Here is a 54,923-nt window from a genome sequence, read left to right on the forward strand (position 1 = left end):
CGGTGGGGCGGTGGGCGGGGGGGGGTTGGCGGCTATCCCCCCACCCCCCCCACCCCCCCCCCCCCACGCCTCGACAGCTGCTACGGGGCGGGGGCGGCGGCGGGGGCGGTTTGTCAGGCCTTCAAGGTCGCCATGTCGATCACGAAGCGGTACTTCACATCACCGGCAATCATGCGGGTGTAGGCTTCGTTGATCTGGCGGATGTCGAGCATTTCGATGTCGCAGGTGATGCCGTGCTCGGCGCAGAAATCCAGGACTTCCTGGGTTTCGGCAATGCCACCGATCAACGAACCGGCCAGTACCTTGCGGCCCAGCACCAGCTTGGCGGCGTTGACGGGCGGGTCTACCGGCTCGATCAAACCCACCAGGATATGCACGCCGTCAAAGCGCAGCACGTCGAGGTACGGGTTCAAGTCGTGCTGCACCGGAATGGTGTCCAGCAGGAAATCGAAGTGCCCGGCAGCGGCTTTCATCTGGGCCTCGTCGGTGGACACGATCACGTGATCGGCGCCCTGGCGACGGCCTTCTTCAGCCTTGCTCGCGGAGCGGGTGAACAGCGTCACTTCCGCGCCCATGGCCTTGGCGAACTTGATGCCCATGTGGCCCAGGCCGCCCATGCCCAGCACCCCAACTTTGTCGCCGGCCTTCACGCCGTAGTGCTTGAGTGGCGAGTAAGTGGTGATGCCGGCGCAAAGGATCGGCGCGGCGCTGGCCAGGTCGAGCTTGGCCGGGATCTTCACCACGAAGTGCTCGCTGACCACGATGCTGTCGGAGTAGCCGCCCATGGTGTTGCTGCCATCGACCCGGTCCGGGGTGGCGTAGGTCATGGTCGGGCCTTCGAGGCAGTATTGCTCAAGATCCGCGTGGCAGGCGTCGCAATGACGGCAGGAGTCGACCATGCAGCCAACGCCCACCAGGTCGCCGATTTTATGCGCGGTGACATTGGCGCCGACGGCGGTGACTTTGCCGACGATCTCGTGGCCCGGCATCAGCGGGTACACGGCGATGCCCCATTCGTTGCGGGCCTGGTGGATATCGGAGTGGCAGACGCCGCAGTAGAGGATTTCGATCGCCACGTCATCGGCGCGCGGGCTGCGGCGTTCGAAGGACATGGGGGCGAGGGGAGTGGTGGCCGATTGAGCGGCGTAACCGATAGCGGTGTACATGCAGAAACCTCGCAGGAGCAGTGACAGGTGAGGTGGCGCATTCTCCGCGCCGTGCCTGGGGGCGGCCATGGCGATTGCTCCGAGTCTCATGCCTATTCGTCCGGGAGTGCCCCCGGATTGGATCACTGTGGCGCCAGACCTGCGATGATGGTCACATCCCCTTTTTCGCGAAGTTTTTGCCATGCTGTTGACCCGCCATGTCGACGCCAATGCCGCGTTGGTTGCCCTGATCGAACCGTTGACGCCCCGCGATGGTTTCTCGCCCACGAACCTGCCCGGCGTGCAGGTATTGCGCGCCAGTTGCGACGTAGCGCGCGGCCCGCAGATTTATGAGCCGAGCCTGATGATCGTGGCCCAGGGCAGCAAGGTCGCCTACCTGGGCCCGCGTACCCTGGAATATGGCGCCGGGCATTACCTGATCCAGGCGATGCCGGTGCCGTTCGAATGCGAGACCTTTGCCATGCCCAATGCGCCGCTCTTGGGCGTGACGGTGGGGATTGACCGGGTGGTGCTCGGCGAATTGGTGATGGCGATGGGCATCCAGAGTGGGCCACCGCCGGCGGCGCAGACGTTGGAGTCGATGAGTTCGGTGGTGCTGGATGACGCGATGCGTGGCTGTGTCGAACGGCTGTTGCAGTGCCTGCACGATCCGCTGGAGAGTCGGATCATGGGCCCGGCGCGGGTGCGGGAATTGTTGTTCACCGCGTTGCGCGGGCCACAGGCGGATGTGCTGCGGGCGCTGGTGGAGCAGCAGGGGCAGTTTTCCCGGGTGGCGACGTCGTTGAACCACCTGCATGCGCATTACGCCGAGCCGCTGAATATCGAGACGCTGGCGGGTTATGCGCACATGAGTGCTTCGACTTTTCATGAGCACTTCAAGCGCTGCACGCTGTTGTCGCCGGTGCAGTACCTCAAGCGGTTGCGGTTGCTCAAGGCCCAGCAGTTGCTGCTGGTGGAAGGCATGGGCGTGGCGCAGGCGGCACATAGTGTGGGGTATCAGAGCACGTCGCAGTTCAGCCGGGAATACAAGCGCTACTTCGAGCGCAGCCCCGGGGATGAGCGGGCGGCATAACTCTTGTTGATTCCCGTAGCAGCTGTCGAGCCTTAGCGAGGCTGCGTCAGCCGCGACTCGGTTCCAGATCAGTGGCGCGCCCGACGCAGCCTCGCCGGGGCTCGACAGCTGCTACGAACAATGGGCCACAAAAAAGGCCCCCATTCGGGAGCCTTTTGTTCAAGCCAATACCTTACATATTCGGGTAAGTCGGCCCACCCGCACCTTCCGGTGTCACCCAGGTGATGTTCTGCGAAGGGTCCTTGATGTCACAGGTCTTGCAGTGCACGCAGTTCTGGGCGTTGATCTGGAAGCGCTTCTCGCCGTCTTCCTTGGTGATCACTTCATACACGCCGGCCGGGCAGTAGCGCTGCGCCGGTTCATCGTAGAGCGGCAGGTTGGTGCCGATCGGGATGCTCGGGTCTTTCAGCTTCAGGTGGCACGGCTGTTCTTCTTCGTGGTTGGTACCGGAGATGAACACCGAGCTCAGCTTGTCGAAGCTCAGCTTGCCGTCGGGTTTGGGGTAGTCGATTTTCTTGCTGTCCTTGGCCAGCTTCAGGCAGGCGTAGTCCGGCTTGGTGTCGTGCAGGGTGAACGGCATTTTGCCGCCGAGGATGTTCTGGTCGAACCAGTTGAAGCCGGCACCGATGATCGGGCCGAACTTGTGCATCGCCGGGCCGAAGTTGCGGCTGGCGAACAGTTCTTCGTACAGCCAGCTGTTCTTGAAGCTGTCGACGTAAGCGGTCAGTTCGTCGCCGCCTTCGGATTCGGCGAACAGGCGGTCGGCCACGGCGTCAGCGGCGAGCATGCCGGACTTCATGGCGGTGTGGCTGCCCTTGATCTTGGCGAAGTTCAGGGTGCCCAGGTCGCAACCGATCAGCGCGCCGCCCTTGAAGACCATTTTCGGCAGCGAATTCAGGCCGCCTTTGCAGATGGCGCGGGCGCCGTAGCTGATGCGCTTGCCGCCTTCCAGGTACTGGGCCAGCACCGGGTGATGCTTGAGGCGCTGGAACTCGTCGAACGGCGACAGGAAGGTGTTGCTGTAGGACAGGTCGACGATCAAACCGACCACCACCTGGTTGTTTTCCAGGTGATAGAGGAACGAACCACCGGTGTTCTCGGCACTCATGATGTCCAGCGGCCAGCCGGCGGTGTGTACCACCAGGCCCGGCTGGTGCTTGGCCGGGTCGATTTCCCAGATTTCCTTCAGGCCGATGCCGTAGTGCTGGGCGTCGGCGTCGCTGTCCAGGTTGAAACGCTGGATCAGTTGCTTGCCGATGTGCCCGCGGCAACCTTCGGCGAACAGCGTGTATTTGCCACGCAGTTCCATGCCCGGGGTGTAGACGCCTTCTTTTGGATGACCTTCACGGTCGACGCCGAGGTCACCGGTGATGATCCCGCGTACCACGCCGTTCTCGTCGAACAGCGCTTCTTGGGCGGCGAAGCCCGGGTAGACTTCCACGCCCAGGTTCTCGGCCTGCTGGGCGAGCCAGCGGCACAGGTTGCCCAGGGAGATAATGTAGTTGCCTTCGTTGTGCATGGTCTTGGGCACAAAGAAGTCTGGCACCTTGGTGGAAGCTTCGCTGGAGCGCAGTACATAGATGTCATCACGCACAACAGGAGTGTTGAGCGGCGCACCGAGTTCTTTCCAGTCCGGGAACAATTCGTTCAGGGCGCGGGGTTCAAACACGGCACCGGACAGGATGTGAGCGCCGACTTCGGAGCCTTTTTCGACCACGCAGACGCTGATTTCCTTACCGGCTTCGGCGGCCTTCTGCTTCAATCGGCAGGCGGCAGACAGGCCTGCCGGGCCAGCGCCGACGATGACCACGTCGAATTCCATGTATTCGCGTTCCACAGGCTATCTCCTACTCAAGGCTCAACGGCTTTTTTTCTAATGGGTGGAGGTTCGGTGATTCGTCCCACAATGCCTGCAGAAATCTCATGCAAGGGGCAGGGGACGACCCACCTTTCTCTCTAGGTGGCGCATTATATCTACACCACTCTCAGCGTCCAATACAAACGTTTGTTTGAATTGCCCGCAGGCTAGGTAAATCAAAGAGGCGCGGCTTATGACTGGCTATTTTGCCGTATTGACCAGAATAGGTGTTCCGGTCAATATACGGTCGGTTTTGCGCTTACCGTAGGCAGACTGCAGGTTTCAAGAGCACGTCCAAAAGCAAGACAGGTGACGCGCGCCCAAACGATGGCGCGCAGTTTACACGCTGCGATAAAGAATGACTTCTTGGTCACCACTGACGAACGGTCATCACTTCCCGTGAGCAAGGTCATCCGCCGAAGTTTTTGGAGGTGCCCTTGTGTGCCGATGAGCATCAACCGCCAGGTTCGCCTAGGCGACTTTCTTTTCACCGGAGAGTAACGAGGAATCCATGAAGGTTCTTGTAGCTGTCAAACGCGTTGTCGATTACAACGTGAAAGTTCGCGTCAAGGCGGACAATTCCGGCGTCGACCTCGCTAACGTCAAGATGTCGATGAACCCTTTCTGCGAAATCGCCGTGGAAGAAGCCGTACGCCTGAAAGAGAAAGGCGTTGCGACTGAAATCGTCGTCGTTTCCATCGGTCCGACCACTGCTCAAGAGCAGTTGCGTACCGCCCTGGCGCTGGGTGCCGATCGCGCCATCCTCGTCGAATCCGCTGAAGAGCTGACTTCCCTGGCCGTTGCCAAGTTGTTGAAAGCTGTTGTCGACAAGGAACAGCCATCGCTGGTGATCCTCGGCAAACAAGCCATCGACAGCGACAACAACCAGACTGGCCAGATGTTGGCTGCACTGACCGGTTACGGCCAGGGCACCTTCGCCTCGAAAGTCGAAGTGAGCGGCGACAAGGTTGCCGTGACCCGCGAAATCGACGGCGGCGCGCAGACAGTTTCCCTGAAACTGCCAGCCATCGTCACCACCGACCTGCGTTTGAACGAGCCGCGTTATGCGTCCCTGCCAAACATCATGAAAGCCAAGAAGAAGCCTCTCGAAGTGCTGACTCCGGATGCTTTGGGCGTTTCCACCGCCTCCACCAACAAGACCGTAAAAGTCGAAGCGCCGGCTGCACGCAGCGCGGGCATCAAGGTCAAGTCGGTGGCTGAACTGGTCGAGAAACTGAAAAACGAAGCGAAGGTAATCTAATCATGACTATCTTGGTAATCGCAGAACACGACAACAAGGTTGTGGCCCCGGCCACCCTGAACACCGTGGCCGCTGCCGCCAAAATTGGTGGTGATGTTCACGTCCTGGTCGCCGGCCAGAACGTTGGCGCCGTGGCTGAAGCCGCTGCAAAAATCGCTGGCGTGAGCAAAGTACTGGTTGCCGACAACGCGGCCTACGCTCACCAGCTGCCGGAAAACGTTGCCCCGCTGGTTGCAGAGCTGGGCGCTGGCTACAGCCACATCCTGGCTGCCGCCACTTCCAACGGCAAAAACATCCTGCCGCGCGTTGCTGCGCAGCTGGACGTTGACCAGATCTCAGAGATCGTTTCGGTCGAAAGCGCCGACACCTTCAAGCGTCCGATCTACGCCGGTAACGCCATCGCTACCGTGCAGTCCACTGCTTCGGTAAAAGTCATCACCGTGCGTGCCACCGGTTTCGACCCGGTTGCTGCTGAAGGTGGTTCGGCTGCGGTTGAAGCTGTGGCTGCTGCCCACGACGCTGGCACTTCCAGCTTCGTTGGCGAAGAACTGGCCAAGTCCGATCGTCCGGAATTGACCGCTGCCAAGATCGTCGTTTCCGGCGGTCGCGGCATGCAGAACGGCGACAACTTCAAGCACCTGTACGCCCTGGCCGACAAGCTGGGCGCTGCGGTCGGCGCTTCCCGCGCTGCCGTCGACGCAGGTTTTGTACCGAACGACATGCAGGTCGGCCAGACCGGCAAGATCGTCGCGCCACAGCTGTACATCGCCGTTGGTATCTCCGGCGCGATCCAGCATTTGGCCGGTATGAAGGACTCCAAAGTGATCGTTGCGATCAACAAGGACGAAGAAGCGCCGATCTTCCAGGTGGCTGATTACGGCCTGGTGGCGGACTTGTTCGAAGCCGTACCCGAGTTGGAGAAGCTGGTCTAATCCAGCCGCTTCACTTATAAAGAGCCCGGTCTTTTGACCGGGCTTTTTTTTGCCCCAACCACGACTTTCTGTAGGAGCGAGCTTGCTCGCGAAAAGCCTGAGAGCGCCGCGTTAAGCCAGGCACCCGGCGTCATCGTTAACGACCTTCGCGAGCAAGCTCGCTCCTACAAATAACTGACGGAGAACCACGCCATGGAATTGCGCCTCTGGGCCCTGCTACTGGGACTGTCGCTGCTGCCAACAGTGTCGCAGGCCGCCGGCAAATGTGATCGCCTGGTGATCACCGGCAGCCCGGACGCACCGCCTTATCTGTGGCGCGATCCCCAGGACCCCACGCACCTGATCGGCGCCACCGCCGACATATTGCAGCAAGTGGCCAAGGACATCGGCGTGAAAATCGACCTGCTGTACGGCGGCAAACGCTCCCTGGCGCTGGAGGAAGTGCGCAGCGGGCGCATGGACATCCTCGCCGATGCGCCGTTGACCCTCGACGCCCTGGACGCCCTCGACTACATCCACCCGGCGCTGGTGCAAACCGATTACCTGGTCTGGACCCGCAAGGATTCGGCCCTGGCCTACAACCAGGCCAGCGACCTGCATGGCTACAAGGGCGCGGTGTCGGAACGGGCGCGCCTGAGCCGTGACTTCGAAACTTTCGCCGGTGAGCAACTAAGCCTGCAACGCCTGCCCAGCCTGACCCCGGCGTTCCAGAAACTGCTGCTGGGGGAAGTGGACTACGTGCTCGCCGGACGTTATTCCGGCATGGCCATGGCCCAGACGTTGGGCATGAGCAACGACCTGATGGCGCGCGAAGTGCCCATCGACCAGCCGGGCCTGTACCTGGCGATTTCCCACAACTCCGCCTGCAACGATCCGTGGTTGCGCGGACAGCTCGCCAAAAAGATGACAGAATTGCCCGCGTCCGGTCTGGCGGAAACCGCGCTGCAGAGCAATCTTGCGCGCTGGAAAGCGCAGTTGCAGCAACCCGTCGGCACCCCAACAAAGTAGGGATTTTCAGTGACTATTCGACCTCTTTTCGCGGCCCTCGCCGTTGTAGCTCTGGCGGGATGTGCAGCCGATCCTGCGCCGAATGAACAAATGCGCCTGACCCAGCAAGCTCTGGAACAAGCCAACGCCGTGGGCGCTGTCGCTGCTGACTCGCCCGAGCTGAAACTGGCTGAAGACAAGTTCACCCAGGCCCAGGCCGACATGGCCGATCAATCCTACAAGTACGCCCGCATGCAGGCTGAAGAAGCCGAGCTGGACGCCCGCCTGGCAGAAGCCCGGGTGCTGACCCGCAAAAGCCAGGAGCAACTGAACGTGCTCAACACTCGTATCACCCGCCTGCGCAAGCAACTGCAGTTGGGAGATGCCCAATGAGCCCGCTGATCCGAGGGTTGAGCTGTGTGGCGTTGCTGGGCAGTGTGCTTGGCGGTTGCGCGACGCATCCCGACAGTAACCTCGCCTTGCAACAGGCGAGCGGTGACTTCCAGAAGGTCAAGGAAGATTCGAATGTGCTGCGTATCGCGCCCAAAGACGTGATCCGCGCCGGTGAATCCCTGGCCCGCGCCGAGCGTTTCTCCAGCTTCTGGGGCAGCGGCGCCGATGTGGCGCATTACGCCTACCTGAGCCAGCGCTACAGCGCGATTGCCCGGGAACACACCGAGCAGGCGCTCAACCAGGAGCGCGGGGTCAAGCTGGAGCTGGAGCGCCAGCGTCTGCAACTGGCCCTGCGGGAAGCCAAGCTGAGCAGCGTGCAGCAACAGGGCAAATGGCTTGAGGCACAGATCGCCAGCCTGACCACCGTGCAAACCGATCGTGGGTTGGTGATGACCCTGGGCGACGTGCTGTTCGACACGGGCGAGGCAGAGCTGCAAAACTCGGCCAACCGCACGGTGCTCAAGGTCGTACAGTTCCTGCAATTGAACCCCAAGCGCCGGGTGCGTATCGAGGGTTACACCGACAATACCGGTGGCGGGCCGGAAAACCTCAAACTGTCCCGGGACCGCGCCCAGGCGGTGGCGGACGTGCTGAATGACCTGGGCATTGATGAAAGCCGCATCCAGGTAGAAGGCTACGGCGACCAGTACCCGGTTGAAGCCAACGCTTCAGAGCGGGGCCGGGCGCAGAACCGCCGGGTAGAGATTGTGTTCTCCGACGAGAAAGGCCAGCTGGGCGCAGCCCGCTGAGCCAGATGCTCAGGCTGCACACTGATCCCTGTGGGAGCCGGGCTTGCCCGCGATGCAGGCGCTGCGGTCTTCCAGGTACACCGTGGCGATCCCTTCGCAGCCTCGCTAAAGCTCGACAGCTCCTACAAGAGTTTTGTGGTGTAAGAGAGATGGCGTTTCAAAAAGCCCGATCAATGATCGGGTTTTTTGTGCCCGCAATTCAGTTCACCACCCTTACAGTTTTTTCTATCACTGCCGCCCGTGCTCGACTATTGTGGCAACTGTCCCCGTACACTTCTAAACTGTGCCGGTATGTTTCACACAAAAATAAAATACCCGTGAAATCGAGTGCTGCGTCATGACCAATCTGTTGCTTTACCAACGTATCGCCCAGCAACTGGCTGAGGATATCCGCCGCGGTGTGTATCAACCGGGCGAGCGCGTGCCTTCGGTGCGCAAAATGAGCTCCCAGCTCAACGTCAGCCACGCCACCGTGTTGCAGGCCTACGCGAACCTGGAAGACCAGGGTTTGATTCGCGCGCGGCCGCAGTCCGGGTACTACGTGCACCAGACGCCGGCGCTTACCGCGCCCACGCCGGACATCGCACGGGTCGAGCGTCCAGGGTTGGTCACCCGCAGCAGCATCATTCAACAGGTGTTGGTGGAGTCCCGTCGCGAAGGCGTGTTCCCGCTGGGTGCCGCCGTGCCCAGCGTTGACTACTTGCCCGTGCGTGCGCTGCATCAACAACTGGCCAAGGTCACGCGGTTTCAGAGCCCGCGGGCGTTCAGCTACATGTTCAGCCCCGGCTTTGAACCGCTGCGGCGCCAGGTGGCGATCCGTATGCGGGATGCCGGCGTAGTGGTCGACCCGTCCGAAGTGGTGATCACCCACGGATGCGTGGATGCGTTGCAGATGTCGTTGCGGGTGCTGACGCGGCCCGGCGACCTGATCGCCGCCGAATCGCCGACGTATTACGGCTTGCTGCAACTGGCGGATCTGCTGGGCCTCAAGGTCATTGAAATCCCCAGCGACCCGGCCACCGGCATGAGTCTGGAAGCCCTGCAACTGGCGGCCAACCAATGGTCGATCAAGGCCTTGGTGCTGACCACGCGCCTGAGCAATCCCCTGGGCGGCACCATGCCCGAAGAGCGGCAGAAACAGTTACTGCGCCTGGCGTCGGATTTCGATATCCAGGTGGTTGAAGACGACATCTATGGCGAGCTGATGTTCGAGCTGGGCCGCACCAAGGCCCTGAAAGCCTACGACCGCCTGGACCGGGTCATCTACTGCTCCAGCTTCTCCAAGACCTTGTCACCGGGCATCCGCATCGGCTGGATGATCGCCGGCAAGTACCAGCAGGAAATCCAGCGCCTGCAAATGTTCAGCACCCATTCTGCCTGTAGCGTGACCCAGATGGGCACCGCGGCGTATCTGGAAAACGGCGGCTATGACCGGCATTTGCGCTATATCCGCCAGGAATACCGCAAGAACCTCAGCGCTTTCCAGCTCGCGGTACAGCAGTACTTCCCCGAAGGCACCCAGATGACCCGTCCGACCGGCGGTTTTATCCTGTGGGTCAGTTTGCCTGGGCGGGTCAATACCCAGGAACTGCACGTACGCGCCTTGCAGCAGGGCATCAGCATTGCACCGGGGCTGATCTTCAGTAATACGGAACAGTTCAACCACTGTATTCGCTTGAACTGCGGTACACCGTGGAACCGCGAAGCCGAGCGCGCATTGATGACCCTCGGCATGCTGGCGAGCCAGTTGTGCCAGGAGACTGCGGCCGGTTTTTGAGGTGCGGAAAGGGGACATAAAAGGTAGCTGGCTATTTAGCATGCTTGTCATGCTGGCCCCAACAGGCGAGCATATGGCCTTCTGCCGTTAATGCTGCTGGCGATATGACTTATACCTTTCCTGCTGCACTGCTGATCTGCGTGTTAAGCCTGTGTAACGCTGGTGCCGTCGTGGCGGCTCCCGCCAGTGAAACAGCGCCTGCTGCCAGCACTCAGCAAAAGGCGCCGGCGAAAAAAGTGGCTCCCGCAAAGAAGGCGCCGGTGGCCAAGAAAGCACCGGCAAAGAAAGCCGCACCGGCTAAAAAGCGTGCGCCTATCGCCAGCAAATCCAAATCGGCCCACGAAGTCGCCAAGACTCAGCTGCCGCCAGCAGAGCTGGATTTGAGCCTGCCATCGAACATGGTTCGTCACCTGCAACCCCTCGGCACCATGCCGCAGCCGAAGAATGTGCCGCTGCTGCCGCCGATGTTTGCCGAAAAGCCCACTGACAACAGCGCGTTCCAGATCAACGGGCGCCTGCTCAGCAATGAAATGCAGCTGCAACTGCGCAACGAAGAACGGCGCGAAGTGGAAGGCGCGGCACTGGATTTCCAGTTCAAGCAATAAACCCGACGAGTAAAAGTGACGCGTACTTCTGACCTTCTGTCGCAGACTGGTCAGTCACTTTTGTTTTCGGTTAAAAACCCCTGTTAAGCCAATTTAAAACGTCTGTTTAAGGGCGTAGTCTTACGTGGCCATCAACACTGAGTTGTCGAGGATCTGTTCGTCATGAAATGCCGTGAAGGCTGTGGCGCTTGCTGCATTGCCCCATCCATCAGCTCTCCATTACCGGGAATGCCGGCTGGTAAACCTGCGGGCGAACGCTGCCTGCATCTGTCGGTCGAACAACTGTGCCAGTTGTTTGGCCAGCCTGAGCGACCGGCGGTGTGCAGTTCGTTCCAGGCGGATATCGAGGTCTGTGGCAACAGCCAGGAAGAAGCGATCAGGTTGATCGGCTGGTGGGAACAGATGACGGCGGCTTAGTGGGCTGTTCAAAGTACTGAACTTCAACAATAAGGAATAAGACCATGGGTTCACTGAAACGAGTTGCGGTGTTGTGCGGTTTTACCGTTTTGTTTGCTGCTGCTGCACACGCTGAAGACTGGCAGACGGCCAAGGATGAAGACGGTATCAAAGTCTCCTTGAGCGAAATCGCCGGCTCCAAGTACAAGGCTTATCGCGGTGTGACCACCATCAAGGCACCGCTGGCCAAGATCCAGGCATTGCAGGAAGACGTGGCGGGGGCCTGTTCCTGGATCCACGAATGCAAGTCGCAGAAACTCCTCAAGCAGGAAGGCGACAAGAGCTGGACCTACACCCAGTTCAAGGCACCGTTCCCGGTGACCGATCGTGACTCGATCCTGGAAATCACCACCACCAAGGCCGCCGACGGCAGCGTGACCCGCAAGCTGTTGGAAGTGCCGACCTACCAGCCGGAAGTCAAAGGCTATGTGCGCGTGGCCCAGGTGGACGGTTACTGGAAACTGGTGCCCAAGGGCGACAACCTGACCGAAGTCACCTACCAGGTGCACACCGAGCCAGGTGGCAGCGTGCCGTCGTGGCTGGCCAACAAATTTGTGGTGGACGCCCCGTTCAACACCTTGAAAGCCCTGAAGGAACACGCTGAGAAATAACAACAGCTGATCAGGTGCCTCCTGCCTTGAGTGGAACGATCTTCGAGCCCTCAAGGTCCAGATAGATGTAAGCCCACCCATGGGTTTTATCGAGGAGGCACTGATGCAAACGTGGAAAATTACCTTCGTTGATGATCATGGCGTGAAGTCCGTAGAGCAGTTCGTCTGCGGCGAAAAGCCAAGCCTTGAAGAGGCTGCCCATATGATCCGGGCGAAGTTGCTGCCAGTGGCTGCCGAACTGGACCTCAACGACCTGGAAGGCCGTACGGCCGAGCCCACGGTAAAAAGTCTGAAAGACCAGAACAGTATTCAGATCCTCGACATTTCTCCCGCCGCCTGAACATTTCCTGTACGTGTTTAAACAGCCTCTGGTGGAGCTGATAGCTTCGCGCTACTCTGCAATGGAGATCAGCGAATGAATCGCTAAGGTCTGGTCTTGTCAGCTACATGCTTGTCTCCCGGCGGCGACTTCATTGCCGTAACACCCGCGCCCTTGCAGCGCGGGCCTTGGGAAGCACGGAAAGTCTATCCATCGGTTTGAGGAGGACGTTTCATGAGCACAGCCTATCAAGAAGACATCAGCACCAACGTGTTGCGCCGCATGAAAGAGGGCGGCTTTGACTTCTCTCGTTTCCACCCCATCGAGTTCTACGCCATTTTCCCGGATGAGGAACGTGCGCGCCGGGCTGCGGGTCGGTTTCGTGGGGAATCGCTGAATGCCCAGGTCAGCGCGCGGGATGACGGCGCCTGGTACCTGGAACTGAGCAAAATCATGTTCGCCACCTACGACGGCATAGGAGACTTCGAGCAGGACTTTGAGGCGGTGGTCGAGCCCTTGGGCGGAATCATCGAGGGATGGGGCGTGAAACAGGAGGTGCGTGGGTTACCCATGTAGCGGCATGAACAACAACACAGCGTATCGGCTGACCTTTGGGTCGGCCGTTTTTGTTTCTGGCGCGGGAAAAATCCTGCACAAAAAAAAGCCACCCGAGCAGGGTGGCCAAAGGGAAGATCGGGCAGAAGGGGAACCGATCGGTACATCCCGTATCACGTTACCCCTTGAGAAAAAGATTTAGCTGTAGGAGGTGTCCTGTTCAGCTGATGAGCGCGATTATCCCCAGGGTTTGCCGGGCAGTGAAATCAACTCTGACTATGCTGTTGATAGTCATGGCCTGCATTGCAATGAGGCGCCGCCCATGACAGCGGGTATTTGCTGCACCGGGACGGTGCGGTGAGCGCTGAGCCTATATCCAACTGATTGATACTTAAGTGTTTATGCCGCTGGCACGGGCCTTGCGATGGTTCTTGCGTCCGGGTGACAAGGAGTACGGCATGATCCGCACTTATTACGATGAGATGTACGACGGGGCAGGGCAGGTGCGCCCCCATTACCGCGAATTTGCCCGCTGGTTGGCCGAGACGCCCCCTGAACTGCTGGCCCAGCGCCGGCGCGAAGCCGATTTGCTGTTTCACCGGGCCGGCATCACCTTCACCCTGTATGGCGACGAGCAAGGCACCGAGCGCCTGATTCCCTTCGACACGATCCCCCGCAGCATCCCGGCCAGTGAATGGCGGATCGTCGAGCGCGGCTGTATCCAGCGGGTCAAGGCGCTGAACATGTTCCTCGCCGACCTGTATCACGAACAACGCATCATCAAGGCCGGGATCATCCCCGCCGAGCAAGTGCTGGCCAACGAGCAATATCAGTTGGCGATGCAGGGCCTGGACCTGCACCGCGATATCTATTCCCACATCTCCGGCGTCGATCTCGTACGCGATGGCGACGGCACTTACTACGTCCTCGAAGACAACCTGCGCACCCCCAGCGGTGTCAGCTACATGCTCGAAGACCGCAAGATGATGATGCGCCTGTTCCCCGAACTGTTCGCCGCCCAGCGCATCGCCCCGATCGATCACTACCCCAACCTGTTGCTCGACACCCTGAAAAGCTCCAGCCCGCTGGATAACCCCAGTGTGGTGGTGCTGACGCCTGGGCGTTTCAACAGTGCGTTCTTCGAACATGCGTTCCTGGCCCGTGAAATGGGCGTGGAACTGGTGGAAGGCGCCGACCTGTTCGTGCGCGATGACCGGGTGTTCATGCGCACCACCGACGGCCCCAAGGCGGTGGACGTGATCTACCGTCGCCTCGACGACGCATTCCTCGACCCACTGGCCTTCAACCCGGACTCCATGCTCGGCGTGCCCGGCCTGCTGGCGGCGTATCGTTCGGGCAATGTGGTACTGGCCAATGCCATCGGCACCGGGGTGGCGGATGACAAATCGGTGTACCCCTTCGTCACCGAGATGATCCGTTTTTACCTGGATGAAGAGCCGATCCTGAAGAACGTTCCGACGTTTCAGTGTCGTAATCCCAGTGAGCTGTCCCACGTACTGGCCAACCTTCCGGAACTGGTGGTGAAGGAAACCCAAGGCTCCGGTGGCTACGGCATGTTGGTGGGCCCGGCAGCCACGGCGGCGGAAATCGAAGCCTTCCGCGCACGCATCAAGGCCAAGCCCCACGCCTACATCGCGCAGCCAACCCTGTGCCTGTCGACGTGTCCGACCTTTGTCGAAAACGGCATCGCCCCGCGGCATATCGACCTGCGCCCGTTCGTGTTGCAAGGCAAGGAAACTCGCGTAGTCCCCGGTGGCCTGACTCGTGTGGCGCTGCGGGAAGGTTCGCTGGTGGTCAACTCGTCCCAGGGCGGCGGCACCAAAGACACCTGGGTGGTCGAGGATTGAAATATGTTGAGTAGAACTGCCTCGGATTTGTATTGGATGTCGCGCTATCTGGAGCGCGCGGAAAACCTCGCGCGCATGCTCGATGTCAGTTATTCGCTGTCGCTGATGCCCCAGGACGGGCGCGGTGATGGCCTGCATGAACTGGCGATGCCGTTGCTGATCACCGGCACCCTCGACGATTACCGCGAGCGCCACGGTGAACTGCACGCCGAGCGCCTGCTGCACTTCTTCGCCCTGGATGCTGCCAACCCAGCCAGCATCTACAGTTGCCTCGGCGCTGCACGAGCCAGTGCCCATGCCGTGCGTGGGCGAATCACCGCCGACATGTGGGAAAACATCAACGCCACCTGGCTGGAAATTCGCGACATCGCCCAGCAAGGCCTGAGCCGCTACGGCATGAGCCGTTTCTGTGAATGGGTCAAGGAACGCTCCCACCTGTTCCGCGGTGCCACCTACGGCACCATCATGCGCAACGACGCCTTCCGTTTTATTCGCCTGGGTACCTTTATCGAGCGCGCCGACAACACCCTGCGCCTGCTGGATGCCCGCTACGAAATGGCCGGCGACCAGGCCGAAGCGGTCACCGATGGCACGGCCCACGCCTACTATCAGTGGAGTGCGTTGCTGCGGGCGTTGTCGTCGTTCGAGGCCTACACCGAGATCTACCGCGACGCCCCCGGCGCCCGGCAAGTCGCCGAGCTGTTGCTGCTGCGCGCAGATGTGCCGCGTTCGCTGCGGGCCTGCAGTGAAGAGATCGACCAGATCCTCGCCAGCCTGCCCGGCATCAACGGTCGCCCGGCCCAGCGCCTGGCAGCCGAGATGGACGCGCGCCTGCGCTATACCGCCATCGACGAAATTCTCGAGGAAGGCCTGCACGCTTGGCTGACCGACTTCATCCCCCTCGTGCGCGAGCTGGGTGATGCTATTTACAGTTCCTACCTGGAGGCGGCATGAGACTTTCCATCAGCCACGAAACCACCTACCACTACGAAGACCAGGTGCGCGCCAGCATCCAGTACCTGCGCCTCACGCCCCACGACAGCGAGCGCCAGCATGTCCTCAGCTGGCAGCTGGACCTGCCCCGGCCGGTACGGGCGCAACTGGATCCGTTCGGCAATATCCTGCACGTGTTGACCCTGGACGAGCCCCATGAAGCCATCATCATCGGCGCCCGTGGCCAGGTGGACATCGACGAATTGCGCGAGGCCGAGCATGAAAGCCAGTCGGCCTTCCCGTTTCTGCGCTGTACCCGCTTGACCGAGCCGGACGACGCCCTGCGCAGCTTTGCCGAAAAGCACTGCCATCAACGCCGCGACCGCAGCGCGCTGATCGACCTGATGCACGCGCTGAACCAGTACATGACCTATTCGCCGGGCTCCACCGAAGTCGACACCTGTGCGGCCAAGGCATTTGCCGGGCGCGCCGGGGTCTGCCAGGACCACACCCACGCCTTCCTGGCCTGCGCCCGCAGCCTGGGGATTCCGGCGCGGTATGTGTCGGGGTACTTGTACAGTGAAGACTGCGAGCACCTGGCCAGCCACGCCTGGGCCGAAGCCTGGCTGGATGACGCCTGGTACAGCTTTGACGTGACCAACCAACTGGCCCGGCCGGAGCGGCATTTGAAGCTGGCGGTGGGCCTGGATTACCTCGACGCTTGCCCGGTGCGGGGCATGCGCCGTGGGGGCGGGCATGAGCAGATGCATGCCAAGGTATTTGTGGCGCCGACGCCGGTGATTTCGGTGCAGCAGCAGTAGGATTCCGGGAGAGAGAGGGCGCTTTCTGCAGCAGGAAAGCTCTCTGTGCCAGGAAAGCTTTTTGTGGCGAGGGAGCTTGCTCCCGCTGGGCTGCGAAGCGGCCCCAAAACCTGCCCCCGAGTTCTATCTGGAGAAATGTGATTGTCTGATTGGGGGCTGCTGCGCAGCCCAGCGGGAGCAAGCTCCCTCGCCACAGGTTTACCCGAGCCTTAAGGCTGCTTTCTGCCTGCCATATGCTTCAAATACCCCACCAGCAGGTCCAGGTCCGCATCCGGCAGCACACTGGCAGCAAACGCCGGCATCTTCGCCTGCGGCCAGTGGCGCATGCTTTGCGGGTCGCGGATGTAGCGCTTGAGGAAATCACCGGAAAAATATTCGGTGGGGTTGTAAGGAATATTCAGGTCCGGCCCCACCTGCGCATCGCCCGCGCCGTTCAGGCGATGACACGCCAGGCAGTTCTTCTGAAACAGCGCGAACCCTTGGTTCACCGGATCATTCGCCGCCAGTTTCGGGTCCGGCAACAACGCCGGAAAACGCTCCGCAACCGTCTTCAATTGCTTGATCCCGGAGATCTGAAACGGCCATTGCTCAGGGCTGATATTTCCGGCCTGCGGGTCCGTCCACACCAGGTAAAACGGCCCGGCGCCGGGTTTGCCATCTGCGAGCGGCGGCCAGGGATGCGCCGGATCCTCCACTGCCAACCACGCCCGCGCGCCGCTTTTTGACAACAGCGGCGCCGCCGTCAATTCAGCAGCAAAGCCGTCGAGGGCCACCGCCTGCAGATGGTTTTCCGGCTGGATACCCGGTAGCAGAGCTGCCAGCGGCACCGCGCGATACGTCATGTTGCGCTTGTAGGAAACGTCATCAACGATCTGCACCGTCTGCACGTCCGGGCGCTTGAGCAGCTCGGCTGTTTCCCAGGTTTTGCTGGCGTGATCCAGCTCGATGGTCAGTTGCGCGGCATGCGCCGGCAGAGCCAGCAGCAGGGTCAGGAGGACGATGATCTGTTTCAAGGAAGGGCCCGTTCTGGAGTGGCGATACGGGTTTAAGATACCGCAAAACAACCTGAAATCGGCGCGCAAAACGGCAGCCCCTCACGGGATCGCTATGCGCAATATCCCGAAAGGTGCTGCCAAAGGCTGCGATCCTGGCGCTGTGTCTGCGCAGAATGTGGAGTGGAAGAGATCACCCAATAACCTTGGTCAGGTTGGGCAAGATCAGAATCAGGGTAGTGGCGAAGAGAATAAGTCCCGCCTGACGAACTTTCGAATGCTTGAACATGGCTGACTGCCTTTTGTTGTTATTCCTGAGCGTCAAATGCGTGCCGGTCGATTTAACTATGACGGTGCTACATGACTCTTTTCTTACAGTTCTTACAGGTGCTCCAGCAAAACCCGGCAGCAACCTTTTACTTCTCCTACAGATTCAACCTTAGAGCCCCCGTTCTGCATGGCTTAGATCCATTTCGTCTCATGACCTCGCGGAGTCTTATTAAAAAGGCATGAGGCCAATTGCCAGCCAGACGCCAGCCCTACGGCTAGACAGCTAAAACGATTAATCAGCCGATTCTCGTAGCCTCCTACCGTTCGTCTGAGCGCGCACGTCAAGGTCAATGAGCGGTTCGGTCATTGAATCCGGCGCCCCGGCGCCTAAGGTAGGGGCACGATTCGTTGCCCAGTGATTCGAGGACGTCATGACCCAAGCTTTGATCTTTGATGCGATACGCACGCCCCGTGGCAAAGGCAAGGCGGATGGCGCCTTGCACAGCGTCAAGCCGGTAAACCTGGTGGCCGGGTTGCTGACGGCGCTGCAACAGCGCACCGGCCTGGATACGCGGCAAGTGGATGACATCGTCCTCGGTTGCGTCACACCGGTTGGCGACCAGGGCGCCGACATCGCCAAGACCGCCGCCCTGGTGGCGGACTGGGACGTCAGCGTCGCCGGCGTGCAGATCAACCGCTTTTGCGCCTCGGGTCTGGAGGCGGTGAACCTCGGCGCGATGAAGGTGCGTTCAGGGTTTGAAGACCTGGTGGTGGTCGGCGGTGTCGAGTCCATGTCCCGCGTGCCCATGGGCAGCGACGGCGGCGCCTGGGTGCTCGACCCGCAAACCAATATGCACAGCCACTTCACGCCGCAGGGCATCGGCGCCGACCTGATCGCCACGCTGGAAGGCTTCACCCGCCACGACGTCGATGCCTTTGCCCTGCACTCCCAGCAGAAAGCGGCACGGGCCAGATCAGACGGTTCCTTCAACAAGTCGCTGATCGCGGTGCAGGATCAAAACGGCATCGTGCTGCTGGACCAGGACGAGTTCATCCGCGCCGATTCCACACTCGAAGGCCTGGGCAAGCTCAAACCCAGCTTCGAAATGATGGGCCAGATGGGTTTCGACGCGACGGCCTTGCGGGTCTACAGCCATGTCGAGCGTATCAATCATGTGCACACACCGGGCAACAGTTCCGGGATCGTCGACGGGGCGGCGCTGATGTTGATTGGCTCTGAAGCGAAGGGCCGCGAACTCGGCCTGCAACCCCGAGCGCGGATCGTCGCTACGGCGGTCACCAGCACCGACCCCACCATCATGCTCACCGGCCCGGCGCCGGCCACCCGCAAGGCCCTGGCCAAGGCGGGCCTGCGGGTGGAAGACATCGACCTGTTCGAGGTCAACGAAGCGTTTGCCTCGGTGGTGCTCAAGTTCATCAAGGACATGGGCATCGACGCCGCCCGGGTCAACGTCAACGGCGGCTCCATCGCCATGGGCCACCCGCTGGGCGCCACGGGCTGCGCGATTCTCGGCACCTTGCTCGACGAACTGGAGGTGCGCCAGCAGCGGTATGGCCTGGCCACCTTGTGTGTCGGCGGCGGCATGGGTATCGCCACTATCATCGAACGCCTCTGAGCCTAAGGAGTCAGTCATGACCGATGCCATTCGTTACGAAAAAGGCCAGGACCAGATCGTGGTGCTGACCATCGACATGCCCGGCCAGAGCGCCAACACCATGAACGGGGTGTACCGCGAGGCCATGGCGGCCACCGTCGCCCGGCTGGCCGCCGAGAAGGATTCGATCGCCGGTGTGATCATCACCTCGGCGAAAAAGACCTTCTTTGCCGGCGGTGACCTCAATGAATTGATCAAGGTCGACAAACCCCACGCCAAGGCTTTCTACGACAGCGTGTTGCTGTTGAAGGCGCAGTTGCGCACCCTGGAAACCCTCGGCAAGCCGGTAGTGGCCGCCATTAACGGCGCGGCGTTGGGCGGAGGTTGGGAGATTTGCCTGGCGTGCCAGCACCGCGTGGCGCTGGACCACAAGTCGGTACAGATCGGCCTGCCGGAAGTCACCCTCGGGCTTTTGCCGGGCGGCGGTGGCGTGGTACGCATGGTGCGTATGCTGGGCCTGGAAAAGGCCTTGCCCTACTTGCTGGAAGGTAAAAAGATTACGCCGCAGCAGGCGTTGCAAGCGGGGTTGATTGACGAACTGGCGGCAGACCGTGACGAGCTGCTGGCCAAGTCCCGGGCGTGGATCCTGGCCAATCCGGACGCGAAACAGCGTTGGGACATCAAGGGTTACCAGATCCCTGGCGGTACGCCGTCCAACCCGAAAGTCGCGCAAATGCTTGCCATCGCGCCATCTGTATTGCGTAGCAAAACCAATGGCTGCTTCCCGGCCCCGGAGAAAATCCTCTGCGCCGCCGTGGAAGGCGCCCAGGTGGATTTCGACACCGCGCACCTGATCGAAACGCGCTACTTCACCGAGCTGGTTACCGGGCAAGTGGCGAAGAACATGATTGGCACCTTCTGGTTCCAGCTCAATGAAATCAACGCCGGCAGCTCGCGGCCCAAGGGCTTTGCGCCGTATGTGACACGCAAGGTTGGCGTGCTTGGCGCCGGGATGATGGGCGCGGGCATTGCGTACGTCAGCGCCTCGGCGGGCGTTGAGGTGGTGCTGAAGGACGTCAACCTGGCGGCAGCGGAGAAGGGCAAGGCCCACTCGGCAACGTTGCTGGACAAGAAGGTCAGTCGTGGGCAATTGACCGCCGAACAGCGGGAAACCATCCTCGCGCGGATTGTTCCTACCGAGTCTGATGCCGACCTCGCCGGCTGCGACCTGATCATCGAAGCCGTCTTCGAAGACCGGGAACTCAAGGCCAAGGTCTCGGCTGCCGCGCAAAGCGTGGTGGGTGCCGACGCGGTAATCGCCTCCAATACCTCCACCTTGCCCATCAGCGGCCTGGCCACGGCGGTGCCCGACCAGGGCAAGTTTATCGGCCTGCACTTCTTCAGCCCGGTGGACAAGATGCCCCTGGTGGAAATCATCAAGGGCGCCCGCACCAGTGACGAAACCCTGGCTCGGGGTTTTGATTTCGTACTGCAAATCAAGAAAACCCCGATCGTGGTCAACGACAGTCGTGGCTTCTTCACCTCGCGGGTGTTCGGCACATTCACCAACGAAGGCATCGCCATGCTCGGCGAAGGCGTGGCCGCGCCGATGATCGAGACCGAGGCACGCAAGGCCGGCATGCCGGTGGGACCGCTGGCGGTCTCTGACGAAGTTTCCCTCAGCCTGATGAGCCATATCCGCCAGCAGACGGCCAAGGACCTGCAGGCCGAGGGCAAGCCGTTACCCCAGCATCCGGCGTTTGCGGTGATCGATTTGTTGCTCAACGAATACAAGCGCCCGGGCAAGGCGGCGGGTGGTGGTTTCTACGATTACCCGGCGGGCGGGCAGAAACACTTGTGGCCGGAGCTGAAAAGCCGCTTTGAAAAGCCCGGCCAACAGATCTCGCCACAGGACGTGCGCGACCGTTTGCTGTTCATCCAGGCCATTGAAACCGTGCGCTGTGTGGAGGAGGGCGTGTTGATGTCGACGGCCGATGCCAACGTTGGCTCGATCTTCGGAATCGGCTTTGCCGCCTGGAGCGGTGGGGCGCTGCAATTCATCAACCAGTACGGCCTGAACGACTTCATCGCCCGGGCGCGTTACCTGGCCGAGCAATACGGCGAGCGCTTCACGCCGCCGGCGCTGTTGTTGGAGAAAGCTGCACAAGGTGAAGTGTTTCGGTGACCAAATGTGGGGCTTGCCTTGGAAGGGTATTTCAAGGCAGGCTCTGGGGGTGTTCATTATTCCCATCGCCGTGTCAGGTATTTTTTATGTCGTTACGCGTGTGCATCCTGGAAACCGATATCCTGCGTCCCGGGCTGATCGATCAGTACCAAGGGTACGGGCAGATGTTCAAGCGCCTGTTCTCCAAGCAGCCGATTGCCGCCGAGTTCGTCATCTATAACGTGGTGCAGGGTGAATACCCGGCGGATGAAGAAGTGTTCGACGCCTACCTGGTGACGGGCAGCAAGGCCGACTCCTTTGGCACCGATCCGTGGATCCAGACCCTCAAGACCTACCTGCTGGACCGCCATGCCCGTGGCGACAAGCTGATCGGCATCTGCTTCGGCCACCAGTTGCTGGCGCTACTGTTGGGCGGCAAGACCGAGCGGGCGACCAAGGGTTGGGGCATGGGCATCCATGACTACAAACTGAACGCCAAGGCCCCTTGGATGAGCCCGGTGGTGGAAGAACTGACGCTGTTGATCAGCCACCAGGATCAGGTCACCACCTTGCCGGAAAACGCCACCGTGATCGCGTCCAGCGAATTCTGCCCGTTTGCGGCGTACCACATTGAAGACCAGGTGCTGTGCTTCCAGGGCCACCCGGAATTTATCCACGACTATTCCCGCGAGTTGCTGGAGATTCTTCAGACAACCCTGGGGGAGAAGGTTTACACCAACGGTGTGGCCAGTCTGGAACGAGACCACCACGGCGTCACCGTAGCGGAATGGATGATGCGGTTTGTGGCGCACAAACCAGAAGCCGGCGCGGCCTGACGCACAATAATGTAGGAGCTGGCTTGCCTGCGATGCAGACACCTCGGTTTTTCAGTAAAACCCAGGTGATGCTATCGCAGGCAAGCCAGCTCCCACCGTTTGATCTTCTGCACATTGAAGAGCGTGTTACAGCCAGCCTGAACGCTTGAAACTGGCCCACAACCCCGTACACCCCACCGCGATAAACCCCAGCACCGCAAAATAGCCGTAGTGCCATTGCAGCTCCGGCATGTTCTGGAAGTTCATCCCGTAAATCCCGGCCACCGCCGTCGGGAACGCCAGAATCGCCGCCCACGCGGCAAACTTGCGCTGCACCACGCTTTGGCGCTGGGCTTCCAGCAACACCCCAATCTCGATGGTCTGGCTGGCGATGTCCCGCAGGGTGGTCAGGTCTTCCATCTGCCGGGTGACGTGAATCTGCACGTCGCGAAAGTACGGGCGCATGTTCTTGTCGATAAACGGAAAACTCAGCTTCTGCAGCTCCTGACTGATTTCCACCATCGGCGCCACATAACGCTTCAGCCGCAGCACATCGCGGCGCAGGCCGTGGAGTTTTTGGATGTCGTGTTCATTCAGGGAGTTGCACAGCACATTGCGCTCCAACTCATCGACCTCGGCATGAATCGCCTCGCTCACGGGCTGGTAGTTCTCGGTGACAAAATCCAGCAGCGCATAGAGTACGAAATCTTCCCCATGCTCCAGCAACAGCGGCCGCGCCTCACAGCGTTGGCGCACATAGCCGTAGGACGCCGAATGGCCGTTGCGGGCCGTGATGATGTAGCCGTTGCCGGCAAAGATATGGGTCTCGATAAACTCCAGCTTGCCGTTATCGCGCACCGGTGAGTAGGTCACGATAAACAGCGCGTCGCCGAAGGTTTCAAGCTTGGGGCGGCTGTGTTTTTCCAGGGCGTCTTCGATGGCCAGTTCGTGCAGGTTGAACTGGCGTTGCAGGTTGGCCAGTTCCAGGGCGCTGGGTTCTTCCAGGCCGATCCACACAAAGTGGTCGGGCTTGGCGGCCCAGGCGGCGCCTTCGTCGAGGGTGATATCGGTGACTTTCTTTCCGGCGCTATAGACGGCGGCCGCAACAACTCTACCCATGGCGCTGATCGCTTCTTTATTGGATGACAGTTGCTGGGCAGCTTAGCCTGAACGCGCCCTCTGTAGGAGCGAGCTTGCTCGCGAAAAACCTGAGAGCGGCGCTTTAATCCAGAAAGGTCGCGTAATCGTTAACGTCCTTCGCGAGCAAGCTCGCTCCTACAGGGGACCATTTCCAGTTCTCGATCCATGGCCTCAATACAGTCTTTCATTTGCTCGCGGCAAGTCTGCATTAACAGCGGCATGTCATCCATCGTCAGCCCCTTCGTAGGAGTCGGCGGCAACGAGCGAATCAGAATATCGCCACTGTTCCAGCGGTTGAGCTTCATCTGCTTCACATACGTGCTGACACACACCTGCACAATCGGCACGCCCGCGGCGATAGCCATCTGGAACGCGCCTTTCTTGAACGGCAGCAGGGTTTCGCCGAAGTTGCGCGTGCCTTCCGCAAACACCCAGATTGACGTGTCCTTGTGCTGCAAGGTGTGGGTGGTGGTCAGCATCGAACGCCGCGCCTTGTGCGCGTTGCCCCGGTCGATCAACACATTGCCCGCCAGCCAGAACAACTGGCCGAACAGCGGCACCCACTTCAGGCTCTTCTTGCCGATACACACCGTGCGGTAGGGCACCACCGTGCCGAACACAAACAGGTCATAGTTGGACTGATGGTTGGCGATGATCACGCAACTGCTGGGCTTGTTGCGCAACGAGTCGACATCCGCTTTGACCCGCAGGCGCAACAGCCACATCGCCGGCACGGCATACAGGCGCGCGCAGTAACGACTGTTGTCCGGGTTAAACGGCCGGCAGATCCCCAGCAGCACGCCCAGCACGCCCGCAATCATAAAATGCAGGCCCATCAACAACATGCGTAACAAAAAAAGCATCGACACAGCCCATCGGGACAAAAGGTGGCGCAGTGTACGGATGTGCACTGTATTCGGCAATTGCCCCTATAGAGTCAGGAGATAGGCGATGTTTAAGCGCATGTTTCAACAAGACGTGACAGACACTGTCTAGAGCGGTTGTAGGCAATCCAGAATTCTTTGTAAGAAAAAGCCCGACTCAAGGTCGGGCTTCGATTCAGCAGGCGCAGGTTTGATTAACCCAAGTGCCCCTGATCCTGAATGATCGCGTCATCCAGGGCTTCCAGCAGCGCCTTACGCACCTTCAGCTTGGTGTGCTTGTGGGCGTTCATATTGATCTTCTTCAGTTGGCGAGCCGCCTCCAGCGCTGCGGCCTGCAACTCTTCCGGTGCGACCACCTTGTCCAGGAACCCGGCGCCCAATGCGTCCTGCGGGTTAAACATCTCGGCATTGATCACCGAGCGGTGGAAGGCCGACTTGCGCAGACGATCCCGTGCCAGCTCGATCCCGGCGTGGTGCATGGTCATGCCGATCATCACTTCATTCAGGCCAATGCTGAACGGCCCGTCTACACCAATCCGGTAATCCGCCGACAACAACAGGAACGCACCCTTGGCCACTGCGTGCCCGGGGCACGCCACGATCACCGGGAACGGGTGCGACAACAGGCGGCGGGCGAGGGTGGAACCCGACGTCACCAGGCTCACCGCTTCTTTAGGGCCGGCGGTCATCACCTTCAAATCATAGCCCCCGGACAAAATCCCCGGCGTGCCCGTGATGATCACCACCGCCCGATCCTTCTCGGCCTGATCCAGCGCTTGATTAAACGCACTGACCACGGCCGGCGAAATGGCATTCACCTTGCCGTTGCTCAGGGTCAGGGTCGCGATACCGTCTTCGAGGTGGTAGGCAATCAACTCACTCATGACGCGATTCCTTGTAATGCTTGTAATAGAAGGACAGACGGCAGACGTTACCCACCGCGCCCGTCCTGGTAAAGCGCCATGACTGACTACCCAGTCAGACTTTTCCCGCATGCCCACCCGCAGGCGGCCTTCGGCAGGGCGCAGCAGCTACTATAGACAAGCGCCGCGAGTGCCCGAGAATGGCAGAATCGCCGTGGTGTGCATGGCGCCGCAGAGGGCTGGAACGGCATAACCGCCTAAGCGCATGAAAATTCTGAAAAAAACCTTTGCCATCGGAAAAGCTTTCGACTACATTAGCGCGCCTCGACAGACTGAATCAGTTTGACGAGATACGGTGAAGTGTCCGAGTGGCTTAAGGAGCACGCCTGGAAAGTGTGTATACAAGAAATTGTATCGAGAGTTCGAATCTCTCCTTCACCGCCAAATTCGATGTAAACAAAACCCCTGATTTCGAGAGAAATCAGGGGTTTTGTGGTTTCTGGGGTTTGAATAGGTGGTTGTGCCAGGGAAAATTAAGCCAATGGGTTTAGGAACACTGCGTAGCCATACGCCGCCCTATAACATCCAGCAAATCACAACCATCGCGCAACGGAATCGAGCAAAGCAGTGAAAAGTCACTGAGCACAACTGTATCGCTGCTGATTTCCGCACGCAGTGCCAGATTTTCAAGAACTTGCGTAACAGCACGAATTCGATAACCAGCAGCGTCCAGCAAAACGTCCAGCGGCGCAGTGGTATCTACAAAAAGGGCAGGTGTCTCGCAATCGTTGCTGGTGAGGGCCATGTATTGATTCATATGTGATGTCCGTTCTCTTAAGGAGGAGAGTAGCCACACATTTGTCGCCAAACAAAAGGTGGCAGCTGTACGCGGGTTGGCGAACCGGAAAAAGACGGACAATGCCGGCAGACCCGAAGGTCTCCCGCGCACAGCTACCATTGGGTAGCTTATTGCGCGCAGGAGCATCCCGCAAATTAGCCGGGAGGCTTCTGCCGTCTTTATAGTCGAGTCGCCAAACCCGGTCGCTTTGAGAGCGACCGGCGAACTATATGCCCCACCTCACAAACCTGGCAGGGCATGCCTTCCGATTGATCTGTAGGAAATCACCCCGGGTGACGAGCTGCACGCTCTCAAGCCTGCACATAAACCCAAGCCGTCAACCCCGAAGCCAACCCCACCGAAACCCGCTTATAGTCCGACACCTCATACGCATCCGCCGCCGCCAGTTCCTGCTCAGTGATCTGAAACACCATCCCCTCAACACTGTCCTCATTGCGCCCGCTAGGAGCAACGATCGGATGATGGGTCTTGCCACTGGCCGCCAACACCTCAGGGTCCGTAATCTCCACCCAGCTTTTCGAGTACCCCAGCATCGCATCCTGCTGACCCACCAGCTCCCGGCCAAAGTTGGACAGTTGCACAGCCTTGTCCTGCAATGTGCCGTAGGAAAACAACAGCACGGGAAATTCGGTCGAGCGTTCCATCTTTATTCCTTGAAAAAGTTAAGCCAGCAAATCTTCGTAAAACGCACCATAAGCTCCGCTCGGATGCGCAATCTGTATCTCAAGAATCCACAGCCCTTCATTCGGATACTGGTCAAAATCCCCAAGATCACCACCACGATAAATCGCATGGGGAAAATCGCTGACGCGGTGCCCTTTGATGTCCAGGTTCAACACCCAACCCATTTCCTTCGCTTGCTCTTCGGCATAACGATACAGATCCAGGCCGACGACTTTGTCGTTCCTCCAGCGCTGTTCAACCCGGTCAAACAATTCTTTCGCTGCGCTCGCGCACGCGGCCATCTCGGGATTGCTACCGGTGCTGAATGTCGCCCCGGCATCCCCTTCATGCCCTTGCCACACGGCGCCCATGTCGATGAAGTAGATGTCGTTTTCCCCCAGAACCGGGTCGCCGTCGGAGCGTTCCTTGAAAGTTTTGAGGGTGTTGGCACCAAAGCGCACCAGCAGCGGGTGCCAGATGCGTTGCATGTCGAGGTCGGCGAGGACTTTTTTGCCGAGTTCGCGCGCTTCGGATTCGAGCATGCCGGGGCGGATGAGTTTGGACAGTGGTTCGATGGCGCGCCAGGTCATGGCCTGGGCGTAGCGCATTGAGTCGATGCTGTAGGCGACGCCCACAGCTTCCTTGGATGATTGTGCGGTCACCGGCTTTTCCTCGGCTTTATAGTGTCAGGCGTTATGCGTTTTACTATATAGCGAGTAGAGGTGGGACCCCAAGCCGATATGCCAGAATATGCCGATGTTTTCTGGCGCGAGGAGGCTGGTGAATATGAGTGAGTTAGGGAGGAGCGGGCATCAGATGGTCAGTAGAAGATTCCCGCAAGATTGCCTTTTTCTACGAATTCACGCGGCTCGCGTAAAATTTGCTCCAGAATTGAGAGTCTCGAGCTGCCTTCTTCGCGTAGAAGGGTACCGACGAGTAGGCCTCTTTTAAGCGTCGCGAGCCCTGCGCCCGCCTTTCGGCTTCCTGGATGCTCAAAGCTCCACTTTGCCAGATTTCCATCCAGAAGCTGTCGGCCCGCAGTGTCTCGGAAGGTTTTGTTTGCGAAGTCGTAATAAGCATTTCGTACCTCCGGCACGTAGAAGGTCAGGGATTCATAGGTCGTTTTAATCATACGCTGGATATTGCCAAGCGTGTCACCGTCAACCCAGCTCAGCGACGGAATGCCCAGTTGTTCATCACCGTCAATTTGTCGCAGATGTGGTCGGACATGGTCAGTTGTTTTGTGTTTGAGCGCGGATGAAAGCATTGCATCGGTTCTGCGGCGCGTTGCTATGTCCGATAGCCCGTCCGGGTCGCCGATAAATTCGCGCTTTGTATTGGCTGCGAAGGCCCCCACAGCGGCGTATATACCGTTACCACCTCTGCCTGGCTCAACCCAACTTACATCAATCCAAACCTTTTTTGGCTTCACCATCACGGAGAAGTAGTTTCCATTCATCCCTTCCGTACGAAAGGTATAAACCTCCGTATCGGAATAGATTTTCTCAACCTCAAGGCCGACAAATTTGGTGCCGAGGCTCACTTCCGGCATTAACTCAGTCAGGTATTTGGTACTGCTGGTCTGGTAGAGAAACAGGTCCTCCACTTGAGCGAAGATCTGAAGGCATTCTGCCGCGAAGTAATCATTCAGTGAGGTGTTCAACGTTTCAGCGCTTCTGGCATCCGAGACGCACTGACTGAATTCGTTTTCTCCCATCAATAGTCAACTTTCCAGGTTGCGAGCGATGGCGAGTTTTATAGTCGGTTTGGTTTGGTGATAGCTATCAGCGAAATACGACGATACGTGACGTCGTATTTCTGCTTTCGAGGGGCGATGAGAATCCAGCTCTCAAATATGCAACCACGCCATCCCACCCAGCACCACACTCACACCCCCAGCGGTATACGCCATGCGCTTCAACCATTCCTTCCTTGTCAGCAACGTAATCGCCGCCAACGAAATCGCGATCTGAATCGCGGTCATCGCCTGTGCCCAGCGGTGATGTTGATGCAGTGCCTGCTCTGACTTTTCATCCCATTCCTTCGACGTCGCTTCAAGCTTTTCCGCCTGTTTGCGCACCTCTTCCTTCTGGGTTTTATAACGCTCGATCTCATCGGTGTAGTGCTTGGCATCAACGCCCGGAATATGCGTCGCCAGCTCCGCAAGGTTCTGCCGGCTGGATTTGGCCTGGTAGTAGTTCCACTGGTTGGCGGCTTCGGTCTTGAAGATGGCGGCGTTGTTTTTGTCCATCGCCGCTTCGCTTTCGGTGGAGCCGGCCTGGTAGCTGAGCATGGCGCCCACGGTGGCCATGATGGCGGTCATCACGGCAATGCGGCTGGCAAAATTGTCCCCGCGACCGTGGGCATGTTCGGTGGTGTGTTCGACGTGTTTTTCGTGGGGGCTGGGGACTTCGAAGGCTTCGGACATGGGGGCGTCTATGAAGGGGTTGAGGGACTCTGATTCTTCACCAGCGAAGCTGTCTCAATCCTGTACGTAATGCTGCAAACCGGCCACCAGGGCATCAAAGGTGACGCGGCAACGCGGGCTGTTGCGCAGGTCTTCGTGCATGGTGACCCAGGTGTCCAGTTGCAGGGCGAATGCGTCGGGCAGGACCCGGCTCAGGCGGGCGTCTTGCCGGGCCAGTTTGACTTGGCAGCCGCCGATGCCGGCGCCGGCGCGGATCAGGGCCAGTTGTGCGAGGTCGCTGTCGCTGCTGAGTGAAAACGCGCTGCGCTCGAACCCTTTGACGGCCAGGCTGCGGATGAAGGCGCTTTCCTGGTCGTAGCCGATGACTGAGTGGGCTGTGAGGTCGTTCAGGCTCTGGGGTGTGCCGTGTTGTTGCAGGTAGTCGTTGCGTGCGTGCAGGCCGACTTCGATAACACCGATACGTTTTGCCAGCAGTTGTTCCTGGCTGGGTCGGACCATTCGCACGGCGATGTCGGCTTCCAGTTGCAGCAGGTCCAGCAGGCGGTTGCTCAGTACCAGTTCGACCTTGAGGTGCGGGTGCTGTTGGCGCAGGCGGGTGATGATCGGCGGCAGGACTTCCACGCCGATCACTTCGCTGGCAGACACCCGCACCACGCCTCGCACTTCCGGGCCTTGAGGTGAAGCGGCACGTTCGAGGGCGGCGGCGGTGGTTTCCATGGTCTCGGCGTGGGTGCGCAGGGTGAGGGCGACGGCCGTGGGCAGCAGGCCGCTGGGGGAGCGGGTGAACAGGACGACACCCAGGGCTTTCTCCAGCGCAGCGATGTGCCGGCCCACCGTGGGCTGCGTAATGCCGAGCAACCGTGCGGCCCCCGACAGTGATCCCTCCTTGAGTACGCCGAGGAATGACCGGTAAAGCTCCCAACCAATATTCGATGCCATGCATAAATGTATAGCGTCTGGATGATCTTCGGCAATTCCTCTATAGCCCGGCGACGAACAGAATCGCCCCATCAAGTAACCCTCAGGGGAAAAAGCATGAACAAGGTTCTGGTGTTGGGCGCGACAGGCGGGATTGGTGGTGAGGTGGCGCGGCAGCTGTTTGCCGCCGGTTGGCAGGTATGCGCCCTGACGAGGGATGTGGATAAGGCCCACAAACAGAGCGCCGATTTCATATGGATAAAAGGCGATGCGCTGAATCGTGAGGAGGTTGTTGCGGCGGCGAAGGGCTGTTCGGTGATCGTGCATGCGGTGAACCCGCCCGGCTATCAGCGCTGGGCGGAGCTGGTGTTGCCGATGATCGACAACAGCATTGCGGCGGCTATCGCTGAAGGGGCGACGATTGTCTTGCCGGGCACGGTTTACAACTACGGTCCCGATGCATTTGCGCGGTTAGAAGAGGACTCACCCCAGAACCCGCGTACCCGCAAGGGCGCGATCCGGGTGGAGATGGAGCAGCGTTTGCGCGAGGCCAGCCAGCACGGCGCTCGGGTATTGATCGTGCGGGCTGGCGATTTTTTCGGTGCCAAGGCCGGCAGCAGCTGGTTTTCCCAAGGCTTGGTCAGGCCCGCAAAGCCGGTGACCAGCGTGACTTATCCAGGCACGCCCGGCGTGGGGCATCAGTGGGCCTATCTGCCTGACGTGGCGAGCACCATGGTGGCGTTGATTGCACGCCGAGACTCTCTGGATGCCTTTGCCCGTTTTCATATGGCGGGCCATATCGACGCCGATGGCCGGCAGATGAGCCAGGCGATTCAGCGAGTGGTGTCACGCAGGACCGGCCAGCAACCTGCTGTACGTGCTTTCCCATGGTGGCTGCTGAAACTGGCCGCACCCTTTGTCACCACCTTCCGTGAGATGCAGGAAATGCGTTACCTGTGGCAAACCGAGGTGCGCATGGATAACCGCCTCCTGGTACAGACATTGGGCAGCGAACCGCACACGCCTTTGGATGAGGCCGTCGAGGCGACGTTGGCGGGCATTGGCTGCCTGCCTAACGGCGCCTGATCAATCGCACATACACCGCGATATTGATTAACAGCACCAGCGCGCCCAGCCCCAGCTGGATCTGCGGCGTCAGCCCGGCCGGGTAGATCAGGGTCAGGATGTAGTGCTCGATAAACCCGCCGCCATAACCGTCCTGCCCGGCCAAATGGCGAAACAGATTTTCCCAGCGGGTCAGCGGGCAGGGCAGGTGGAACACCTCCACCGCAACGCCCCACGCGGCAGCAGGCAAGTGCAGCCACATGACCGGCCGCCATTTAAGTGCGAGCAACCCGCCAAACAGCACAAACAAAATGAACGACAAATGAAACAGCACCAGGCCGTCGGCGGCAAAACGGTAGAGCATGATGGGGTTCGCTTTGTGAATGGATCAGGTCCCGAATTCTTCCTTCAGGAACTCGATAAACACCCGCAATTTCTTCGGCGTGTTCGTACGGTTGAAGTAATACAAATACAGCGCACTGTGGGCAATCCAGTCGTCCAAAACCTCCACCAGCTCACCGCGTTGCAGGTACTGCTCGACGCTGGAGCGGGCCACGTAGGCAAAGCCAAATCCATCCAGCGCGCCCCGCACCATCAACTCCACGTCATTGGTCGCCAGCCGGCCTTTTACCGTGACCCGCATTTGCTTGCCAGCTTTTTCAAAGTCCCAGCGGTGCAGCGAGCCGGTCTGCGCACTGCGGTAGTTGACGCACTCATGCTCGAGCAAATCGTGGGGATGAGTAGGCAGCTTGCGCCCCTGCAAATACTCCGGCGTCGCCACGATGACGAATCGCAGCTGCGTCGCCACCGGCACCACCACCATGTCTTCGGCCAGCACGTGGTCGTAACGGATGCCCGCGTCAAAACCCTGGGCGACGATGTCCACCAGGCTGTTGTCCACCGCCACTTCCAGATTGATCCCCGAGTATTTGCGTAGGAAACGCTGGAGTAACGGTTGCAGGACCATTCTGCTGGCAGTGGAGGGAATGTTCAGGCGCAAGGTGCCGGCGGCGTCGACCGTGGCAGCGGCTACGCTGTGCAGGCTGGTTTGCAGTTCTTCCAGCAGCGGCGTGATCTTCTGGATCAACTGCTCGCCGGCTTCGGTCACGCTGACGCTGCGGGTGGTGCGGTTGAGCAATTGCACACCCAGCTGTTTCTCCAGGGCGCGCACGCGATGGCTGACGGTCGACACCGAGAGGCTGCTGGCGTCGGCTGCCTGGGTGAAGCTTTTCGAGCGGGCAACCTGCAAAAACAGGCGCAGTTGCTGGAAATCGGGCGTATCCATTGTGTGGTATTTCCGAAAGGGCCTTGCGGATTATGCATCTTTTTAGCAAGAACTGCGGCGCGCATACTTTTCCTACACACACGAGGATTGGCCCTTTATGACGACTTCCACCGCAAAACCCGTCTGGTTCATCACGGGCTGCTCCACCGGTTTCGGCCGCCAACTGGCGTTGCACACCTTGAGCCTCGGCTACCCGACCGTGGTGACCGCGCGTAATCCGCAACAGGTGCAGGATATCGTCGCCGGCCACGAAGATAACGCCCTGGTCCTGAAGCTGGACGTGACCGACCAGGCCCAGGTCGAGGCGGCTGTCAAAGCGGCTGAAGCGCGCTTCGGGCATATCGATGTGCTGGTCAACAACGCCGGTGTCGGCTATTTCGGCTCCTTCGAAGAAAGCGACCTGGATGATGTGCGCAACATGTTCGAAATCAACGTGTGGGGCTTGAGCGCCATGACCCGCGCGGCCTTGCCCGGCATGCGCGCCCGGCGTTCAGGCACCGTGGTGAACATTTCGTCGGTTGGCGGCATTGCGGCGTTCCCGTCGCTGAGTTTCTACAACGCGACCAAGTTTGCGGTCGAGGGCCTTTCCGAGGCGTTGGCCCAGGAGGTCGCGCCGCTGGGGATCAAAGTGTTGCTGGTCGAGCCAGGTCCGTTCCGCACTGATTGGGCCGGGCGTTCGGCCAACGAGGCGGCTCACGGGATTGCCGACTATAAGGAGACGGCAGTGGCTCGGGCCAACATGGTCCGCAACTACAGCGGCAAGCAGCCGGGTGATCCGGTGCGCGCGGCGATTGCCATCGTCAAGGCGGTGGAGGCTGAACAGCCGCCATTGCGCTTGCTGCTGGGCAAGGCTGCGCTGAACTTTGCGCGGGTCAAAGTGAAGGCGCTGAGTACGGATTTTGATGCGTGGGCTGACGTGACCGAGGGCGCTGATTTTCCTGAGTAAGTCTTATAGTTCCAACTGATCTGCGTTGATGCCGAATGCCTTTGCAATCTTTTCCCGTGTCGCCCTACGCGGTTTGTTGACCGCCTCCTGTTGGGCATACGCCGGTTGGGAAATGCCAAGGCGTTTGGCTACTTCCTCTTGTGTCAGGTTGAGGTGTTCGCGCCAGGCCCGGATGGGCGTGGCACCCTCTACGATACGGCTGACGACCGCATGTGGAATGAGATCCTGGTGGTTCTGCTGAGCCAAGTATTGCTCATAAGGGATCACCACAAAGGCAGGGTTCCCCTCGAGGTCGTTAATGATTTGTATGTCAGTAGGTACGTTCGTCACGTTTCTTTACCTCTTGAATGCTGATCACATGGATTTCCCCGTCCCAGTCGAAAAGTACTCGATAGTTGCCTGCACGCAATCGATAACCCTTGCTGTGGTTCACCAGCGTTTTGACGTTGGCGACATCAGGCATGTATTCGAGAGCAGACACTGCATCGCGAACTTGCCTTTGATGTTGTGAATGCAAGCGCAATAACTGCTTCACTGCTTTACGGGTCCAAAGGATTGAGTTCATCAGAGATTAATAAGTCTTTTATAAGTCTTGCAAGAGGTATTTTAACCAGCAGATGAGCTGCAGGTTACGTGTCTCTACAAACCCTAGACCGCTGCTGCAAAACGCAGCTTTTAAAACTGTTGCGTTGCATGACGACTTATTTTGCAAACACCACCGGTACCGTAAACCGCAGTTTGCTGCCCTGCGGCGGGCGCGGTACGGGGGAGGAGCGGCTGATCATGTCCAGCGTCGCCGCGTCCAACTCCGCGAAACCCGCCGAGCGAACAATGCTCGCACTCAGCACCTTCCCGTTGCTGTCGATTTCAAACCGCAAGTACGCCACGCCGCGGTCACCACGATCCCGGGCGTTTTGCGGGTAACGTTTGAATCGCTCCAGATGCGCCAGCAGTCGAAGCGCGAGGTGTTGTTCAGGTCCATGCCCCAACGCTTGTCCTTGGTGCGGTTGCGCAACGCGTCCTGGTAGGTTTCACCGAGCGGGTCGGCGTCGTCGTCATGGCCGTACAAAGGCGTCACCGTCACCAGGCCGTTGAACGCTTAGCTCTGGACCTTGGTGGTCCAGGCGTTGGCGCTGAAATCAATCAACGGGTTGTCTTCGGGCTTGAAGGTGTAGCGCACGGTGTAGGCGTTGATGCGCATGGTGCCGGGCTGCCATTGCGGCACGCTGCCGGAGGTATTGCGGATTACCTGGGACGGCATCACTTCGCCATATTCACCGTCGGTGTAGCGGTAGGTCAACTCCAGCGCCTGGTCGGGCGAGGGCAGCACGGATTCGGTGTCGCTGGAGGTGTTGAACACTTCGCTGTCGGGCTTGAAGAACTTGGCTGCGCTGTTGGCTTCCTGGGTGACGTAGGATCAGAGCCGAAAGCGCCGCGACGGCAAGTTAGTTGAGATTAATTATCAATACCGACCTTTAACGGTTGCTTGCAGCGCAGGCGGGCCGTTATTGTGCTGAATCCTTTTAGTTCTTTGCCCACGGATCTGTAGTGATGAATGCACCGCGTACCGCTGTCCCGATCAAGGCTGTGATTTTCGATATGGACGGGTTGTTGCTGGACACAGAAGGCATCTACACCGAAGTCACACAGATCATCGCCGAACGCTACGGCCGTACCTATGACTGGGGGATCAAGCAGCACATCATTGGTCGCGGTGCCCAGGACCTGGCCGACTACGTTGTCAAGGCGCTGGACCTGCCGATCACGCCTGCAGAATTCCTGGTGATCCGCGAGCCGCTGATGAGCGAGCGTTTCCCCAAGGCCTTGGGCATGCCGGGCGCTGAAGCGCTGGTGCGGCACTTGAAGGCGCATAACATTCCGATTGCCGTGGGCACCAGCTCGTCGCGCAACTCGTTTGGCCACAAGACCACGTTGCACCGTGAGTGGTTTGGGCTGTTCGACACCATCGTGACAGCGGATGACCCGGAAGTGGGGGCGGCCAAGCCTGCGCCGGATATCTTCCTCACGGCTGCACGCCGGTTGGGTGTAGCGCCTGAGGATTGCCTGGTGTTTGAGGATTCGCCGTTTGGCGTGACGGCGGCCAAGGCTGCGCACATGACCGCGATTGCGGTGCCGGATGAAGCGATGGCGGACAGCAAGTACGCGCATGCCGACCAGATCATTCGCAAGCTGGCGGAGTTTGACCTGGCGGCGTATGGCTTGCCGCCGATGCGCTAATCCCTCTGGAGCGATCAAACTGTAGGAGCTGGCTTGCCTGCGATAGCGGTGTATCAGGCATGGATGTGTTGGCTGACACACCGCTATCGCAGGCAAGCCAGCTCCCACACAAACCAGGTTTCACATCAGTCCTGCGGTGCCTTGGGCAGCGTCTTCTGCCGCAAAATATACACCGTCACCAACACCGCACTGGTCAGCATGAACCCCCGCGCCCAGATCAGCGGCACCAGGTAGCAGGAAAACCCGATACTCACCCACATCAACCCAATGGCATACACCTTGCCCTTGAGCGGAATCCCGTTGCCATCCAGATAGTCACGAATCCACGGCCCCAGGCGCTGGTGTTCCACCAGCCATTGGTAGAAGCGCGGGGAGCTACGGGCAAAGCAGGCGGCAGCCAGCAGAAGGAAGGGCGTCGTGGGCAGTACCGGCAGGAAGATGCCGATCACCCCGAGCGCCACGCTCAACCAGCCGATGGCCAGCAGAACGTAGCGCGTGATCACAGAGCGGTTGCCCATGGGCGCCACGGGCAACGGTCTTAGTGGTGGCGAGGCTTGAGGATCGCCGGCTTTTCGTCAGGTGCGTTGCACAGCAGGTACAGGGCGGTCAGCGCTTCCGGGATCTGAACGATCATGTCGTCCATCAGGTTGGCGTCCGAGGCAATGTCGGAGAATTCAGGTTGCTCGTCGAACAGGCCGGAACCGACCATGATCGGCAGCAGCATTTCGCTGACTTCTTCTTCAGCCGTCTCGAACCAGGCCTCTTCTCGCAGGAACACGCCTTCCATGAAGCCGATGCACCAGCCGCGCAGTTCGGAGTCGTCCGGGTCTTCACCCAGGTCCAGGTCGCAAGGCAGTTCGAACTCTTCATCGGAAGCCAGTTGACGGCCGATGTGAGCCTTGAGGGCCAGCAAGGTGGATTCGATTTCTTCGCGCTGGGCGGCGTCACTGTAGTGAGGCTCTTCGGAGAACAGGGCGTCGATCCATTCACGGTCGGGCACGACGTCGGAGCAGATCGACAGCGCGGTCAGATAGCCGTGGGCGGCCACGTAGTCCAGCGCCTCGTCGTGCAGCTCATCGGCATCGAGGAAGGCTTGCAGGCGGGTTAGTTGCTCAGCGAAGGACATTGACGGACTACCTTGGGAATAAACGATGGGCAATTCTAGGCTTTCTTGAGCGCCCAGGCCAGCCGCAGCACAGATTCTGTGGGAGCGGGCTTGCCCGCGAAGGGATCAAATGGGTCTATCTGACGGAATGCAACGTCAGCATCTCCCGTCCCGGCTATATCCTCAATGGCACCCTTTGCCGGGTGACCCTCGGGTATACTGCCGCGTTTTGTGATGCCCCTACAGGCCAAGCGCCAGTCGCGGGAAAAGTTCGCTTACGGATTATTTCCCGCTCAAGCGCGCTTTTTCGACCAGCCTGTACAGAGGGATTTCGGCGATATTTGGAGTTTTTCATGCTCGAGCAGGCTCAACGCGTCCTCAAGGACATCTTCGGCTACGACAGTTTTCGTGGCCGCCAGGGTGCGATCATTGAGCGCGTGGCCAACGGCGGCGACGCCCTGGTACTGATGCCTACCGGTGGCGGCAAGTCGCTGTGCTTCCAGGTGCCGGCCTTGCTGCGCGACGGCCTCGCGGTGGTGGTATCGCCGTTGATCGCCTTGATGGACGACCAGGTGGCCACCCTTGAAGAACTCGGCGTGGCTGCCGCTTCGCTGAACTCCACCCTCAGCGCCGAACAGCAGCGCGACCTCGCCGCACGGATCAAGCGTGGCGAAGTGAAGATGCTTTACCTGGCGCCCGAGCGCCTGGTGCAGCCGCGGATGCTGGCGTTCCTGCAGAGCCTGGAAATCGCCCTGTTCGCCATCGACGAAGCTCACTGCGTGTCCCAATGGGGCCACGACTTCCGGCGTGAATACTTGCAACTGGGCCAACTGGCGGAGCTGTTCCCCAACGTCCCGCGCATCGCCCTGACCGCCACCGCCGACAAACGCACCCGCGAAGAAATCGTCGACCGCCTGCACCTGCAGGACGCCGAGCGTTTCCTCTCAAGCTTCGACCGGCCGAATATTTTTTACCGCATCGTGCCCAAGGAACAGCCGCGCAAGCAGTTGCTGGCGTTTCTCTCCGATCGGCGCAGCGACGCCGGCATTGTCTACTGCCTGTCGCGCAAGAAGGTGGATGAGGTCGCCGCGTTCCTCAGTGAACAAGGCTACCCGGCGCTGCCGTATCACGCCGGCCTGCCCAATGACCTGCGGGCTTACCACCAGAAGCGCTTCCTCAATGAGGAAGGCCTGATCATGGTCGCCACCATCGCGTTCGGCATGGGCATCGACAAATCCAACGTGCGCTTCGTGGCCCACATGGACCTGCCCAAGTCCCTCGAGGCGTACTACCAGGAAACCGGGCGTGCCGGCCGTGACGGCCTGCCCGCGGATGCCTGGATGGTCTACGGCCTGCAAGACGTGGTGATGCTCAAGCAGATGCTGCAGAACTCCGAAGGCGACGAGCGCCACAAGCGCCTGGAACAGCACAAGCTCGACGCCATGCTGTCGCTGTGCGAAGAAACCCGCTGCCGTCGCCAGACCTTGCTCGCGTACTTCGACGAAGACATGCCCGAGCCCTGCGGCCACTGCGACAACTGCGTGGACGGCGTGCAGACCTGGGACGCGACCGAGCCGGCGCGCCAGGCGCTGTCGGCTATCTACCGCACCGGCCAGCGCTATGGCGTCGGCCATCTGGTGGATGTGTTGTTGGGCAAGGACAACGAAAAGATCCGCAGCTTCGGCCACGAAAAACTCTCGGTCTACGGCGTCGGCAAGGCTCGCGCCGAAGGCGAATGGCGCTCGCTGTTCCGGCAGATGGTCGCCCGCGGCCTGGTGGATATCGACCTGGAAGGCTACGGCGGCCTGCGCCTGAACGACAGTTGCCGGCCACTGCTCAAGGGCGAAGTCAGCCTGGAGCTGCGCCGCGACCTCAAGCCGCAGACCACCGCCAAATCCAGCACCAGCCAGGCCAGCCAACTGGTGCGCTTCGAAGAGCGCGAACAGTGGGAAGCCTTGCGCGCGCTGCGTAAAAAGCTCGCCCAGGAACACAGCGTGCCGCCTTACGTCATCTTCCCCGACTCCACCTTGCTGGAGATGCTCCGCGACCATCCCACTACCCTGGGCGAAATGGCCAGGGTCAGCGGTGTGGGTGCGCGCAAGCTGGAGCGTTATGGCCAGGCCTTCCTCGAAGTGCTCGGCGGCCAGGTGGAGGCGCCGAAAGAGGTCGCCGATATTCGCCACGAGCTGATCAGCCTCGCTCGTGCCGGCATGACCCCGATCCAGATCGCCGGGCAGTTGCAGTGCTCGGAAAAGAACGTCTACACCTTGCTCGCCGAGTCCATCGGCAAGCAGCAGTTGTCATTGGAGCAGGCCCTTGATTTGCCGGAAGATTTGCTCGGCGAAATCCAGGATGCGTTCCTGGATGGGGAAGGCGAATTGCCACCTGTTTCCGAGATCGCGCCACTGTTTACCGGCCGTGTTCCCGAGGGTGTCTTGTACTGCGTCAGGGCTGCTTTGCAGTCTGAATTCGAGATTTGATGCCGTAGTTAGGACAATGTAACGAAACAGTACATACCAGGTCTTGCCTACTGGCATGGGTCATGCTTAGCTGACTAATAATTAGCCACACTTTATTTTCAGTCTAACCCATGAGTTTTTTATGCCGTTAACCGATCAACACCGTTTTGGCATGCAGTTGGCACAGATGTCCCGAGGTTGGCGTGCCGAGCTGGATCGTCGCCTGGCAGGTTTGGGCCTGTCCCAGGCACGCTGGCTGGTGCTGCTGCATCTGGCCCGTTTTACCGAGCCGCCTACCCAGCGTGAGCTGGCGCAGAGCGTCGGGGTAGAAGGGCCTACCCTGGCCCGTTTGCTCGACAGCCTGGAAGGCCAGGGCCTGGTGGAACGCCAGGCCGTGGTGGAAGACCGCCGCGCCAAGCGTATCGTGCTGTGTGACACCGCGAAGCCATTGATCGAACAGATCGAAACCATCGCCACGGCCTTGCGCCATGAGCTGTTTGTGGGCGTCGATGAAGAGGATTTGCGGGTGTGCATGCGGGTTCATGAGCACATCCTCGGGAACCTCGAGAAGTCCTGATCCCCGATACGCCGAAGATCAAAAAATGTGGGAGCTGGCTTGCCTGCGATAGCGGTGGGTCAGCCAGCACATCTGTGTCTGATACACCGCTATCGCAGGCAAGCCAGCTCCCACATCGGGTTCTGTGGTGTAGCTAGAACGTTTGCCCCAGGTTCAAATACACCGCCTTCTGGTTGTCATCGTTAAACCCATAACTGAAATTCAACGGCCCCAGCGGTGTATCAAACCCCAGGAAAATACTGGCGGCGTTGATGTACCCGCTGTCGTACTCATTGTCGTTGTTCCACGCCCGCCCACGTTCCAGTGACGCCCCGAGGTACAACGGGAAATCCAGCGGCAGATAAGACCGTGGCGTCAGCCGGCGATAGTAAACCGCGCGCATCAGGCTGATGTTCTGCCCGGCAATCGCATCCTCGCGGAATCCCGACAACTGCCGCGCGCCCCCCAGCAGGAAGCTGGAAATCACCACGTCCGACTGGTCCAGCGTACGCCCATAGCGCCCGCCGAGGATCAGTGTGTCCGGCCCGCTGCTCATGGCCTTGTCCAGCTTGAACTCCCACTGCCGATAGCGCTGGTCGGAGCCCAGCCCCGGTTCGAACTCACGGAAGGCCAGGCCGATGTCTTCACCGGTGTGGGGAAAGTACACGTTGTCGAACGAGTCGAAGGAGTACTTCAGTTCGTAGAAGCCTTCGCTGAAGTTGATGCTCGGCGAATCCCGGTCGCCAATGCGCACGTCCGCCTTGCCCCAGGCCTCGCCCACGCCGAAACGAATCTCGCCGCTGTTGCCGATCTGCCGGCCCACGTTCAGCCCGAAGCCATAGCGTTCCAGGCGGTACTCGGAGATCGGGTTGTTGTCTTCAATCAGTTCAACGTTCTGCGCCTGGGCACTGATATAGGGCGCGACGAAGTAGCGCGAGCCGGTGTCCATCGGTTGATAGAACTCGCTGTACAGTTCCTGCTTGTCACCAATCTGCACCCGCGTCAGCCATTCGGCGCCGAGGCGGTTGATGCCGTTCATGCGGTAGCTGGCGCCGAGGTTGAAGGCGCTGTCGCCGCGCATGTCATCCGACAGGTTGAGGCCCAGGCGCAGGTAGTCGGTGCCGCTGCGTTTGCCCCGGGCGCTGATGACCAGGGTGTTGTCCTTGCCCTTTTTCACCACGCGGTATTGCACCTGCTCGAAGTAATCCAGGCCGTACAGGGTGCCCATGTCGGTTTGCAGGCGGGCCAGGTCCAGCGGCTCGCCGAGGTTCTGGCGGATGTAGTAGCGGATCACCTCGTCGCCCACCTTGGAGTCGTTCTCCACCTTGATCGCGGTGATCACCGGGTTGCGCTCGCCAGGCGTGCGGGCGGCCACCAGCGAAGGGTCTACCGGCTCGGCCGGGCGCAGGTGGGCCAGGCGTACGTCGAGGGCGCGGGTGGCGCGGTAGCCGGCGTCGATCATGTCCTTGGCCCGCCCGAAGTCCGTTACCCCGTAGGCGGCCAACGGCGGCTGGATCAGCACGTCGCGGGGCGCCAGGGCCTTGAGTTGTTCCTCGGAGTTGCGCCGGGTCATCAGGGTGATGGACTGGTTGAGTACGTCCACTACGGTATTGAGTTGCTTGCGTGTGCGCAGCGGGGTGCCGATGTCGACGACGATGGCGATATCGACCCCCATTTCCCGCGCCACATCCAGAGGGATGTTATCGGTCATGCCGCCGTCCACCAGCAGCCGGCCGTCCAGTTCCACCGGGGCAAACACCGCCGGGATCGACATGCTGGCGCGGATCACCTGGGGTAAGTGGCCTTTGCGGAACACCACTTTTTCGCCGCTGGTAATGTCGGTGGCCACGGCGCGGAAGGGGATCGGCAGCTTGTCGAAATCCCGCACGTTACTGGTGTGGGCGAACATGCTTTCCAGCAGCAAGGCCAGGTTCTGGCCCTGGATCACCCCCAGTGGCAGGCCGAGGCTGCCGTCGTCACGGAAGCTGAGTTTCTGTTTGACCAGGAAATCCCGGTCATCCTGCTTGCGCCGGAACGGCACGTCTTCCCGTGGCGGCGCATCGGACAGGGCGAGTTTCCAGTCGATGTTCAGCGCGAGTTTTTCCAGCTCGTCGATCTTGTAGCCCGAGGCGTACAGCCCGCCAATCACCGCGCCCATGCTGGTGCCGGCGATTGCATCGATGTGGATGCCTTGCTCTTCCAGGGCCTTGAGCACGCCAATGTGTGCCAGGCCACGGGCGGCGCCGCCGGAGAGCACCAGGCCGATCTTCGGGCGCGGGTTTTCGACGGCTTGGACGAGGACAGGGAACAGGCACAGCAACAGGCAGGACAACAGGCGGCGCATCATCAATCTCAAGGCTGGGCGATAAAGGCCGGTATTATAGCCACTCGATCCTTTCAACCCGCCAAGCAGGAGCCTGTCAATTCATGTCAGCGGCCAAACCCGAAATTGTCATCACCTATTGCACCCAGTGCCAGTGGCTGTTGCGCGCCGCCTGGCTGGCCCAGGAACTGTTGAGCACCTTTGCCGATGACCTGGGCAAAGTGGCTCTGGAACCGGCTACCGGCGGCGCGTTTCGGATTACCTGCGACGGTGTGCAGATCTGGGAGCGCAAGGCCGACGGTGGCTTCCCGGAAGCCAAGGTGCTCAAGCAACGGGTGCGCGACCAGATCGACCCGCAACGGGACCTGGGGCATAACGACCGCGTGCAATAAAGACGGCTATTTGCTGGCCATGCGCTGTTTGATCCAACTGACGACCACCGTCAGCACCAACCCGCCGACCCCGCCGCCGATGATGTTGCTGGCCAGGGCGGCCAGCGTCAGGTCAGTGGCCGTTTCAGTACCGGTAATCAGCGAGACGAGTTGGCCCAATACCAGGCCGCCAACCCCGCCGACCAGGGTATTGAGCCCGGTGCCCAGGCTGTGTTTGCCAAGGCCTGCGATCTGCCCGCCGATGGCGCCGCTGATGATCTGAAGAACCAGGCTGATGAAGATTTCCATGGTGCAACCCCTGCATCGCGTTGATGGAATGACCACTCGCTTGCAGCAACTTCAAAAAGCACCCGGGCTGTCGTCGAGAAGTCTGGATCCGTTGAACGACCACACACTGTCACGGACCCACAAAGTATAGATCAGGCCGCAGTGGCGGGTTGCTTGGCGGGTTTGGCGCTGCCCATCAGCCCGGACACTACGATGGCGACAATGATCAGCGCGCCGCCCATCAGCATGCGCAAGGTCGGGGTTTCGGCAAACAGCAGCCAGGCCACCGTGATGCCGTACACCGGCTCCATGGCGAATACCACCGCTGCGGTGCGCGCCTTGAGCACCGCGAGGCTGGCGACAAACAGGCTATGCGCCAGGCCGGTGCAGAACACCCCGAGCAAGCCGATCCACAGCCAGTCCAGCGCACGCACTTCGGACAGCCCGGGCGCCGCGACCGGGAACAAGCACAGCGCCACCACTACGTTCTGGCACAAGGCGGCCTGCACTGGCGGAATGCGCCCGCTGGCGCGGTTGTTCAATGACAGCAGCGAGAACAGCAAACCGGAACCGACCGCCCACAATAGGCCGCTGGTGGCTTGGCTGGCGAGGTTGAAGTCCGGGGTGACCAGCACCAGCCCGATGCTCACCAGCACCACCAGCAGGATTTCATTGGCGCGGATCCGCTCGCGGAAAATCAGGCCTTCGAGGATCACGGTAAATGCCGGGAAGGTGGTGAAGCCCAGGGTGGCGATGGCCACGCCTGCAATCTTTACCGCAATAAAGAAACTCACCCAATGCGCGGCCAACAGCAGGCCGCTGACCAGCAGGCGGCGCCAGTCCCGGGCTTGCAGCTTTTGCCAGGTGGTGTTGCTGGCAAAACGCGCGAAGATCGCCAGGGCAATCACCGCGAACGCGGCGCGGCCGAACACGATAATCGCCGGCGAAGCGGCCGCCAGTTTGCCGAACACGCCGGTGAGGCCAAACATCAATGCGCCGATATGCAGGGCGCCGAGGGCTGTGCGGGGAGTCATTGCGATCCTTAGGCAACGGGTTGTTTACAGGATCGCAGTCTAGAGGGTTGCAGGCATTCGCGTCTGTCGTCGGGCTCGCGGGTTTTGTCGCAGGACTCTTGTTTCAAAAGCCGAGGAGATCAAATGTGGGAGCTGGCTTGCCTGCGATAGCGGAGGGTCAGTCAATCAATTATTAGCTGATCCACTGCTATCGCAGGCAAGCCAGCTCCTACAGGAGACCGCGCTCGTCGAATGGCTCCGGGAGAGCTGCCAAACTCCCGCAACATCGCCGCGGCAAAAGCACTTTGCGAACCATAGCCAACCCGCACGGCAATCTCGCCGATGGGTAACTGGCTGTCGCGCAGCAAGCCACGGGCCATCTGCAAGCGCCGGCTGCGGATGTAGTCCATCGGCGTCTGCCCGCATTCCGCCACAAACCGCGCATGCAGGCGGGCGACGGACAGGTCGGCGATCTTCGCCAGATCTGCCACTTGCAACGGGTGCGCGGCGTGCCGCTGGATATGCGCATTGAACGCGGCATACGGCAGGCGCTTGCCCGCCGGCGGTTGTGCGAGATTGAGGCTGGCCAGCAACAATACCGCACCTTGCTGGACGATCAGCGGATCGTCCACCGGGCTGCTCGCCAGCCATTGCACCAGTTGGCTTTGGCGGTGGTCGAGGGTCAGGTGTGCGCACTGGTCGAGCAAGCGGCGGCTGGCGTCGGCATGCTCGCCCAGGGATTGCGCCAACCAGTGTTCGTCGGGCACGTCCAGCACCAGGCAGCGGCTGCCATCGCGACTGATGCACGCGTGGTGGGCGGTGTAGGGCAGCACCATCACGCTGCTGTGCTGCACCTGGCTGCCTCGGCCATCCACCTCGAAGTCCAGATGCCCGGACAGGCCAAACACCAGCTGTGCGTGGTCGTGGCTGTGGGCGATGGGCTCTTCGACGTAGTGGCGTAGCGTGAGGTTGGGTCTCATCGCAATCTCCTGGGCAGGCCCGCAGTTTACATCGCTTCGCCGTCTGTGAGCGCTGTCATCAGACTGACGCAACACTGTCATGGGCTATTAACTCCATGGGCGCAAGCTCGCGAAAACACCGTGAGGCATGCCCATGACCAGCGCCGAACTCGCCAAGCCCAGCCGTAAGCAACGCGTGCGTACCCTGTGGATTTCCGACGTGCATTTGGGCACCCGGGATTGCCAGGCCGAACACCTTTCGCATTTTCTCAAGGGCTACCACGCCGACAAGGTCTACCTGGTGGGCGATATCATCGACGGCTGGAAGCTGCGCAGCGGCATGTATTGGCCCCAGGCCCACACCAACGTGATCCGCCGCCTGCTGACCATGAGCAAGCGCGGCACCGAGGTGATCTACGTCACCGGCAACCATGATGAGTTCCTGCGGCGCTATTCGAAGCTGATCCTCGGCAACATCCAGTTGGTCGACGAAGCGGTGCATGTGACTGCCGATGGCCGGCATTTGCTGGTGATCCACGGCGATCAGTTCGACGTGATCACCCGATATCACCGCTGGCTGGCGTTCCTTGGCGACTCGGCCTACGAGTTCACCCTTACCCTCAACCGCTGGTTGAACCACTGGCGGGCGCGTTATGGATACGGCTATTGGTCGTTGTCGGCGTACCTCAAGCACAAGGTCAAGACGGCGGTGAGCTTTATCAGTGATTTCGAAGAAGCGATTGCCCACGAAGTGACCAAGCGAGAATTGCACGGTGTGGTGTGCGGGCATATTCACCACGCGGAGATTCGCAAGGTGGGCGAGGTGGATTACCTCAATTGCGGGGATTGGGTGGAGTCGTGCACGGCATTGATCGAGCACTGGGATGGGCATATCGAGTTGTATCGGTTGGCGGATGCCCAGGCCAAGGAGGCGCAGCTCAAGGCCGAGATGGTTGTGGGCTAAAGACTGGCGCGGTCCGAATGTGGGAGCTGGCTTGCCTGCGATGCAGACGCCTCGGTCTGTCTGTAAAACCGAGTTGATGCTATCGCAGGCAAGCCAGCTCCCACATTTTTATCGGGTTTCTTCAGTTAGGTATTGGAGACATCGGCGATTGCCTCAGCCAGCAACGTCAACCGCGTCGCATCAATCCCCGCCACGTTTGCACGCCCGGAATTGACCATATACACGCTGTGCTTCTCCCGCAGTTGCTTCACTTGTTCCGCACTCAACCCGGTATAGGAAAACATCCCGCGTTGCGCCGCGATATGCGCAAACCGCTCCGACAAACCATGCGGCGCCAAGGCTTCCACCAATCCGGAACGCAACTGTGCAATCCGCGCCCGCATCGCTTCAACTTCCTCGGCCCACTGCTTTTTCAACCCGGCATCACCCAGAATGGTCGCCACTACCGCAGCACCATGATCCGGCGGCGTCGACCACAGGTTGCGCGCAATAAACGCCAGCTGGCTGCGCACATCCGTCAGCTTCTCAGCGTTCCCCGCGCACACAATCAGCGCGCCCACGCGGTCGCTGTACAAGCCAAAGTTCTTCGAGCAGGAACTGGTGATCAGCACTTCAGGCAGCTCGGCCGCAAACAGCCGTACTGCCCAGGCGTCCTGTTCCAGGCCATCGCCGAAACCCTGGTAGGCAAAGTCGATCAGCGGCAGCAGTTCGCGCTCGCGGACGATGTTCAGCACTTGGCGCCAGTCGTCCTGTGACAGATCGAAGCCGGTTGGGTTGTGGCAGCAGGCGTGCAGCAGCACCACATCGCCTTTTGGCACGGTGGACAGCGTGGCCAGCATCGCCGCCACATCCAGGCGGTTGTCGCTGCCCACATACGGGTAATGGCTGACCTTGAGCCCGGCCTTGGCGAAGATGGTTTCGTGGATCGGCCAGGTCGGGTTGCTCAGCCACACGCCACGGCCGGGCAGGCTGTGGGCGATAAAGTCGGCGCTCAGGCGCAGCGCGCCGGTGCCGCCTGGCGTCTGGGTGGCGCCGGCACGGCGTGCGCTCAGCAGCGGCGAACCGGCGCCCAGCACCAGCTCACTGATCAGCGCGCCGAACGCGGCATTGCCGTGGCCGCCGATGTAGGTCTTGGTGGTTTGTTGCTCCACCAGGCGCTGCTCGGCCAGCTTTACCGATTGCGGGATCGGTGTCAGGCCCTGGTCGTCCTTGTACACGCCCACGCCAAGATCGAACTTGTTCGGGCTCGGATCCTGGGCATACAGCTCCATCAGCCCGAGGATCGGGTCTCCGGGCACCCGGCCAATCGCGTCAAAATGCATTACTTGCGGCCCTCGGCATCCTTGGCTACTTCGTCGGTGCGCGCGGCCATGATGAAGTCGTTGCGGTGCAGGCCCTTGATGGAGTGGCTCCACCAGGTCACGGTGACTTTGCCCCATTCGGTGAGCAGGCCTGGGTGATGGCCTTCAGCCTCGGAGATCACGCCCACCGCGTTGGTGAACGCCAGGGCGAATTTGAAATTCTTGAACAGGAAAACCTTTTCCAGCTGCATCACGCCGTCGCGTACTTCGATGTTCCAGTCGGGGATCTGCTTGATCAGCACCGGCAACTCTTCGTCGCTGACTTGCGGGGCATCGGCGCGGCAGGCTTCGCAGTGGGCTTGGTTCAACGTGGTCATGTGGGTATTCCTGAAATCGAGTGTTTGGAAAACGGTCGTCAGTGGCGTCACCCTAAAGCAACGCGCGGCCAGGGAACAGACTCACCTGGCCTTAAAAGCCGCGGTTCACGCCGCCTTGGGCTTGGGCGGGAATTTCGGCGCGTGCAGGCCCAGCTGCATCCCACGCTCGACCATGCCCATGATGTCTTCCTGCGCCACTTCGAACAGGCGCTTGAGGTTGGGCAGGGCGAAGTACAGCGGTTGCAGGATGTCGATGCGGTACGGCGTGCGCATCGCTTCCAGCGGGTCGAAGGCTTGGTGCTCGGGCTCGTCCGAGAGGCAGTACACCGTCTCCTTGGGCGAAGACAGAATGCCGCCACCGTAGATGCGCCGGCCTTCGGGCGTGTCCACCAGGCCGAACTCGATCGTCATCCAGTACAGCCGCGCCAGGTACACGCGCTGTTCCTTGGTGGCGGCCAGGCCGAGCTTGCCGTAGGTGTGGGTGAATTCTGCGAACCAGGGGTTGGTCAGCAGTGGGCAGTGGCCGAAGATCTCGTGAAAAATATCCGGTTCCTGCAGGTAATCCAGCTCTTCGCGGGTACGAATAAACGTCGCCACCGGAAACTGTTTGTTGGCGAGCAATTCGAAAAAGGTCTGGAAGGGGATCAGCGCCGGTACCCGGGCCACTTGCCAGCCGGTGGTCTCGGCCAGCACTTTGTTGATTTCCGCCAGTTGCGGAATGCGGTCGTGGGGCAGGCCGAGCTTGTCGATGCCGTCCAGGTATTCCTGGCAGGCGCGGCCCTCGATCACTTTCAACTGGCGCGTGATCAGGGTGTTCCACACCGCATGTTCTTCGGGCGGGTAGTCGATAAAACCGTTCGCGTCGGGCTCGCGGGCCACGTACTGCGTCTGCTTCATGCTGCTCTCCTGCTAGGCATTCGTTCTTGTTATGTCCTGGGATGAGCCTATTGATACGCGCCTTGGGCCGGGAAGCCATCCAGGGTTGCCGGGTTATGTAGGAAAAGTTACCGAATTTCGTAAAGTTTTCGTTACGGTTTTGCGCTTTGACGCTGTGCGCAGTGATTTGTCGGTGTGAAAAGTCCTGCAGCTGTCACATAATCTTGACGATTATCTGCGCCCAGCGGCAAAAAGACGCAGCGCCTCCATCTTTTCGGGCCTCCTTATGCGTATCAAAGTGCATTGCCAGAACCGCATCGGCATCCTGCGGGACATCCTCAACCTGCTGGTGGAGTACGGCGTGAACGTCGCCAAGGGCGAGGTCGGTGGCGAGCATGGCAACGCTATCTACCTGTACTGCCCGAACCTGGTGAACCTGCAATTCCAGGCGCTGCGCCCGCAGTTCGAAGCGATTGCCGGGGTATTTGGCGTCAAGCGGGTAGGGCTGATGCCCAGCGAGCGTCGGCATATGGAGCTCAATGCATTGTTGGGCGCGCTGGAGTTTCCGGTGCTGTCCATCGACATGGGCGGCTCCATCGTCGCCGCCAACCGTGCGGCGGCGCAGTTGCTTGGGGTGAGGGTGGATGAGGTGCCCGGTATTCCGTTGTCGCGTTATGCCGAAGACTTTGATTTGCCGGAGCTGGTGCGGGCCAGTAAATCGCGGATCAATGGCCTGCGGGTCAAGGTCAAGGGCGACGTATTCCTGGCCGATATCGCGCCGCTGCAATCCTCCGAACACGACGACAGCGAAGCCATGGCCGGCGCCGTGCTGACCCTGCACCGCGCTGATCGGGTCGGTGAGCGTATCTACAATGTGCGCAAGCAAGAGCTGCGCGGCTTCGACAGCATCTTCCAAAGCTCCAAAGTCATGGCCGCCGTGGTCCGTGAAGCCCGGCGCATGGCACCGCTGGATGCGCCTCTATTAATAGAAGGCGAAACCGGTACCGGCAAGGAACTGCTGGCCCGCGCCTGTCACCTGGCGAGCCCGCGCGGGCAGTCGCCGTTGATGGCGCTCAACTGTGCCGGTTTGCCGGAGTCCATGGCCGAGACCGAGCTGTTCGGTTATGGCCCGGGTGCCTTTGAAGGGGCGAGGGCTGAGGGCAAGTTGGGGCTGCTGGAGCTGACGGCGGGCGGCACGCTGTTTCTCGACGGTGTCGGGGAAATGAGCGCGAGGTTGCAGGTGAAGTTGCTGCGGTTTTTGCAGGACGGCTGCTTTCGCCGGGTAGGCAGTGATGAAGAGGTGTACCTCGACGTGCGAGTGATCTGCGCGACCCAGGTGGACCTTTCCGAGCTGTGCGCCCGGGGTGAATTCCGCCAGGACCTTTACCATCGTCTCAATGTGCTCTCGCTGCATATCCCGCCACTGCGCGAATGCCTCGACGGGTTGCCGCCACTGGTGGACCACTTTCTGGATCAGGCCAGCCGGCAAATCGGCTGCCCGCTGCCCAAGCTGGCGCCGGCGGCGATGGACCGGCTCAGCCATTACCACTGGCCGGGGAATGTGCGGCAGCTGGAGAACGTGCTGTTCCAGGCGGTTTCGCTGTGTGAGGGCGGCACGGTCAAGGCCGAGCACATTCGCCTGCCGGACTACGGTGTGCGCCAGCCGCTGGGGGATTTTTCCCTGGAGGGCGGGCTGGAAGAGATCGTCGGGCGCTTCGAGAAGGCGGTGCTTGCGCAGTTGTATGCCGAGCATCCCAGCAGTCGGCTGTTGGGCAAGCGGCTGGGCGTGTCCCACACCACCATTGCCAACAAGTTGCGGGACTACGAAGTGCTCAAGGCCGAACGCGGTTAAACCTGTAGGAGCTGGCTTGCCTGCGATGGCGGTGGGTCAGCAAGACAGGTGGTAGCTGATACACCGCCATCGCAGGCAAGCCAGCGCCTACAGTTGATCTTTGTCGTTCTTGATACCTGCACTTGCCGTAAGCGGCATAAGTCCGCCGTTTTTTCGACTCTCTTCCTACCGCCTCAAGCCGCACTCCGCCAGCAAACCCCCGCCCCGCCTGGACTTTCCCTCATTTCAAAAAGTTGGTTCGCAAATTGCTTAAGCCTCATCAGTACAGCGGTGGGCGGCAAGCGTCCGTCAGAAAGAGGATAGAGCGTGGATAAGTACCTTTACGTGGCAATGACCGGCGCCAGCCAGAATGCACTGGCGCAGAAGGCCCACGCCAACAACTTGGCGAACGTTTCCACCAATGGTTTCCAGCGTGACCTGGAGCAGGCGCGCTCGATGCCGGTGTTCGGTGACAGCTTTCCGGCGCGGGCCTTTGCCTTGACCGAACGCCCAGGCACCGACTTTTCCCCTGGCGCGATGATTGAAACCGGCCGTGACCTCGACGTGGCCGTCAGCGGCGATGGCTGGATGGCCGTGCAAAACCCGGATGGCGGCGAGTCCTACGTGCGCAGCGCCAGTATGAACGTTGATGCACTGGGCGTGCTGCGGGCCGGCAACGGCATGCCGATCATGGGCAACGGCGGCCCGATTGCCGTGCCGCCCCAGCAGCAGATCGAAGTCGGCCAGGACGGCACCATCAGCATCCGTGCCATGGGCGAAGGCCCGCGGGTGATGGCTGAAGTGGACCGGATCAAGCTGGTGCAGCCCGACCTCAAGAACATGACCAAGGGCCTCGACGGCACCATCCACACCAAGGATGGCCAACCGGCCCAGGCCGATGCCAACGTCAAGTTGACGTCGGGCTTCCTGCAGGCGAGCAACGTGAACGCCGTGGAAGAGATGACGGCAGTACTGGCTCTGTCCAAGCAGTTTGAATTGCACATCAAGATGATGAACAGCGCCAAAGAAGACGACCAGGCCATGACCCGCGTCCTGGCGATGAGCTGATAGCAGCCACACCCTAATTTTTGTAGCGCGGCGCCATAAAACAGGCGCACGAAGGAGAAGAACATGCTTCCGGCTCTATACGTTGCCAAAACAGGTTTGTCCGCCCAGGACACCAACCTGACCACCATTTCCAACAACCTGGCCAACGTGTCCACCACGGGTTTCAAACGTGACCGCGCCGAGTTCCAGGACTTGCTCTACCAGATCAAGAAACAACCGGGCGCCCAGTCGACCCAGGACAGCGAATTGCCGTCGGGCCTGCAATTGGGTACCGGTGTGGCGATTGTTGGCACCCAGAAGAACTTCAGCGCCGGTAACCTGCAGCAGACCGGCCAGCCGCTGGACTTGGCGGTCAACGGCAAGGGCTTCTTCCAGATCCTGCAGCCGGACGGCACCACCACCTACACCCGCGACGGTACGTTTCACCTGGACGCCAACGGCCAGGTTGTGACCGCCAACGGTTTCGCGCTGGAGCCGGCGATTGTTGTGCCGAACAACGCCCAGACCTTCACCGTCGGCAACGACGGCACCGTGTCGATCACCGTGGCCGGCAACCCGGCGTCCCAGGTGATCGGCAACCTGCAAACCGCCGACTTCATCAACCCGGCCGGCCTGCAGGCGATTGGTAACAACCTGTTCCTGGAAACCGCGTCCAGCGGCGCGCCGCAAATCGGCACCCCGGGCCTCAACGGTTTTGGTACCACCCTGCAAAGCACCCTGGAAACATCCAACGTCAGCACCGTTGAAGAGATGGTCAACATGATCACCACTCAGCGCGCCTACGAGATGAACTCCAAGGTGATTTCCACCGCCGACCAGATGCTTTCGTTCGTAACGCAGAATCTGTAATCAAGTCTATGGGGCGCCCTTGAAGGCGCCTGCAACACCGTGAGGTATGGGTCATGAATCGCTATGTTTCTGTTTTGGCACTGAGTGGGATTGCTGCGCTCGCGGGCTGTGTCGCCCCGTCGCCAAAGCCCAATGACCCGTACTATGCGCCGGTGTTGCCGCGCACGCCGCTGCCGGCGGCCGCCAACAATGGCTCGATCTACCAGGCCGGTTTCGAACAGAACCTGTACAGCGACCGCAAGGCCTTCCGGGTCGGTGACATCATCACCATCACCCTCAACGAGAAGACCCAGGCGAGCAAGAACGCCAACTCGCAGATCGGCAAGACCAGCAAGACCAGCATCGGCCTGACCTCGTTGTTTGGCGGTGTACCGAACACCAACAACCCGCTGGGCAGCGGTGACCTGAGCCTGGACGCCGGCTACAGCGGCGACCGCGCCACCAACGGCAAGAGTGCGGCGGGGCAGGGCAACAGCCTGACCGGTTCGATCACCGTGACTGTGGCCGACGTGCTGCCCAACGGCATCATCGCCGTACGCGGCGAGAAGTGGATGACCCTCAACACCGGTGACGAGCTGGTGCGTATTGCGGGCATGGTTCGCGCAGACGATATCTCTACCGACAACACCGTGCCGTCGACACGGATTGCCGATGCACGCATCACCTACTCGGGTACGGGTTCGTTTGCTGACGCCAGTCAGCCGGGCTGGTTTGACCGTTTCTTCCTTAGCCCGCTGTTCCCTTTCTAGGTGATCACTTTGAACTTCAAACAGCTGATGGCTACGATGTTGCTGCTGGCCCTGAGCGCTGGCGCCCAGGCTGAGCGCTTGAAAGACATCGCGAGCATTTCCGGCGTGCGGTCCAACCAATTGATCGGCTACGGCCTGGTGGTGGGGCTTAACGGCACCGGTGACCAGACCACCCAGACCCCGTTCACCCTGCAGACCTTCAACAACATGCTCTCGCAGTTCGGTATCAAGGTGCCGGCGGGTTCGGGCAACGTGCAATTGAAGAACGTCGCGGCGGTGTCCATCAGTGCAGACTTGCCACCGTTCGCCAAGCCGGGGCAGGTGGTCGATATCACCGTCTCGTCCATGGGCAACTCGAAAAGCCTGCGGGGCGGCACCTTGCTGATGACGCCACTCAAAGGTATCGACGGCAACGTCTACGCCATCGCCCAGGGCAACCTGGTGGTGGGTGGTTTTGACGCCGAAGGCCGTGACGGTTCGAAGATCACCGTCAACGTGCCGTCGGCCGGCCGGATTCCGGGCGGTGCCTCGGTGGAGCGCACAGTGCCGAGCGGTTTCAACCAGGGCAACAGCCTGACCCTGAACCTCAACCGTTCGGACTTCACCACTGCCAAGCGCGTGGTCGACAAGATCAATGAATTGCTCGGCCCGGGCGTGGCCCAGGCCATCGACGGCGGCTCGGTCCGCGTCACCGCGCCGCTGGACCCAAGCCAGCGTGTCGACTACCTCTCGTTGCTCGAAAACCTTGAGGTCGACCCGGGCCAGGCGGTGGCCAAAGTCATTATCAACTCGCGTACCGGCACCATCGTGATCGGCCAGAACGTGAAGGTTTCGCCGGCGGCCGTAACTCACGGCAGCCTGACGGTGACCATCACCGAAGACCCGATCGTCAGCCAGCCTGGCCCGTTGTCCAACGGCCAGACCGCGGTAGTGCCACGCTCGCGGGTGAATGCCCAGCAAGAAGCCAAGCCGATGTTCAAGTTCGGCCCCGGCACCACCCTGGATGAGATTGTCCGTGCGGTGAACCAGGTGGGCGCAGCGCCCGGCGACTTGATGGCGATCCTCGAAGCATTGAAACAGGCCGGCGCCTTGCAAGCCGACCTGATAGTGATCTGACGCCATGGCCATGGACATGCGCAAGAGCGGCCTGACCAGCACGGCGGACTCGGGTTCCTATTCCGACCTCAACCGGCTGAACCAGTTGAAGTTCGGCGACAAGAACAGCGATGGCAACATGCGCAAGGTTGCGCAGGAATTCGAGTCGCTGTTTCTTGGCGAGATGCTCAAGTCCATGCGTTCGGCCACCGAGGCCCTGGGCAAGGACAACCCGCTGAATACGCCGGCGGCCAAGCAGTATCAGGAGATGTACGACCAGCAGTTGGCGGTCTCGCTGTCCCGCGAGGGCGGTGGTATCGGCCTGGCGGACGTGCTGCTGCGCCAGATGCAGAAGAACAAGCCGGTGGACGCCCAGGCGGCCACCTTGCAAGGTCCGGCCACGCCTTCGAAGAAGGTGGATGTGCCTACGGAAATTGCCGCAGGTACCAAGGCCGATGGCCCGTTGGGCCGCAGCAATGGTCAGCGGCCATTGTGGGCGTATCGTGTGGCGGTGCCGGAAGGCACCAACAGCCACGCCAACGACATGGCGCTGATGAATCAGCGGCGCATCTCGTTGCCGAGCAAACTCACCGATCGCCTGCTGGCTGGCATCGTGCCGGGCACTGATGCCACCACCGTCGCCAAGGCTGCGCCGCTGCGTAACAGCGCCGCCGATGACGGTGTGGTCAACAGTACCGCCCGCAGCCTGGCCGCGATACCGCACGGGCAGATGCAGGTTTACGGCCGCGCCGTGGCCCAGCCACCGTTGGCACCGGCGAAAAAAGCCTTCAGTTCGCAGGATGAATTTGTCGCCACCATGTTGCCGATGGCCAAGCAGGCTGCTGCGCGGATTGGCGTCGACCCACGCTACCTGGTGGCCCAGGCCGCCCTGGAAACCGGTTGGGGTAAATCGGTGATGCGTGCCGAGGATGGCACCAGCAGCCACAACCTGTTCGGTATCAAGGCCGGGCAGAGTTGGCAGGGTGAACAGGCCCGTGCGATTACCAGTGAGTTTCGCGATGGCGCGATGGTCAAGGAGACGGCGCAGTTCCGTTCCTACAACTCCTACCAGGACAGCTTCCATGACCTCGTGACGTTGCTGCAAAGCAATGATCGCTATAAAGAAGTTGTGAAGTCAGCCGACAACCCGGAACAGTTTGTACGCGAGTT

Annotated in this window: 58 protein-coding genes and 1 tRNA gene (1 of these 59 running past the window's edge); 32 read left to right on the plus strand and 27 right to left on the minus strand. The window is 60.4% G+C overall.

The window, feature by feature from the left end:
* Positions 1-113: 113 nt before the first annotated feature.
* A complete protein-coding gene (locus tag M2400_RS15155) occupies positions 114-1,166 on the minus strand; it encodes an NAD(P)-dependent alcohol dehydrogenase (RefSeq protein ID WP_177043109.1) in 1,053 nt (350 codons plus the stop codon).
* A gap of 181 nt (positions 1,167-1,347) precedes the next feature.
* Here M2400_RS15155 and M2400_RS15160 point away from each other — a divergent pair, with 181 nt between their 5' ends.
* Positions 1,348-2,238 (plus strand): AraC family transcriptional regulator, encoded by an 891-nt coding sequence (locus M2400_RS15160; protein ID WP_004371227.1) that lies wholly within the window; start codon positions 1,348-1,350, stop codon positions 2,236-2,238.
* 172 nt (positions 2,239-2,410) lie between these two features.
* Here M2400_RS15160 and M2400_RS15165 read toward each other — a convergent pair whose 3' ends face one another.
* Positions 2,411-4,075: an electron transfer flavoprotein-ubiquinone oxidoreductase gene (locus tag M2400_RS15165; protein ID WP_177077323.1), complete on the minus strand. Its 1,665-nt coding sequence runs from the start codon at positions 4,073-4,075 to the stop codon at positions 2,411-2,413.
* Positions 4,076-4,607: 532 nt separating this feature from the next.
* On the opposite strand from M2400_RS15165, the gene M2400_RS15170 reads away from it, so the two are divergent.
* The 14 genes from M2400_RS15170 to M2400_RS15235 all read left to right on the plus strand — a co-directional run bounded on the left by M2400_RS15170 (position 4,608) and on the right by M2400_RS15235 (position 16,423).
* A complete protein-coding gene (locus M2400_RS15170; RefSeq protein WP_004371224.1) occupies positions 4,608-5,357 on the plus strand; it encodes an electron transfer flavoprotein subunit beta/FixA family protein in 750 nt (249 codons plus the stop codon).
* 2 nt (positions 5,358-5,359) lie between these two features.
* A complete protein-coding gene (locus M2400_RS15175) occupies positions 5,360-6,289 on the plus strand; it encodes an electron transfer flavoprotein subunit alpha/FixB family protein (RefSeq protein WP_169385996.1) in 930 nt (309 codons plus the stop codon).
* A gap of 192 nt (positions 6,290-6,481) precedes the next feature.
* Entirely contained in the window at positions 6,482-7,297 is an 816-nt protein-coding gene (locus M2400_RS15180; protein WP_177042985.1) for an ABC transporter substrate-binding protein, read from the plus strand.
* A gap of 9 nt (positions 7,298-7,306) precedes the next feature.
* Complete coding sequence (locus tag M2400_RS15185; RefSeq protein ID WP_259195979.1) at positions 7,307-7,669, plus strand: DUF4398 domain-containing protein; 363 nt, start codon at positions 7,307-7,309, stop codon at positions 7,667-7,669.
* Complete coding sequence (locus M2400_RS15190; RefSeq protein WP_177113667.1) at positions 7,666-8,478, plus strand: OmpA family protein; 813 nt, start codon at positions 7,666-7,668, stop codon at positions 8,476-8,478. Before M2400_RS15185 ends, M2400_RS15190 begins: the two co-directional genes overlap by 4 nt.
* A gap of 337 nt (positions 8,479-8,815) precedes the next feature.
* Positions 8,816-10,255 (plus strand): PLP-dependent aminotransferase family protein, encoded by a 1,440-nt coding sequence (locus M2400_RS15195; protein WP_008434911.1) that lies wholly within the window; start codon positions 8,816-8,818, stop codon positions 10,253-10,255.
* A gap of 104 nt (positions 10,256-10,359) precedes the next feature.
* Positions 10,360-10,860, plus strand: a complete 501-nt coding sequence (locus M2400_RS15200) for a translation initiation factor 2 (protein ID WP_177042988.1) — start codon at positions 10,360-10,362, stop codon at positions 10,858-10,860.
* Between the two features lie 162 nt (positions 10,861-11,022).
* Entirely contained in the window at positions 11,023-11,277 is a 255-nt protein-coding gene (locus tag M2400_RS15205) for a YkgJ family cysteine cluster protein (protein WP_088424663.1), read from the plus strand.
* Between the two features lie 44 nt (positions 11,278-11,321).
* Positions 11,322-11,927: an START domain-containing protein gene (locus M2400_RS15210; RefSeq protein ID WP_177042989.1), complete on the plus strand. Its 606-nt coding sequence runs from the start codon at positions 11,322-11,324 to the stop codon at positions 11,925-11,927.
* A 103-nt stretch (positions 11,928-12,030) separates the two neighbouring features.
* Positions 12,031-12,267 carry a hypothetical protein gene (locus M2400_RS15215; protein ID WP_177042990.1) on the plus strand — a complete coding sequence of 79 codons (237 nt, stop codon included), beginning with the start codon at positions 12,031-12,033 and terminating at the stop codon, positions 12,265-12,267.
* A 213-nt stretch (positions 12,268-12,480) separates the two neighbouring features.
* The gene (locus M2400_RS15220; protein ID WP_003193463.1) at positions 12,481-12,822 is read left to right on the plus strand and encodes a ribonuclease E inhibitor RraB; all 342 of its coding nucleotides are present in this window, start codon (positions 12,481-12,483) and stop codon (positions 12,820-12,822) included.
* Between the two features lie 437 nt (positions 12,823-13,259).
* Entirely contained in the window at positions 13,260-14,669 is a 1,410-nt protein-coding gene (locus M2400_RS15225) for a circularly permuted type 2 ATP-grasp protein (protein ID WP_177042991.1), read from the plus strand.
* A gap of 3 nt (positions 14,670-14,672) precedes the next feature.
* On the plus strand, positions 14,673-15,623 hold the full coding sequence (locus tag M2400_RS15230) for an alpha-E domain-containing protein (RefSeq protein ID WP_177042992.1): 951 nt from the start codon (positions 14,673-14,675) through the stop codon (positions 15,621-15,623).
* A complete protein-coding gene (locus M2400_RS15235) occupies positions 15,620-16,423 on the plus strand; it encodes a transglutaminase family protein (RefSeq protein ID WP_010165966.1) in 804 nt (267 codons plus the stop codon). The genes M2400_RS15230 and M2400_RS15235 overlap by 4 nt, the downstream gene beginning before the upstream one ends.
* Positions 16,424-16,632: 209 nt before the next feature.
* Here M2400_RS15235 and M2400_RS15240 read toward each other — a convergent pair whose 3' ends face one another.
* A complete protein-coding gene (locus M2400_RS15240; protein ID WP_177077320.1) occupies positions 16,633-17,436 on the minus strand; it encodes a cytochrome c in 804 nt (267 codons plus the stop codon).
* 680 nt (positions 17,437-18,116) lie between these two features.
* Here M2400_RS15240 and M2400_RS15245 point away from each other — a divergent pair.
* The 3 genes from M2400_RS15245 to M2400_RS15255 all read left to right on the plus strand — a co-directional run bounded on the left by M2400_RS15245 (position 18,117) and on the right by M2400_RS15255 (position 22,301).
* Positions 18,117-19,322 carry an acetyl-CoA C-acetyltransferase gene (locus M2400_RS15245; RefSeq protein ID WP_259195977.1) on the plus strand — a complete coding sequence of 402 codons (1,206 nt, stop codon included), beginning with the start codon at positions 18,117-18,119 and terminating at the stop codon, positions 19,320-19,322.
* A 16-nt stretch (positions 19,323-19,338) separates the two neighbouring features.
* Entirely contained in the window at positions 19,339-21,486 is a 2,148-nt protein-coding gene (locus M2400_RS15250) for a 3-hydroxyacyl-CoA dehydrogenase NAD-binding domain-containing protein (protein WP_259195976.1), read from the plus strand.
* A gap of 86 nt (positions 21,487-21,572) precedes the next feature.
* The gene (locus tag M2400_RS15255; RefSeq protein ID WP_169385989.1) at positions 21,573-22,301 is read left to right on the plus strand and encodes an amidotransferase; all 729 of its coding nucleotides are present in this window, start codon (positions 21,573-21,575) and stop codon (positions 22,299-22,301) included.
* A gap of 126 nt (positions 22,302-22,427) precedes the next feature.
* On the opposite strand, the gene M2400_RS15260 is transcribed toward M2400_RS15255, so the two are convergent.
* The 3 genes from M2400_RS15260 to M2400_RS15270 all read right to left on the minus strand — a co-directional run bounded on the left by M2400_RS15260 (position 22,428) and on the right by M2400_RS15270 (position 25,188).
* On the minus strand, positions 22,428-23,399 hold the full coding sequence (locus M2400_RS15260; RefSeq protein WP_177042996.1) for a magnesium and cobalt transport protein CorA: 972 nt from the start codon (positions 23,397-23,399) through the stop codon (positions 22,428-22,430).
* A 128-nt stretch (positions 23,400-23,527) separates the two neighbouring features.
* Complete coding sequence (locus tag M2400_RS15265; RefSeq protein WP_259195975.1) at positions 23,528-24,283, minus strand: 1-acyl-sn-glycerol-3-phosphate acyltransferase; 756 nt, start codon at positions 24,281-24,283, stop codon at positions 23,528-23,530.
* A gap of 215 nt (positions 24,284-24,498) precedes the next feature.
* Positions 24,499-25,188, minus strand: coding sequence for a crotonase/enoyl-CoA hydratase family protein (locus M2400_RS15270; protein ID WP_102369687.1), 690 nt, complete (start codon positions 25,186-25,188; stop codon positions 24,499-24,501).
* Between the two features lie 333 nt (positions 25,189-25,521).
* Between M2400_RS15270 and M2400_RS15275 the strand changes: the two genes are divergently transcribed.
* Positions 25,522-25,611: transfer RNA gene (locus M2400_RS15275), tRNA-Ser, on the plus strand.
* A 103-nt stretch (positions 25,612-25,714) separates the two neighbouring features.
* On the opposite strand, the gene M2400_RS15280 is transcribed toward M2400_RS15275, so the two are convergent.
* From M2400_RS15280 to M2400_RS15305, 6 genes are all read right to left on the minus strand, one after another.
* Positions 25,715-25,984: a hypothetical protein gene (locus M2400_RS15280; RefSeq protein ID WP_004371186.1), complete on the minus strand. Its 270-nt coding sequence runs from the start codon at positions 25,982-25,984 to the stop codon at positions 25,715-25,717.
* A gap of 332 nt (positions 25,985-26,316) precedes the next feature.
* The gene (locus M2400_RS15285) at positions 26,317-26,670 is read right to left on the minus strand and encodes a gamma-glutamylcyclotransferase family protein (protein ID WP_177042999.1); all 354 of its coding nucleotides are present in this window, start codon (positions 26,668-26,670) and stop codon (positions 26,317-26,319) included.
* A gap of 18 nt (positions 26,671-26,688) precedes the next feature.
* Entirely contained in the window at positions 26,689-27,351 is a 663-nt protein-coding gene (locus M2400_RS15290) for an aminopeptidase P family protein (RefSeq protein WP_259195972.1), read from the minus strand.
* A 158-nt stretch (positions 27,352-27,509) separates the two neighbouring features.
* On the minus strand, positions 27,510-28,406 hold the full coding sequence (locus tag M2400_RS15295; RefSeq protein WP_259195971.1) for a hypothetical protein: 897 nt from the start codon (positions 28,404-28,406) through the stop codon (positions 27,510-27,512).
* A gap of 132 nt (positions 28,407-28,538) precedes the next feature.
* Positions 28,539-29,117, minus strand: a complete 579-nt coding sequence (locus M2400_RS15300; protein ID WP_259195969.1) for a DUF4337 domain-containing protein — start codon at positions 29,115-29,117, stop codon at positions 28,539-28,541.
* Positions 29,118-29,171: 54 nt separating this feature from the next.
* Positions 29,172-30,056, minus strand: coding sequence for a LysR family transcriptional regulator (locus M2400_RS15305; protein ID WP_259195968.1), 885 nt, complete (start codon positions 30,054-30,056; stop codon positions 29,172-29,174).
* 96 nt (positions 30,057-30,152) lie between these two features.
* On the opposite strand from M2400_RS15305, the gene M2400_RS15310 reads away from it, so the two are divergent.
* The gene (locus tag M2400_RS15310; protein WP_259195967.1) at positions 30,153-31,121 is read left to right on the plus strand and encodes an SDR family oxidoreductase; all 969 of its coding nucleotides are present in this window, start codon (positions 30,153-30,155) and stop codon (positions 31,119-31,121) included.
* Here M2400_RS15310 and M2400_RS15315 read toward each other — a convergent pair.
* Both M2400_RS15315 and M2400_RS15320 read right to left on the minus strand, forming a co-directional pair.
* Complete coding sequence (locus tag M2400_RS15315; RefSeq protein WP_177043004.1) at positions 31,108-31,464, minus strand: DUF2784 domain-containing protein; 357 nt, start codon at positions 31,462-31,464, stop codon at positions 31,108-31,110. The two genes, M2400_RS15310 and M2400_RS15315, sit on opposite strands and share 14 nt — an antisense overlap.
* A gap of 24 nt (positions 31,465-31,488) precedes the next feature.
* Positions 31,489-32,385, minus strand: a complete 897-nt coding sequence (locus M2400_RS15320) for a LysR family transcriptional regulator (RefSeq protein ID WP_259195966.1) — start codon at positions 32,383-32,385, stop codon at positions 31,489-31,491.
* Between the two features lie 97 nt (positions 32,386-32,482).
* Here M2400_RS15320 and M2400_RS15325 point away from each other — a divergent pair, with 97 nt between their 5' ends.
* Positions 32,483-33,331 carry an oxidoreductase gene (locus tag M2400_RS15325; RefSeq protein WP_177043005.1) on the plus strand — a complete coding sequence of 283 codons (849 nt, stop codon included), beginning with the start codon at positions 32,483-32,485 and terminating at the stop codon, positions 33,329-33,331.
* Positions 33,332-33,334: 3 nt separating this feature from the next.
* On the opposite strand, the gene M2400_RS15330 is transcribed toward M2400_RS15325, so the two are convergent.
* The 4 genes from M2400_RS15330 to M2400_RS15345 form a co-directional block, all read right to left on the minus strand.
* Positions 33,335-33,661: a helix-turn-helix domain-containing protein gene (locus M2400_RS15330; protein WP_177043006.1), complete on the minus strand. Its 327-nt coding sequence runs from the start codon at positions 33,659-33,661 to the stop codon at positions 33,335-33,337.
* Positions 33,642-33,896 carry a type II toxin-antitoxin system RelE/ParE family toxin gene (locus M2400_RS15335; RefSeq protein WP_177043007.1) on the minus strand — a complete coding sequence of 85 codons (255 nt, stop codon included), beginning with the start codon at positions 33,894-33,896 and terminating at the stop codon, positions 33,642-33,644. Before M2400_RS15335 ends, M2400_RS15330 begins: the two co-directional genes overlap by 20 nt.
* A 136-nt stretch (positions 33,897-34,032) precedes the next feature.
* A complete protein-coding gene (locus M2400_RS15340) occupies positions 34,033-34,320 on the minus strand; it encodes an energy transducer TonB (RefSeq protein WP_259195965.1) in 288 nt (95 codons plus the stop codon).
* A 110-nt stretch (positions 34,321-34,430) separates the two neighbouring features.
* Entirely contained in the window at positions 34,431-34,691 is a 261-nt protein-coding gene (locus M2400_RS15345) for a hypothetical protein (RefSeq protein ID WP_177077298.1), read from the minus strand.
* Between the two features lie 191 nt (positions 34,692-34,882).
* On the opposite strand from M2400_RS15345, the gene M2400_RS15350 reads away from it, so the two are divergent.
* Complete coding sequence (locus tag M2400_RS15350) at positions 34,883-35,569, plus strand: HAD-IA family hydrolase (protein WP_177131618.1); 687 nt, start codon at positions 34,883-34,885, stop codon at positions 35,567-35,569.
* Positions 35,570-35,694: 125 nt separating this feature from the next.
* On the opposite strand, the gene M2400_RS15355 is transcribed toward M2400_RS15350, so the two are convergent.
* Together M2400_RS15355 and M2400_RS15360 are read right to left on the minus strand one after the other, a co-directional pair.
* Positions 35,695-36,087, minus strand: a complete 393-nt coding sequence (locus tag M2400_RS15355; protein WP_259195964.1) for a YbaN family protein — start codon at positions 36,085-36,087, stop codon at positions 35,695-35,697.
* A gap of 20 nt (positions 36,088-36,107) precedes the next feature.
* Positions 36,108-36,695: a YecA family protein gene (locus tag M2400_RS15360; protein WP_017477430.1), complete on the minus strand. Its 588-nt coding sequence runs from the start codon at positions 36,693-36,695 to the stop codon at positions 36,108-36,110.
* Between the two features lie 332 nt (positions 36,696-37,027).
* Here M2400_RS15360 and recQ point away from each other — a divergent pair, with 332 nt between their 5' ends.
* Positions 37,028-39,154 carry a DNA helicase RecQ gene (recQ, locus tag M2400_RS15365; protein ID WP_177043012.1) on the plus strand — a complete coding sequence of 709 codons (2,127 nt, stop codon included), beginning with the start codon at positions 37,028-37,030 and terminating at the stop codon, positions 39,152-39,154.
* Positions 39,155-39,275: 121 nt separating this feature from the next.
* Positions 39,276-39,710: a MarR family transcriptional regulator gene (locus M2400_RS15370; protein WP_010166006.1), complete on the plus strand. Its 435-nt coding sequence runs from the start codon at positions 39,276-39,278 to the stop codon at positions 39,708-39,710.
* 133 nt (positions 39,711-39,843) lie between these two features.
* On the opposite strand, the gene M2400_RS15375 is transcribed toward M2400_RS15370, so the two are convergent.
* The gene (locus tag M2400_RS15375; RefSeq protein ID WP_259195963.1) at positions 39,844-42,033 is read right to left on the minus strand and encodes a patatin-like phospholipase family protein; all 2,190 of its coding nucleotides are present in this window, start codon (positions 42,031-42,033) and stop codon (positions 39,844-39,846) included.
* Positions 42,034-42,116: 83 nt separating this feature from the next.
* On the opposite strand from M2400_RS15375, the gene M2400_RS15380 reads away from it, so the two are divergent.
* Positions 42,117-42,404 carry a SelT/SelW/SelH family protein gene (locus tag M2400_RS15380; protein ID WP_093207434.1) on the plus strand — a complete coding sequence of 96 codons (288 nt, stop codon included), beginning with the start codon at positions 42,117-42,119 and terminating at the stop codon, positions 42,402-42,404.
* Positions 42,405-42,410: 6 nt separating this feature from the next.
* On the opposite strand, the gene M2400_RS15385 is transcribed toward M2400_RS15380, so the two are convergent.
* The 3 genes from M2400_RS15385 to M2400_RS15395 all read right to left on the minus strand — a co-directional run bounded on the left by M2400_RS15385 (position 42,411) and on the right by M2400_RS15395 (position 44,664).
* Positions 42,411-42,692 (minus strand): hypothetical protein, encoded by a 282-nt coding sequence (locus M2400_RS15385; RefSeq protein WP_177113629.1) that lies wholly within the window; start codon positions 42,690-42,692, stop codon positions 42,411-42,413.
* A 131-nt stretch (positions 42,693-42,823) separates the two neighbouring features.
* Positions 42,824-43,705 carry a DMT family transporter gene (locus M2400_RS15390; RefSeq protein WP_259195962.1) on the minus strand — a complete coding sequence of 294 codons (882 nt, stop codon included), beginning with the start codon at positions 43,703-43,705 and terminating at the stop codon, positions 42,824-42,826.
* Between the two features lie 161 nt (positions 43,706-43,866).
* A complete protein-coding gene (locus M2400_RS15395; protein WP_259195961.1) occupies positions 43,867-44,664 on the minus strand; it encodes an AraC family transcriptional regulator in 798 nt (265 codons plus the stop codon).
* 133 nt (positions 44,665-44,797) lie between these two features.
* Here M2400_RS15395 and M2400_RS15400 point away from each other — a divergent pair, with 133 nt between their 5' ends.
* Positions 44,798-45,607: a UDP-2,3-diacylglucosamine diphosphatase gene (locus tag M2400_RS15400; protein WP_177043017.1), complete on the plus strand. Its 810-nt coding sequence runs from the start codon at positions 44,798-44,800 to the stop codon at positions 45,605-45,607.
* Positions 45,608-45,732: 125 nt separating this feature from the next.
* Here M2400_RS15400 and M2400_RS15405 read toward each other — a convergent pair whose 3' ends face one another.
* The 3 genes from M2400_RS15405 to phhA all read right to left on the minus strand — a co-directional run bounded on the left by M2400_RS15405 (position 45,733) and on the right by phhA (position 48,182).
* Positions 45,733-46,929: an amino acid aminotransferase gene (locus M2400_RS15405; RefSeq protein ID WP_259195960.1), complete on the minus strand. Its 1,197-nt coding sequence runs from the start codon at positions 46,927-46,929 to the stop codon at positions 45,733-45,735.
* Positions 46,929-47,285: a 4a-hydroxytetrahydrobiopterin dehydratase gene (locus M2400_RS15410; protein ID WP_003214616.1), complete on the minus strand. Its 357-nt coding sequence runs from the start codon at positions 47,283-47,285 to the stop codon at positions 46,929-46,931. Before M2400_RS15410 ends, M2400_RS15405 begins: the two co-directional genes overlap by 1 nt.
* A 105-nt stretch (positions 47,286-47,390) precedes the next feature.
* Complete coding sequence (gene phhA / locus M2400_RS15415) at positions 47,391-48,182, minus strand: phenylalanine 4-monooxygenase (protein WP_177043019.1); 792 nt, start codon at positions 48,180-48,182, stop codon at positions 47,391-47,393.
* Positions 48,183-48,447: 265 nt separating this feature from the next.
* Between phhA and M2400_RS15420 the strand changes: the two genes are divergently transcribed.
* The 6 genes from M2400_RS15420 to flgJ form a co-directional block, all read left to right on the plus strand.
* Positions 48,448-50,013 (plus strand): sigma-54-dependent transcriptional regulator, encoded by a 1,566-nt coding sequence (locus M2400_RS15420; protein ID WP_177043020.1) that lies wholly within the window; start codon positions 48,448-48,450, stop codon positions 50,011-50,013.
* Positions 50,014-50,319: 306 nt separating this feature from the next.
* On the plus strand, positions 50,320-51,060 hold the full coding sequence (locus tag M2400_RS15425; RefSeq protein WP_003214611.1) for a flagellar basal body rod protein FlgF: 741 nt from the start codon (positions 50,320-50,322) through the stop codon (positions 51,058-51,060).
* Between the two features lie 63 nt (positions 51,061-51,123).
* Positions 51,124-51,909 (plus strand): flagellar basal-body rod protein FlgG, encoded by a 786-nt coding sequence (gene flgG, locus M2400_RS15430; protein ID WP_017477441.1) that lies wholly within the window; start codon positions 51,124-51,126, stop codon positions 51,907-51,909.
* 53 nt (positions 51,910-51,962) lie between these two features.
* Positions 51,963-52,658, plus strand: a complete 696-nt coding sequence (flgH, locus tag M2400_RS15435; protein WP_177043021.1) for a flagellar basal body L-ring protein FlgH — start codon at positions 51,963-51,965, stop codon at positions 52,656-52,658.
* 27 nt (positions 52,659-52,685) lie between these two features.
* Complete coding sequence (locus tag M2400_RS15440) at positions 52,686-53,774, plus strand: flagellar basal body P-ring protein FlgI (protein WP_032868578.1); 1,089 nt, start codon at positions 52,686-52,688, stop codon at positions 53,772-53,774.
* 4 nt (positions 53,775-53,778) lie between these two features.
* Positions 53,779-54,923, plus strand: partial view of a flagellar assembly peptidoglycan hydrolase FlgJ gene (gene flgJ / locus M2400_RS15445; protein ID WP_177043022.1) — the 5' portion only. The gene runs 115 nt beyond the window's last position; only the first 1,145 of its 1,260 coding nucleotides appear in the window; its start codon is at positions 53,779-53,781; its stop codon lies beyond the right edge, outside the window.

The organism is Pseudomonas sp. BIGb0558 (genome assembly GCF_024807515.1).
In the GTDB taxonomy this organism is placed as follows: Bacteria; Pseudomonadota; Gammaproteobacteria; order Pseudomonadales; family Pseudomonadaceae; genus Aquipseudomonas; species Aquipseudomonas yamanorum_A.

What these genes read in the sequence shown, in the direction of transcription:
- M2400_RS15370 (WP_010166006.1), top strand. Translation starts at nt 39,276, where the DNA reads ATGCCGTTAACCGATCAACACCGTTTTGGCATGCAGTTGGCACAGATG.
- M2400_RS15405 (WP_259195960.1), bottom strand. Translation starts at nt 46,929, where the DNA reads ATGCATTTTGACGCGATTGGCCGGGTGCCCGGAGACCCGATCCTCGGG.
- M2400_RS15440 (WP_032868578.1), top strand. Translation starts at nt 52,686, where the DNA reads ATGGCTACGATGTTGCTGCTGGCCCTGAGCGCTGGCGCCCAGGCTGAG.
- M2400_RS15270 (WP_102369687.1), bottom strand. Translation starts at nt 25,188, where the DNA reads ATGAGTGAGTTGATTGCCTACCACCTCGAAGACGGTATCGCGACCCTG.
- M2400_RS15310 (WP_259195967.1), top strand. Translation starts at nt 30,153, where the DNA reads ATGAACAAGGTTCTGGTGTTGGGCGCGACAGGCGGGATTGGTGGTGAG.
- M2400_RS15235 (WP_010165966.1), top strand. Translation starts at nt 15,620, where the DNA reads ATGAGACTTTCCATCAGCCACGAAACCACCTACCACTACGAAGACCAG.
- M2400_RS15355 (WP_259195964.1), bottom strand. Translation starts at nt 36,087, where the DNA reads ATGGGCAACCGCTCTGTGATCACGCGCTACGTTCTGCTGGCCATCGGC.
- M2400_RS15210 (WP_177042989.1), top strand. Translation starts at nt 11,322, where the DNA reads ATGGGTTCACTGAAACGAGTTGCGGTGTTGTGCGGTTTTACCGTTTTG.
- M2400_RS15400 (WP_177043017.1), top strand. Translation starts at nt 44,798, where the DNA reads ATGACCAGCGCCGAACTCGCCAAGCCCAGCCGTAAGCAACGCGTGCGT.
- M2400_RS15250 (WP_259195976.1), top strand. Translation starts at nt 19,339, where the DNA reads ATGACCGATGCCATTCGTTACGAAAAAGGCCAGGACCAGATCGTGGTG.
- M2400_RS15175 (WP_169385996.1), top strand. Translation starts at nt 5,360, where the DNA reads ATGACTATCTTGGTAATCGCAGAACACGACAACAAGGTTGTGGCCCCG.
- M2400_RS15395 (WP_259195961.1), bottom strand. Translation starts at nt 44,664, where the DNA reads ATGAGACCCAACCTCACGCTACGCCACTACGTCGAAGAGCCCATCGCC.
- M2400_RS15410 (WP_003214616.1), bottom strand. Translation starts at nt 47,285, where the DNA reads ATGACCACGTTGAACCAAGCCCACTGCGAAGCCTGCCGCGCCGATGCC.
- flgH (WP_177043021.1), top strand. Translation starts at nt 51,963, where the DNA reads ATGAATCGCTATGTTTCTGTTTTGGCACTGAGTGGGATTGCTGCGCTC.
- recQ (WP_177043012.1), top strand. Translation starts at nt 37,028, where the DNA reads ATGCTCGAGCAGGCTCAACGCGTCCTCAAGGACATCTTCGGCTACGAC.
- M2400_RS15375 (WP_259195963.1), bottom strand. Translation starts at nt 42,033, where the DNA reads ATGCGCCGCCTGTTGTCCTGCCTGTTGCTGTGCCTGTTCCCTGTCCTC.
- M2400_RS15315 (WP_177043004.1), bottom strand. Translation starts at nt 31,464, where the DNA reads ATGCTCTACCGTTTTGCCGCCGACGGCCTGGTGCTGTTTCATTTGTCG.
- M2400_RS15205 (WP_088424663.1), top strand. Translation starts at nt 11,023, where the DNA reads ATGAAATGCCGTGAAGGCTGTGGCGCTTGCTGCATTGCCCCATCCATC.
- M2400_RS15195 (WP_008434911.1), top strand. Translation starts at nt 8,816, where the DNA reads ATGACCAATCTGTTGCTTTACCAACGTATCGCCCAGCAACTGGCTGAG.
- M2400_RS15285 (WP_177042999.1), bottom strand. Translation starts at nt 26,670, where the DNA reads ATGGAACGCTCGACCGAATTTCCCGTGCTGTTGTTTTCCTACGGCACA.
- M2400_RS15420 (WP_177043020.1), top strand. Translation starts at nt 48,448, where the DNA reads ATGCGTATCAAAGTGCATTGCCAGAACCGCATCGGCATCCTGCGGGAC.
- M2400_RS15160 (WP_004371227.1), top strand. Translation starts at nt 1,348, where the DNA reads ATGCTGTTGACCCGCCATGTCGACGCCAATGCCGCGTTGGTTGCCCTG.
- M2400_RS15350 (WP_177131618.1), top strand. Translation starts at nt 34,883, where the DNA reads ATGAATGCACCGCGTACCGCTGTCCCGATCAAGGCTGTGATTTTCGAT.
- M2400_RS15225 (WP_177042991.1), top strand. Translation starts at nt 13,260, where the DNA reads ATGATCCGCACTTATTACGATGAGATGTACGACGGGGCAGGGCAGGTG.
- M2400_RS15295 (WP_259195971.1), bottom strand. Translation starts at nt 28,406, where the DNA reads ATGGGAGAAAACGAATTCAGTCAGTGCGTCTCGGATGCCAGAAGCGCT.
- M2400_RS15200 (WP_177042988.1), top strand. Translation starts at nt 10,360, where the DNA reads ATGACTTATACCTTTCCTGCTGCACTGCTGATCTGCGTGTTAAGCCTG.
- M2400_RS15300 (WP_259195969.1), bottom strand. Translation starts at nt 29,117, where the DNA reads ATGTCCGAAGCCTTCGAAGTCCCCAGCCCCCACGAAAAACACGTCGAA.
- M2400_RS15335 (WP_177043007.1), bottom strand. Translation starts at nt 33,896, where the DNA reads ATGAACTCAATCCTTTGGACCCGTAAAGCAGTGAAGCAGTTATTGCGC.
- M2400_RS15280 (WP_004371186.1), bottom strand. Translation starts at nt 25,984, where the DNA reads ATGAATCAATACATGGCCCTCACCAGCAACGATTGCGAGACACCTGCC.
- M2400_RS15380 (WP_093207434.1), top strand. Translation starts at nt 42,117, where the DNA reads ATGTCAGCGGCCAAACCCGAAATTGTCATCACCTATTGCACCCAGTGC.
- M2400_RS15180 (WP_177042985.1), top strand. Translation starts at nt 6,482, where the DNA reads ATGGAATTGCGCCTCTGGGCCCTGCTACTGGGACTGTCGCTGCTGCCA.
- M2400_RS15320 (WP_259195966.1), bottom strand. Translation starts at nt 32,385, where the DNA reads ATGGATACGCCCGATTTCCAGCAACTGCGCCTGTTTTTGCAGGTTGCC.
- M2400_RS15360 (WP_017477430.1), bottom strand. Translation starts at nt 36,695, where the DNA reads ATGTCCTTCGCTGAGCAACTAACCCGCCTGCAAGCCTTCCTCGATGCC.
- M2400_RS15155 (WP_177043109.1), bottom strand. Translation starts at nt 1,166, where the DNA reads ATGTACACCGCTATCGGTTACGCCGCTCAATCGGCCACCACTCCCCTC.
- M2400_RS15220 (WP_003193463.1), top strand. Translation starts at nt 12,481, where the DNA reads ATGAGCACAGCCTATCAAGAAGACATCAGCACCAACGTGTTGCGCCGC.
- M2400_RS15260 (WP_177042996.1), bottom strand. Translation starts at nt 23,399, where the DNA reads ATGGGTAGAGTTGTTGCGGCCGCCGTCTATAGCGCCGGAAAGAAAGTC.
- M2400_RS15245 (WP_259195977.1), top strand. Translation starts at nt 18,117, where the DNA reads ATGACCCAAGCTTTGATCTTTGATGCGATACGCACGCCCCGTGGCAAA.
- M2400_RS15230 (WP_177042992.1), top strand. Translation starts at nt 14,673, where the DNA reads ATGTTGAGTAGAACTGCCTCGGATTTGTATTGGATGTCGCGCTATCTG.
- phhA (WP_177043019.1), bottom strand. Translation starts at nt 48,182, where the DNA reads ATGAAGCAGACGCAGTACGTGGCCCGCGAGCCCGACGCGAACGGTTTT.
- M2400_RS15255 (WP_169385989.1), top strand. Translation starts at nt 21,573, where the DNA reads ATGTCGTTACGCGTGTGCATCCTGGAAACCGATATCCTGCGTCCCGGG.
- M2400_RS15325 (WP_177043005.1), top strand. Translation starts at nt 32,483, where the DNA reads ATGACGACTTCCACCGCAAAACCCGTCTGGTTCATCACGGGCTGCTCC.
- M2400_RS15170 (WP_004371224.1), top strand. Translation starts at nt 4,608, where the DNA reads ATGAAGGTTCTTGTAGCTGTCAAACGCGTTGTCGATTACAACGTGAAA.
- M2400_RS15215 (WP_177042990.1), top strand. Translation starts at nt 12,031, where the DNA reads ATGCAAACGTGGAAAATTACCTTCGTTGATGATCATGGCGTGAAGTCC.
- M2400_RS15190 (WP_177113667.1), top strand. Translation starts at nt 7,666, where the DNA reads ATGAGCCCGCTGATCCGAGGGTTGAGCTGTGTGGCGTTGCTGGGCAGT.
- M2400_RS15385 (WP_177113629.1), bottom strand. Translation starts at nt 42,692, where the DNA reads ATGGAAATCTTCATCAGCCTGGTTCTTCAGATCATCAGCGGCGCCATC.
- M2400_RS15390 (WP_259195962.1), bottom strand. Translation starts at nt 43,705, where the DNA reads ATGACTCCCCGCACAGCCCTCGGCGCCCTGCATATCGGCGCATTGATG.
- M2400_RS15265 (WP_259195975.1), bottom strand. Translation starts at nt 24,283, where the DNA reads ATGCTTTTTTTGTTACGCATGTTGTTGATGGGCCTGCATTTTATGATT.
- flgG (WP_017477441.1), top strand. Translation starts at nt 51,124, where the DNA reads ATGCTTCCGGCTCTATACGTTGCCAAAACAGGTTTGTCCGCCCAGGAC.
- M2400_RS15305 (WP_259195968.1), bottom strand. Translation starts at nt 30,056, where the DNA reads ATGGCATCGAATATTGGTTGGGAGCTTTACCGGTCATTCCTCGGCGTA.